Annotated in this window: 52 protein-coding genes and 1 pseudogene (2 of these 53 running past the window's edge); 22 read left to right on the plus strand and 31 right to left on the minus strand. The window is 66.9% G+C overall.

The window, feature by feature from the left end:
• From AC1MDG_RS12840 to AC1MDG_RS12855, 4 genes are all read left to right on the plus strand, one after another.
• Positions 1–761: the 3' portion of a malate:quinone oxidoreductase gene (locus tag AC1MDG_RS12840; RefSeq protein WP_479804253.1), read on the plus strand. The gene continues 745 nt to the left of window position 1, outside the view; 761 of the gene's 1,506 nt are visible here — the last part of the coding sequence; its start codon lies beyond the left edge, outside the window; its stop codon occupies positions 759–761.
• Between the two features lie 69 nt (positions 762–830).
• Complete coding sequence (locus tag AC1MDG_RS12845; RefSeq protein WP_479804255.1) at positions 831–4,049, plus strand: efflux RND transporter permease subunit; 3,219 nt, start codon at positions 831–833, stop codon at positions 4,047–4,049.
• 193 nt (positions 4,050–4,242) lie between these two features.
• Complete coding sequence (locus AC1MDG_RS12850; protein ID WP_479804257.1) at positions 4,243–5,367, plus strand: LLM class flavin-dependent oxidoreductase; 1,125 nt, start codon at positions 4,243–4,245, stop codon at positions 5,365–5,367.
• Positions 5,367–5,828 (plus strand): MarR family winged helix-turn-helix transcriptional regulator, encoded by a 462-nt coding sequence (locus AC1MDG_RS12855; RefSeq protein ID WP_043482490.1) that lies wholly within the window; start codon positions 5,367–5,369, stop codon positions 5,826–5,828. Before AC1MDG_RS12850 ends, AC1MDG_RS12855 begins: the two co-directional genes overlap by 1 nt.
• 68 nt (positions 5,829–5,896) lie before the next feature.
• Here AC1MDG_RS12855 and AC1MDG_RS12860 read toward each other — a convergent pair whose 3' ends face one another.
• The gene (locus AC1MDG_RS12860) at positions 5,897–6,703 is read right to left on the minus strand and encodes a transglutaminase-like domain-containing protein (protein WP_479804259.1); all 807 of its coding nucleotides are present in this window, start codon (positions 6,701–6,703) and stop codon (positions 5,897–5,899) included.
• 75 nt (positions 6,704–6,778) lie between these two features.
• Positions 6,779–7,606, minus strand: coding sequence for a hypothetical protein (locus AC1MDG_RS12865; protein WP_479804261.1), 828 nt, complete (start codon positions 7,604–7,606; stop codon positions 6,779–6,781).
• A gap of 98 nt (positions 7,607–7,704) precedes the next feature.
• Between AC1MDG_RS12865 and AC1MDG_RS12870 the strand changes: the two genes are divergently transcribed.
• The 3 genes from AC1MDG_RS12870 to AC1MDG_RS12880 all read left to right on the plus strand — a co-directional run bounded on the left by AC1MDG_RS12870 (position 7,705) and on the right by AC1MDG_RS12880 (position 9,811).
• Positions 7,705–8,367, plus strand: a complete 663-nt coding sequence (locus AC1MDG_RS12870; protein ID WP_479804263.1) for a DUF1684 domain-containing protein — start codon at positions 7,705–7,707, stop codon at positions 8,365–8,367.
• A 71-nt stretch (positions 8,368–8,438) separates the two neighbouring features.
• The gene (locus tag AC1MDG_RS12875) at positions 8,439–9,269 is read left to right on the plus strand and encodes a fumarylacetoacetate hydrolase family protein (RefSeq protein WP_479804265.1); all 831 of its coding nucleotides are present in this window, start codon (positions 8,439–8,441) and stop codon (positions 9,267–9,269) included.
• A 35-nt stretch (positions 9,270–9,304) separates the two neighbouring features.
• Entirely contained in the window at positions 9,305–9,811 is a 507-nt protein-coding gene (locus tag AC1MDG_RS12880; protein WP_479804267.1) for a GtrA family protein, read from the plus strand.
• A 50-nt stretch (positions 9,812–9,861) separates the two neighbouring features.
• Here the strand turns inward: AC1MDG_RS12880 and AC1MDG_RS12885 are convergent, their stop codons facing one another.
• From AC1MDG_RS12885 to AC1MDG_RS12910, 6 genes are all read right to left on the minus strand, one after another.
• Entirely contained in the window at positions 9,862–11,007 is a 1,146-nt protein-coding gene (locus tag AC1MDG_RS12885; protein WP_479804268.1) for a cysteine desulfurase family protein, read from the minus strand.
• Between the two features lie 7 nt (positions 11,008–11,014).
• On the minus strand, positions 11,015–11,923 hold the full coding sequence (gene nadC, locus AC1MDG_RS12890; protein WP_479809094.1) for a carboxylating nicotinate-nucleotide diphosphorylase: 909 nt from the start codon (positions 11,921–11,923) through the stop codon (positions 11,015–11,017).
• A 17-nt stretch (positions 11,924–11,940) separates the two neighbouring features.
• Positions 11,941–13,698: an L-aspartate oxidase gene (locus AC1MDG_RS12895; RefSeq protein WP_479804270.1), complete on the minus strand. Its 1,758-nt coding sequence runs from the start codon at positions 13,696–13,698 to the stop codon at positions 11,941–11,943.
• Entirely contained in the window at positions 13,695–15,008 is a 1,314-nt protein-coding gene (gene nadA / locus AC1MDG_RS12900; protein ID WP_479804272.1) for a quinolinate synthase NadA, read from the minus strand. The genes AC1MDG_RS12895 and nadA overlap by 4 nt, the downstream gene beginning before the upstream one ends.
• The gene (locus tag AC1MDG_RS12905; protein ID WP_479804274.1) at positions 15,005–15,715 is read right to left on the minus strand and encodes an NUDIX hydrolase; all 711 of its coding nucleotides are present in this window, start codon (positions 15,713–15,715) and stop codon (positions 15,005–15,007) included. The genes nadA and AC1MDG_RS12905 overlap by 4 nt, the downstream gene beginning before the upstream one ends.
• A gap of 143 nt (positions 15,716–15,858) precedes the next feature.
• Positions 15,859–16,329, minus strand: coding sequence for an Lrp/AsnC family transcriptional regulator (locus tag AC1MDG_RS12910; protein ID WP_479804276.1), 471 nt, complete (start codon positions 16,327–16,329; stop codon positions 15,859–15,861).
• Positions 16,330–16,502: 173 nt separating this feature from the next.
• On the opposite strand from AC1MDG_RS12910, the gene AC1MDG_RS12915 reads away from it, so the two are divergent.
• The 9 genes and pseudogenes from AC1MDG_RS12915 to AC1MDG_RS12955 all read left to right on the plus strand — a co-directional run bounded on the left by AC1MDG_RS12915 (position 16,503) and on the right by AC1MDG_RS12955 (position 23,767).
• Positions 16,503–17,888 (plus strand): amino acid permease, encoded by a 1,386-nt coding sequence (locus AC1MDG_RS12915; RefSeq protein ID WP_479804278.1) that lies wholly within the window; start codon positions 16,503–16,505, stop codon positions 17,886–17,888.
• Positions 17,889–18,240: 352 nt separating this feature from the next.
• On the plus strand, positions 18,241–19,221 hold the full coding sequence (locus tag AC1MDG_RS12920) for a thiamine pyrophosphate-dependent enzyme (RefSeq protein ID WP_479809095.1): 981 nt from the start codon (positions 18,241–18,243) through the stop codon (positions 19,219–19,221).
• Positions 19,222–19,246: 25 nt separating this feature from the next.
• Positions 19,247–20,278 (plus strand): alpha-ketoacid dehydrogenase subunit beta, encoded by a 1,032-nt coding sequence (locus AC1MDG_RS12925; RefSeq protein ID WP_479809096.1) that lies wholly within the window; start codon positions 19,247–19,249, stop codon positions 20,276–20,278.
• Positions 20,271–20,600 (plus strand): biotin/lipoyl-containing protein, encoded by a 330-nt coding sequence (locus tag AC1MDG_RS12930; protein WP_043482513.1) that lies wholly within the window; start codon positions 20,271–20,273, stop codon positions 20,598–20,600. The genes AC1MDG_RS12925 and AC1MDG_RS12930 overlap by 8 nt, the downstream gene beginning before the upstream one ends.
• A gap of 4 nt (positions 20,601–20,604) precedes the next feature.
• A complete protein-coding gene (locus AC1MDG_RS12935) occupies positions 20,605–21,432 on the plus strand; it encodes an alpha/beta fold hydrolase (RefSeq protein WP_479804280.1) in 828 nt (275 codons plus the stop codon).
• A gap of 132 nt (positions 21,433–21,564) precedes the next feature.
• Positions 21,565–21,738 carry a hypothetical protein gene (locus AC1MDG_RS12940; RefSeq protein ID WP_479804282.1) on the plus strand — a complete coding sequence of 58 codons (174 nt, stop codon included), beginning with the start codon at positions 21,565–21,567 and terminating at the stop codon, positions 21,736–21,738.
• 179 nt (positions 21,739–21,917) lie between these two features.
• On the plus strand, positions 21,918–22,340 hold the full coding sequence (locus AC1MDG_RS12945) for a glycosyltransferase (protein WP_479804284.1): 423 nt from the start codon (positions 21,918–21,920) through the stop codon (positions 22,338–22,340).
• 106 nt (positions 22,341–22,446) lie between these two features.
• Positions 22,447–23,190: pseudogene (locus tag AC1MDG_RS12950) on the plus strand (MFS transporter); the annotation flags it as partial.
• Positions 23,191–23,251: 61 nt separating this feature from the next.
• Positions 23,252–23,767: a hypothetical protein gene (locus AC1MDG_RS12955; RefSeq protein ID WP_479804286.1), complete on the plus strand. Its 516-nt coding sequence runs from the start codon at positions 23,252–23,254 to the stop codon at positions 23,765–23,767.
• Between the two features lie 140 nt (positions 23,768–23,907).
• Here the strand turns inward: AC1MDG_RS12955 and AC1MDG_RS12960 are convergent, their stop codons facing one another.
• From AC1MDG_RS12960 to AC1MDG_RS12970, 3 genes are all read right to left on the minus strand, one after another.
• Positions 23,908–25,242 carry an MFS transporter gene (locus tag AC1MDG_RS12960; protein WP_043482523.1) on the minus strand — a complete coding sequence of 445 codons (1,335 nt, stop codon included), beginning with the start codon at positions 25,240–25,242 and terminating at the stop codon, positions 23,908–23,910.
• A 190-nt stretch (positions 25,243–25,432) separates the two neighbouring features.
• Complete coding sequence (gene hpaB / locus AC1MDG_RS12965) at positions 25,433–26,887, minus strand: 4-hydroxyphenylacetate 3-monooxygenase, oxygenase component (RefSeq protein WP_479804288.1); 1,455 nt, start codon at positions 26,885–26,887, stop codon at positions 25,433–25,435.
• 57 nt (positions 26,888–26,944) lie between these two features.
• Entirely contained in the window at positions 26,945–27,478 is a 534-nt protein-coding gene (locus tag AC1MDG_RS12970; protein ID WP_479809097.1) for a flavin reductase family protein, read from the minus strand.
• 166 nt (positions 27,479–27,644) lie between these two features.
• Here AC1MDG_RS12970 and AC1MDG_RS12975 point away from each other — a divergent pair, with 166 nt between their 5' ends.
• Positions 27,645–28,379 (plus strand): IclR family transcriptional regulator, encoded by a 735-nt coding sequence (locus AC1MDG_RS12975; protein WP_479804290.1) that lies wholly within the window; start codon positions 27,645–27,647, stop codon positions 28,377–28,379.
• Between the two features lie 22 nt (positions 28,380–28,401).
• Here the strand turns inward: AC1MDG_RS12975 and AC1MDG_RS12980 are convergent, their stop codons facing one another.
• The 4 genes from AC1MDG_RS12980 to AC1MDG_RS12995 all read right to left on the minus strand — a co-directional run bounded on the left by AC1MDG_RS12980 (position 28,402) and on the right by AC1MDG_RS12995 (position 35,328).
• A complete protein-coding gene (locus AC1MDG_RS12980; protein WP_479804292.1) occupies positions 28,402–29,889 on the minus strand; it encodes an MFS transporter in 1,488 nt (495 codons plus the stop codon).
• A 186-nt stretch (positions 29,890–30,075) separates the two neighbouring features.
• Positions 30,076–33,144 (minus strand): AAA family ATPase, encoded by a 3,069-nt coding sequence (locus AC1MDG_RS12985; RefSeq protein WP_479804294.1) that lies wholly within the window; start codon positions 33,142–33,144, stop codon positions 30,076–30,078.
• On the minus strand, positions 33,141–34,313 hold the full coding sequence (locus AC1MDG_RS12990) for an exonuclease SbcCD subunit D (protein ID WP_479804296.1): 1,173 nt from the start codon (positions 34,311–34,313) through the stop codon (positions 33,141–33,143). The genes AC1MDG_RS12985 and AC1MDG_RS12990 overlap by 4 nt, the downstream gene beginning before the upstream one ends.
• Before the next feature lie 61 nt (positions 34,314–34,374).
• Positions 34,375–35,328: an MIP/aquaporin family protein gene (locus AC1MDG_RS12995; protein ID WP_479804298.1), complete on the minus strand. Its 954-nt coding sequence runs from the start codon at positions 35,326–35,328 to the stop codon at positions 34,375–34,377.
• Positions 35,329–35,536: 208 nt separating this feature from the next.
• Between AC1MDG_RS12995 and AC1MDG_RS13000 the strand changes: the two genes are divergently transcribed.
• Positions 35,537–36,664 (plus strand): ADP-ribosylglycohydrolase family protein, encoded by a 1,128-nt coding sequence (locus AC1MDG_RS13000; RefSeq protein ID WP_479804299.1) that lies wholly within the window; start codon positions 35,537–35,539, stop codon positions 36,662–36,664.
• On the opposite strand, the gene AC1MDG_RS13005 is transcribed toward AC1MDG_RS13000, so the two are convergent.
• Both AC1MDG_RS13005 and AC1MDG_RS13010 read right to left on the minus strand, forming a co-directional pair.
• A complete protein-coding gene (locus AC1MDG_RS13005; RefSeq protein WP_479804301.1) occupies positions 36,637–37,236 on the minus strand; it encodes a DUF4395 domain-containing protein in 600 nt (199 codons plus the stop codon). The two genes, AC1MDG_RS13000 and AC1MDG_RS13005, sit on opposite strands and share 28 nt — an antisense overlap.
• A gap of 109 nt (positions 37,237–37,345) precedes the next feature.
• A complete protein-coding gene (locus tag AC1MDG_RS13010) occupies positions 37,346–38,362 on the minus strand; it encodes an exonuclease domain-containing protein (protein ID WP_479804303.1) in 1,017 nt (338 codons plus the stop codon).
• A 139-nt stretch (positions 38,363–38,501) separates the two neighbouring features.
• Between AC1MDG_RS13010 and AC1MDG_RS13015 the strand changes: the two genes are divergently transcribed.
• The gene (locus AC1MDG_RS13015; protein ID WP_043482537.1) at positions 38,502–39,272 is read left to right on the plus strand and encodes a VTT domain-containing protein; all 771 of its coding nucleotides are present in this window, start codon (positions 38,502–38,504) and stop codon (positions 39,270–39,272) included.
• 77 nt (positions 39,273–39,349) lie between these two features.
• Here AC1MDG_RS13015 and rdgB read toward each other — a convergent pair whose 3' ends face one another.
• From rdgB to clpS, 6 genes are all read right to left on the minus strand, one after another.
• Positions 39,350–39,994, minus strand: a complete 645-nt coding sequence (rdgB, locus tag AC1MDG_RS13020) for an RdgB/HAM1 family non-canonical purine NTP pyrophosphatase (RefSeq protein ID WP_479809098.1) — start codon at positions 39,992–39,994, stop codon at positions 39,350–39,352.
• A gap of 74 nt (positions 39,995–40,068) precedes the next feature.
• Positions 40,069–40,827 carry a ribonuclease PH gene (gene rph / locus AC1MDG_RS13025; protein ID WP_479804305.1) on the minus strand — a complete coding sequence of 253 codons (759 nt, stop codon included), beginning with the start codon at positions 40,825–40,827 and terminating at the stop codon, positions 40,069–40,071.
• 67 nt (positions 40,828–40,894) lie between these two features.
• Positions 40,895–41,692 carry an MBL fold metallo-hydrolase gene (locus AC1MDG_RS13030; RefSeq protein WP_043482538.1) on the minus strand — a complete coding sequence of 266 codons (798 nt, stop codon included), beginning with the start codon at positions 41,690–41,692 and terminating at the stop codon, positions 40,895–40,897.
• Positions 41,689–42,705, minus strand: a complete 1,017-nt coding sequence (gene murI, locus AC1MDG_RS13035; RefSeq protein ID WP_235347387.1) for a glutamate racemase — start codon at positions 42,703–42,705, stop codon at positions 41,689–41,691. Before murI ends, AC1MDG_RS13030 begins: the two co-directional genes overlap by 4 nt.
• 112 nt (positions 42,706–42,817) lie before the next feature.
• Positions 42,818–43,384 (minus strand): DUF2017 domain-containing protein, encoded by a 567-nt coding sequence (locus AC1MDG_RS13040; protein WP_043482540.1) that lies wholly within the window; start codon positions 43,382–43,384, stop codon positions 42,818–42,820.
• Positions 43,377–43,745: an ATP-dependent Clp protease adapter ClpS gene (gene clpS / locus AC1MDG_RS13045; protein WP_011692426.1), complete on the minus strand. Its 369-nt coding sequence runs from the start codon at positions 43,743–43,745 to the stop codon at positions 43,377–43,379. The genes AC1MDG_RS13040 and clpS overlap by 8 nt, the downstream gene beginning before the upstream one ends.
• Positions 43,746–43,782: 37 nt before the next feature.
• Between clpS and AC1MDG_RS13050 the strand changes: the two genes are divergently transcribed.
• The gene (locus AC1MDG_RS13050; RefSeq protein WP_235347388.1) at positions 43,783–45,111 is read left to right on the plus strand and encodes a nicotinate phosphoribosyltransferase; all 1,329 of its coding nucleotides are present in this window, start codon (positions 43,783–43,785) and stop codon (positions 45,109–45,111) included.
• Positions 45,111–45,761: an isochorismatase family protein gene (locus AC1MDG_RS13055; RefSeq protein WP_479804308.1), complete on the plus strand. Its 651-nt coding sequence runs from the start codon at positions 45,111–45,113 to the stop codon at positions 45,759–45,761. The genes AC1MDG_RS13050 and AC1MDG_RS13055 overlap by 1 nt, the downstream gene beginning before the upstream one ends.
• Before the next feature lie 7 nt (positions 45,762–45,768).
• Here the strand turns inward: AC1MDG_RS13055 and AC1MDG_RS13060 are convergent, their stop codons facing one another.
• The 8 genes from AC1MDG_RS13060 to AC1MDG_RS13095 all read right to left on the minus strand — a co-directional run bounded on the left by AC1MDG_RS13060 (position 45,769) and on the right by AC1MDG_RS13095 (position 55,399).
• The gene (locus AC1MDG_RS13060; protein WP_479804310.1) at positions 45,769–47,544 is read right to left on the minus strand and encodes a DEAD/DEAH box helicase; all 1,776 of its coding nucleotides are present in this window, start codon (positions 47,542–47,544) and stop codon (positions 45,769–45,771) included.
• A gap of 209 nt (positions 47,545–47,753) precedes the next feature.
• Entirely contained in the window at positions 47,754–48,089 is a 336-nt protein-coding gene (locus tag AC1MDG_RS13065) for a DUF3039 domain-containing protein (protein WP_043482544.1), read from the minus strand.
• A gap of 49 nt (positions 48,090–48,138) precedes the next feature.
• Positions 48,139–48,921 carry a glucosamine-6-phosphate deaminase gene (gene nagB, locus AC1MDG_RS13070; protein WP_479804312.1) on the minus strand — a complete coding sequence of 261 codons (783 nt, stop codon included), beginning with the start codon at positions 48,919–48,921 and terminating at the stop codon, positions 48,139–48,141.
• Between the two features lie 49 nt (positions 48,922–48,970).
• Positions 48,971–50,542 (minus strand): transporter, encoded by a 1,572-nt coding sequence (locus tag AC1MDG_RS13075; RefSeq protein WP_479804314.1) that lies wholly within the window; start codon positions 50,540–50,542, stop codon positions 48,971–48,973.
• Positions 50,524–51,330, minus strand: a complete 807-nt coding sequence (locus tag AC1MDG_RS13080) for an ABC transporter ATP-binding protein (protein ID WP_479804315.1) — start codon at positions 51,328–51,330, stop codon at positions 50,524–50,526. Before AC1MDG_RS13080 ends, AC1MDG_RS13075 begins: the two co-directional genes overlap by 19 nt.
• Before the next feature lie 89 nt (positions 51,331–51,419).
• Entirely contained in the window at positions 51,420–52,520 is a 1,101-nt protein-coding gene (locus tag AC1MDG_RS13085) for an NADH:flavin oxidoreductase/NADH oxidase (protein WP_479804317.1), read from the minus strand.
• Positions 52,520–53,539 carry a co-chaperone YbbN gene (locus tag AC1MDG_RS13090; protein ID WP_479804319.1) on the minus strand — a complete coding sequence of 340 codons (1,020 nt, stop codon included), beginning with the start codon at positions 53,537–53,539 and terminating at the stop codon, positions 52,520–52,522. Before AC1MDG_RS13090 ends, AC1MDG_RS13085 begins: the two co-directional genes overlap by 1 nt.
• A gap of 51 nt (positions 53,540–53,590) precedes the next feature.
• Entirely contained in the window at positions 53,591–55,399 is a 1,809-nt protein-coding gene (locus AC1MDG_RS13095; RefSeq protein WP_479804321.1) for a hypothetical protein, read from the minus strand.
• A gap of 193 nt (positions 55,400–55,592) precedes the next feature.
• Between AC1MDG_RS13095 and AC1MDG_RS13100 the strand changes: the two genes are divergently transcribed.
• Positions 55,593–56,655 carry the 5' portion of an AI-2E family transporter gene (locus AC1MDG_RS13100; protein ID WP_479804322.1) on the plus strand. It continues 236 nt past the right edge of the window, so the window shows 1,063 of its 1,299 coding nt (coding positions 1–1,063); it begins with the start codon at positions 55,593–55,595; its stop codon lies beyond the right edge, outside the window.

Below are 56,655 nucleotides of genomic sequence, written 5' to 3' on the forward strand. Positions count from 1 at the left end.
CCCTGCACCTTCTGCAGGCCTCCGGAATTCCGGAGAGTAAGGGCTACGGCGGTTTCCCGGTCTCCGGCCAGTTCTTCCGCTGCACCGACCAGGCACTCGCCGCCCAGCACAGCGCCAAGGTCTACGGCCAGGCGTCCGTGGGAGCTCCGCCCATGTCGGTTCCGCACCTGGACACCCGCTACGTCAACGGCAAGCGTTCATTGCTGTTCGGCCCGTACGCCGGCTTCTCCACCAACTTCCTGAAGAACGGATCGTACCTGGACCTCCCGCTGTCCATCCGGCCCAGCAACATCATCCCGATGCTTGCCGTGGCGAAGGACAATATGGACCTGACCGCCTACCTCGTCAAGGAGGTGGCCAAGCGCCACGGCGACAAGGTGGAGGCCCTGCGCGAGTACTACCCCGAAGCAAAAGACGGCGATTGGGAACTCATCACCGCCGGCCAGCGTGTTCAGATCATCAAGAAGGATCCGAAGAAGGGCGGTGTCCTCCAGTTCGGCACTGAAGTGATCGCCGCGCGCGACGGTTCCATCGGTGCGCTGCTTGGCGCTTCCCCCGGCGCCTCCACGGCAGTTCCCATCATGATCGAACTCCTGCAGAAGTCCTTCCCCAAGGACTTCAAGGGCTGGCAGTCCAAGCTCAAGGAAATGATGCCCGGCTACGGCATCAAGCTCAACGACAACCCGGAGCTGGCCGCACAGCTGGAGGCGGAAACCGCCAAGACCCTCCAGCTGGAAGCCATAGACGCACCCTCCAGCTGAGGCCCTGTTCGGGTTACGGCAGGTTCCACCCCCAACCACAAGACCGTTAACCCACCAGGAGACAATGAGATGTACCGGCTGGCAAAACTATCGCTGGCAAACAGGGCCCTGATCGCGCTGATCACCGTCTTCGCGTCGGTGTTCGGCGTGATCACCATGTCCTCGCTGAAGCAGGAACTCATTCCCTCCATCGAGTTTCCGCAGATCACGGTCATCTCGGCCATGCCCGGCGCGTCGCCGGAGGTAGTGGACAAGCAGGTGAGCGGGCCCCTCGAGACTGCGCTGAACGGTGTCGAGGGGCTTGAGTCGACGTCGTCCACCTCCCGGACGGGCGTTTCGCAGATCACCATGGTGTTCACCTACGGTTCAAACCTGGACCGTGCACGGAACCAGATCGACCGCGCCATTTCCAACGCCAAGCGCGCCCTGCCGGACGACGTCCAGCCGCAGGCCATCGCAGGCAGCATCAGCGATTTCCCGATTGTGTTTCTGGCAGTCTCTTCCGACAATCCGCTCAGTGAACTGAACGCCGATCTGCAGCGGCTCAGCGTCCCCCGGCTTCAGAAGCTCGACGGTGTCCGGGGGGCCGACGTCACCGGTGGCGCCAGCCAGCACATCCAGATCCTTCCCCGCCCCGAGGCCATGGCGGCCAAGGGCACCACCATCCAGTCCATCAGCACTGCGTTGAAGAACAACGGGGCACTGGTTCCGGCAGGCACCATCGAGGAACAGGGCAAGACGCTCTCGCTGCAGATCGGCAGCCCGGTGGACTCCCTGGACGCCATCAAGGCCCTGCCGCTTGGCGGCGCCAAAGACGCCGCCACCATCGGCAGCGTTGCGGACGTGAGCATCAAGGATGACGTCCGCACATCGATTACCCGCACGAACGGCAAGGAAACGCTGGCCCTCTCCGTGACCAAAAAGCCCGAGGGCGACACGGTGGCTATCTCCCACGCGGTGAAGGACTCCATCGGCCAGCTCGAGGCTGAGCTGGGATCCAACGCCAAGTTCACCCCGGTGTTCGACCAGGCTCCGTTCATCGAAAAGTCGATCAAGGACCTCACCACGGAAGGCCTGCTGGGCCTGGGCTTTGCCGTCGCGGTGATCCTGGTGTTCCTGATGTCCGTGCGGTCCACCCTGGTGACTGCCGTTTCCATCCCGCTGTCCCTGCTCATCACCTTCATCGGCCTGTCCGCGACGGGATACTCGCTGAACATCCTGACCCTCGGGGCGCTCACCATCGCCATTGGACGCGTGGTGGACGACTCGATTGTGGTGATCGAGAACATCAAGCGGCACCTCAGCTACGGCGAGACAAAACTGTCAGCCATCCTGACCTCCATCCGCGAAGTTGCCGGCGCCATCACCGCATCCACGCTGACCACGGTGGCAGTCTTCCTTCCCATCGCGTTCGTCGGGGAACTGGCCGGCGAGCTTTTCCGGCCCTTCGCCCTGACGGTGACCATCGCGCTGCTCTCGTCGCTGCTGGTGTCCCTGACCATCGTGCCCGTTCTGGCCTACTGGTTCCTGAAGGCACCGGCTGATAAGGCGGGGGCAGTCCTGTCCGCCGCAGCGGCGCGGGAAGCCGCAGCCAAGGCCCACGAGGCGGAGCAGCGCAGCCTGCTGCAGCGCGGCTACCTGCCCCTCCTCACCAAGACACAGAAACACCCGGTGGTGACGCTCATTGCCGCAGTCCTGGTGCTCGGCGGGACCGCGGCGATGACACCGCTGCTTGCCACCGATCTGCTGGGCCGTTCCGGCGAGAACAGCATGACGGTCCGCCAGGTCCTGCCGGCCGGAACCAGCCTCGCCGACACCAGTGCGGCAGCCGTGAAGGTCGAGGAAGTACTGCGGGACATCGACGGCATCAAGGACGTCCAGGTCACGTCCGGAAACGCACAGACCGGCTTCACCGCGCTCACGTCTAGTGGCGCCTCGAACTCATCGTTCACCGTTGTCACCGAAGAGAAAGCCAACCAGGCCCGGCTCCAGGAAACCGTACGCACCGAACTGGCGAAGATCAGTGACGCCGGCAAGATCTCCGTGGGATCCCAGCAAGGCGGATTCGGCACCACGTCCACGGTGGACATCACCCTGAAGGCGGCCAATTCGGCAGACCTCAGGACCGCAAGCGATGCCATGGTCAAGTCCATGGAAGGCGTTCCGGGCAGCACCGAGGTTGCCACGAACCTTGCAGCCAGCCAGCCGGTGGTCCAGGTCAAGGTGGACCGCGCCAAAGCGGTCGCGGCCGGCCTGAACGAGGAGCAGGTGGCCGGCGTCCTGGCCGCAACCATCAGTCCGTTGCCGGCCGGAACAGTGCGGATCGACACCAATGATTTCCCGGTGCAGATCGGCGAGGGCACACGGTTCACAAGCGTCGCCGCCGTGCGGAACATCCCGCTGCCTTCCTCCGGCGGTGCAGTGACGCTGGGAAGCATCGCTTCCGTGGAACAAGTGGATATCCCGGTTTCCATCACCGCCAGCAACGGCCAGCGCACCGCAAAGGTGTCGGTGACGCCGTCGGGGGCCAATCTCGGCGCCGTGAGCACAGAGGTGCAGAACCGGCTGAAGGGGGTTGAACTCCCGCCAGGGGTCACCGCAGAGATTGGCGGCGCCACCACCCAGCAAACCGAGTCGTTCCAGCAACTGGGCCTGGCGCTGCTGGCAGCAATCGCCATTGTGTACGTGATCATGGTGGCGGCCTTCAAGTCGCTCATCCAGCCGCTCATCCTGCTGGTGTCCGTCCCGTTCGCAGCCACGGGGGCAATCGCCCTGCTCCTGGCAACCGGCGTGCCGCTGGGCCTGCCGTCGCTGATCGGCATGCTCATGCTGGTGGGCATTGTGGTGACCAACGCGATCGTCCTGATCGACCTCATCAACCAATACCGGCAGCCCCGGGAGGGCCAGCCCGGAATGAACGTGGAAGACGCCATCACCCACGGCGCACGGCAGCGCCTCCGCCCCATCCTGATGACCGCCCTGGCCACGGTTTTCGCGCTCACACCCATGGCGCTGGGCCTGACCGGCGGTGGCGGTTTCATCTCCCAGCCCCTGGCGGTGGTGGTCATCGGCGGCCTGGTGTCCTCGACGGCGCTGACGCTGGTTCTTGTGCCGGTCCTGTACCGGCTGGTGGAAGGGCGCCGTGAGAAGAAGGCGCTGCTGCGTGCGATGCACGAACGCCCCGACTTCGGTCCGGCGGACGACGTCGACGCAGAGTTCCGTGACTGGACCACAGGCATGGTCCCCAAGGTTTCCGGCCGCCGGGCTGCGGCCGGCGAACCCGAATAGCCCGCCCCCTGAAGAACCGCAGTTCCTGGACCTAAGCAGTGCCCGTGCCGCCCGGTGGTACGGGCACTGCTGTTTAACCGAGCGGGAATATCCCGGCGTGCCGAACGTTACATCAAGCGATAGATGCAAATGCATCTAAATCGGCTACACTGGTACAAGACCCGGAGCAGTTCGGAAAACGGAAAGGCACACCATGCAGATCGGCGTTTTTAGCGTCAGTGACATCACCACTGATCCCACCACGGGCCGCACGCCCACGGAACACGAGCGCATCAAAGCGTCCGTGGCCATTGCCAAGAAGGTCGAAGAGATCGGCATGGATGTTTACGCCATCGGCGAGCACCACAACCGCCCCTTCTTCTCCTCCTCCCCCACCACCACACTGGCCTACATCGCAGCGCAGACGGAACGAATCATCCTGTCCACCGCCACCACCCTCATCACCACCAACGACCCCGTGAAGATCGCCGAAGACTTTGCGATGCTCCAGCACCTGGCGGACGGCCGCGTGGACCTGGTGATGGGCCGCGGCAACACCGCGCCGGTCTACCCCTGGTTCGGCAAGAACATCCAGGACGGCATTGAGCTGGCCATCGAGAACTACAGCCTGCTGCGCCGGCTCTGGGACGAAGACACCGTGAACTGGTCGGGCAAGCACCGCACGCCCCTGCAGAACTTCACCTCCACACCGCGCCCGCTCGACGGCGTGGCCCCCTTTGTGTGGCACGGTTCCATCCGGACGCCGCAGATCGCTGAAGTGGCTGCCTACTACGGCGACGGGTTCTTCGCCAACAACATTTTCTGGCCCAAGGAGCACTACCAGCAGCTGATCGGCCTCTACCGTGAGCGCTATGAGCACTACGGCCACGGCAAGGCCGACCAGGCGATCGTTGGACTCGGCGGACAGTTCTTCATGCGCAAGAACTCCCAGGACGCCGTGAAGGAGTTCCGTCCCTACTTCGACAATGCGCCCGTTTACGGCCATGGCCCCTCGCTCGAGGACTTTACCTCGCAGACACCGCTGACCGTCGGCAGCCCGCAGGAGGTCATCGAAAAGACCCTCACCTTCCGTGAGTACTTCGGCGACTACCAGCGCCAGCTCTTCCTGATCGACCACGCGGGCCTGCCGCTGAAGACCGTGCTGGAACAGCTCGACCTGTTCGGCGAAGAGGTCCTGCCGGTCCTGCGCAGGGAGTACGCCGCGCTCACGCCCGCCCACGTCCCGGAACCGCCGACGCACGCCGGACGGGTCGCAGCACGGATGGCAGCCCAGGTGCAGGAGGACTCCCTCAGCAAGCCCTCGGCGCAGGACGCCTGATGACTGCGCAGCCAGGAGAGTCGCCCGTGAGGCTCGCCGCCGAGACCTGGGAATCACTGTTCCGCGCCCAGGTGGCGGTGATGCGCAGGCTCCAGTCCGGCCCCGCTTTCAAGGCGCTGGCCGTCAACGAATACGATGTCCTGTTCACGCTCTCGCGCTGCCCGTCCGGCTGGCTGCGCCTGAACGAGCTCAATGACAACGTACTGCTCAGCCAGTCCAGCCTCAGCAGGCTTGTGGAGAGGCTGGAGAAGCGCGGCCTCGTGGAGCGCATGCCAGCGCCCCAGGACGGACGCGGTGTCCTCCTGAAGCTGACGGATGCCGGCCGGGACCTGCAGAAGCAGATCGGCCGCGAACACGTGCGCGACATCTCCGCGCTGATTACCCCGGCGCTGACTGCCAGCGAACAGCGCGAACTGCTGCGGCTCACCGAAAAGCTGCGCGGGTCGGTGTCAGGGCGCTAGGGTCGCCGGCGGCGGATCCTGCCGCCCGGCACAGATGCCGTCCGGCAGTCACCTGCCGGACGGCAGCGTCAGGAAATCGCGACGAGTTTCGAGGGATCTTCCACGGGCAGCTCGCCGTCCACCACGGCGGTGACGCGGAGCTCCCGCAGGGACAGGCTTCCGCCCACCGTGGACAGGAACGCTGTGTCGGAGGAGTCCCGGCCGGCGGTGATCCTCAGCATGCTCTCCCGGGGAGCTAGCCCGGTGGGATCAATGACGTACCACGCGCCGTTGATGTAGGCCTCTGCCACGGCGTGGAAATCCATCGGGCTGAGCCCGGGCGCATAGACGGCAACCAGCCTCGCCGGCACATCCTTGGAGCGCAGCATTGAAATGGCCAGGTGGGCGAAGTCGCGGCACACGCCGCGGCGGTGCAGGAGCGTCTCCACCGCGCCGTCGGTCCCGCGGGAGGAGCCGCTGACGTAGCGGAGCTCGCTAAACACCCAGTTGCGGACGGCATGCAGGAGCTCCTCGCCCTGGAGGCCGCCGAATTCCGCATAGGCCGTGGGCAGCAGCCGGTCCGACTCGGCGTAGCGGCTGGGCCGGACGTAGCGGATGAGTTCCATGAGGTTGGGCTGGTCCGGAACCGCCACCCCGGAAACCGTGGCCGTGTAGTCGACGGTTACCTCCGTGGGTTCCGCGAACTCCATGTAGTGGAAACGGCCGCCGTGGTGGTCGGACAGTTCCGTCAGGGGAACCGTGTCCTCCCCGGAGGTCACCGACAGCGTTTCCACGAGCGACGAATAGCCCGTATTCCTTGCCACGGCTACCGCCAGTGCGACTTTGGTTTCAGCTGCTGTCTTGAAGACGAGCCGGGTGGCCACGCTGCGTTCCATGTATCTCCGGGGTGTGAGGTAGTTGCAGAACAGTACCCGGAGCCGGCCGGTTGGGTTTACGGGCGGGCGGCGGGACTAACTTTTGATCTTCAGAGACATTAGCATCCGCTGGACATTCGCGAATTCCGATCCCTCGTTCACGTACTTGGCCGCCTGGTCCAAGGTATCGAAGGCCTTGGCGGGGGCCACTTTCTCATCCGTGGCGAAGGCCTTGATCACGGCCAGGTCACCGAACGAGACATCCCCCTTGCCCTCCGGACCGCGCACGACGTTTTGCAGGGCGCAGGCCCTGCCGTCGCTTCCTCCCACCACGTTGGTGATGCCGTAGGAGCCGAAGTACCTGTAACCCTGGATCACGCGGAACACCACGTGCGGCGCAATCAGTCCGTCTCCTTCGCGGTGCGGCAGGTCCAGCGGAACGCTGCTGACTACCACGTACGGCTTACGGGACGCTTCCGCGCAGGCGGGCGCCGACGGCGACGGCAGGCCCGTCTGCAGCGTCGCCAGGTATCCCCCCTTGGCGTCCTTGACTTCGATCTTGATGGCTCCCGGAAGAGTCCCCTGGTCGGGTGTGACCGACTGCGCAATCCAGTCCTGCGGCAGTTCAAAACTGACGTTCCTGGTGGAATCCGAGAAGACCTTCCACGCCGCCGCCGTCGCCCCGGCGGACGCGGATTCAGTGCCTGTTGCCGAAGGTTGCGCCCCGGTGGAATCGGCGCCCGCGCTGGCCCCGGGCGACGACGCTGATGAGGTGCCCGGCGGCGTCGCGCTTTCCGTCGGACTGCCGCCCGCCGTCCAGGCGGGTTCCCCCTTGCCCCCGCCAGTGCAACCGGACATCACTACAGCCGCAACGATCAACGCAGCGCCCAGCCGGGCCCCGCGGGCCACTTCCTTCCCTGTCATAACGCAAGCGTAGCCGGGCCCGCCCCGCAGCCGCCGTGTTAAGGCCGGAGTGTTGGCGGCCTGGCATTCCAGTGCGCAAAGAGGGCTACGCTGGGGACATGGCGGAACAGCACTTTGACACGGAGCAGGACAGCGTAGCGGACATCTCGGCCCTGGACATCGCCGACTGGAGGGTCCGGACCTTCGCCATGTACCAGGACGTCCGAAGAATTGCCGTGGACAGCCCTGCTGAGGCGCACTCGTACTGGCGCCAGGAACGCGACCGGATGTTCGGCACCCACCCGGCCTCCGCCCTCACCACCGAAGCCAAGGCCACCTTCAGCGGCCTCCGGACAGCTGATTATGACCCCATTTACCGGTTCCACGTGCCCCTGACCAAAGAGGGCGCCGGCCGGGAAATGAATGTTGAGACCGGGACCGACGGCGTTGTCAGGTTCGTGCGCCTGGGCACCTTCGACCTGCCCGAGATGGGCCAGCTGGCCGTCTGGAAGCTGCACGGTTACGGCGGCGGCATCTTCGTGCCTTTCCGGGACGCAACCGCGGGCCAGCCGGGCGGCAGCTACGGCGCCGGACGCTACCTGGTGGACACCATCAAGGGAGCCTTCCACGGAGTGCTGGGATCAGGCCCCGACGCCGAATTCATCCTCGACTTCAACTTCGCCTACAACCCCTCCTGCGCCTACAACGAAGCCTGGGCGTGCCCGCTGGCAGGTCCGTCCAACCGGCTGGCCGTGGAGATCCCGGTCGGCGAACTGTACTGACCCGTCCTTCCCGTGAAACGGTCCCGGCGACACGCTGCGACCCTGCGTCCGGCGGCACGTAGGATTTCCTGATGACCGCAACGCCGACCCGCCGTATCGCACGAGTCCGTCCGCACTCCGCCGCCTCCGGGCTTGAACAGTTCTTCGTGGCCAACGACGCCCCGGACTTCGGCAGCGAAGCGGGAAGGCTCTGGACCGTCGTCGACAGTCCGTTCCCGGGATCACGGGCAAACGCCGCTAGTGAACCCCGGGCCGGATGGCAGCCGGGTTCGGTGGTGGGCGAGGCCTCGTTCACTTTCCTCGCACCCAGCGTTCCGGCCAATGTCCTGGGCATGGCCCACAACACGGGCCAGGCCGGACGGGCCCTTCCTCCTCAGGCCTTCCACAAGGCAGCCACCAGCGTGGTGGGACCGGGCGAGGCCATCGAACTTGCACCGGGAGTGGGGCATGTGGACCCGGAAGCCGAGCTGACCGTCGTCGTCGGGCGCAAGGCACGCGGGCTGACGCCCGAGAATGCGCGGACGGCCGTTCTGGGCTTCACCATCGGCAACGACGTCACGGCCCGGGAGCTGCAGAAGACAGATGACCTGTGGATCAGCGCCAAGAGCCAGGACACGTTTACGCCGGCTGGGCCATGGATCGTGACGGGGCTGGAACCTGCTGCACTGTCCATCGGCATCGTGCACAACAGCCGTGAACTCCGCGCTGCCAGCTCGGCGGACCTCGGCTGGGGCGTTGACGAAATCCTGGTCTACCTGACCTCGTTCATGACGCTCCACCCCGGGGACCTGGTCCTCACGGGCTTTCCCGCCGAAAGCGCGCAGCTGCACCCCGGGGACACCGTGACCTGCCGCGTGGAGGGAATCGGCGAACTGACGAACCCGGTCAGGGACTCCGCCTGACCGAATCCGCCGGCATGATGTGGCAGGCTTGAGCGATGGAATCACCTGCTGCGCCCGCCGCCCCGCTGACGCAACGGTCCGGTTCCGCTCCTGCCGCACGGCGGCCGCCGGCCACAAAACATTACCGCGGCATCCTCCGCTTCCCCGCCGTCCGGCAGCTCCTCCGGTTCACCGGGGTGGGCATCGTGTGCACGGCGACGTCTCTGGCCCTCTACGCCCTGCTCAGGCCCTGGCTGGGGTCCCAGCCGGCCAATGCCGTGGCGCTGATCATAACCTCGGTCATGAATACGGCCCTGAACCGGCGGCATACCTTCAAGATCGCCGGGCGCGGGAAGATCGGCAGGGATCATCTGAGCGGCCTGGTGGTCATCGTGATTGCGCTGGTGATCACCGGCGGCAGCCTCGGCGTGCTGCACTGGCTCAATCCGGATGCCACCATGTCGGATGAGCTGTGGACCACCACCCTGTCCGGGTTTTTGGCAACCGCCGTGCGTTTCACCCTCCTGCGGCACTGGATCTTCCGCCGCGCACGGCACCGCTGACCCGGCACCAGCCCGTCCGGCACAGCTGACGGCGCGGTGCGGGAGGGACGCTAACGGATACCGAGCGTCAGCACACTGCCTACGGCGTTCCTGACGGCTGCTGCCGCTTCGTGCAGTTCCGCCGCAGTCACCGAGGCGTCAAAGCTGAACCGGACGGCTGTCTGGGCGACTTCGGACGGAATGCCCATCGCCAGCAGCACCGGCGAGGCGGCATCGGAGCCGGCGGCGCAGGCAGATCCGCTGGAGCACACCACGCCTTGGCGTTCCAGTTCGAGGAGCACGGATTCGCCGCTGGTTCCGGGGAAGCAGAACGAAGCCACCGACGGGAGCCGCTCGGCGGGGTGTCCGGTCAGTTGCGCGCCGGTCACACCGGCCAGGACCTCTCGGATGAAATCGTCCCGCAGGGCCGCTACCTGCTCCCGGCCGGGGCGGACGAGTCCCAGCGCGGTGGCCAGGGCCACAGCGCCGGCAACGTTCTCGGTCCCGGAGCGGCGGCCGCGTTCCTGCCCGCCGCCATGGAGCAGGGGTTCAACGCGGGTGCGGCTCCTCACATACAGGGCCCCGTTTCCTTTCGGTGCCCCCAGCTTGTGACCGGAGATGCTCATGGCGTCCACGCCCAGCATCTTCGTGTCCAGGGGCAGCCAGCCCGCAGCCTGGACAGCATCGGTGTGGAACGGGATCCCGTGTTCCCGGGCAAGCCCGGCGAGCTGCCGGATTGGCTGGACGGTTCCCACCTCGTTGTTCGCGTACATCACGCTGACCAGCGCGGTCTCCGGGCGGAGCACAGCCGCCAGGGCCTCGGGCGTGACTTGACCGAAGCCGTCCACCGGAACGGTATCAACGGTGAAACCGTGGAACCGTTCGAGGTACCGCGCCGATTCCTCCACGGCAGGATGCTCGACGGCGCTGATCACCACCCGGTTGAGGGCCGGGTCCGCAGCCTGCCGTGCCAGGGCGATGCCCTTCACGGCGAGGTTGTCCGCTTCGGTGCCGCCGGACGTGAACGTGATCTCGGCCGGGCGGCAGTTCAGCGCCCTTGCAGTGGCCGTCCGGGCGCCTGCGAGCGCCGTGGCGGCGGACTCGCCGAGCGAGTGGTGGCTCGATGGATTTCCGAATTCACCGGTGAGGTAGGGCCACATGGCTTCCAGCACCTCGCGGCGGACCGGCGTGGTGGCCGCTGCGTCCAGGAAAATCATGGCCCGTTCAGCCCGCCGTCAGTTCAACGTCCAGCAGTTCAATGTCGAGGCCCAGGTCGAGGGCAGCGACGCTGTGGGTGAGGCCGCCGATGGAGATGACGTCCACACCGGTGGCCGCGATCGCTGCCACCGTTCCGAGGTTGACGTTGCCGCTGGCTTCCACCCGCGCCCGCCCGCCCACCAGGGCCACGCCGGCGCCCAGCTCCTCGACGGTGAAGTTATCCAGCATGATGGTGTCCACTCCGGCGGCCAGCACCGGCTCCACCTGCTCCATCCGGTCCACTTCAACTTCGAAGTGGGTGGTGTGGCCGAGTCGGGCCTTGGCAGCCCTGAGCACAGCCGTGAGTTTCGCCGGGTCCCCTCCGGTGATCACCGCGAGGTGGTTGTCCTTGGCCAGGACGGCGTCGGACAGGCTGAAGCGGTGGTTGGCGCCGCCGCCGCAGCGGACGGCGTAACGCTCCAGTACCCGCAGGCCCGGCGTGGTCTTCCGCGTGTCGGTGATCCGGGCATTGGTGCCCTGGACGAGGTCCACGAATTCGGCCGTCTTCGTGGCGATGGCACTCATCCTCTGGACCAGGTTCAAGGCCACGCGCTCCGCCAGCAGGACCGCCCGGGCGTTGCCCGTCACCCTGGCCAGGTGCGTGCCCGCGGCGAACCGTTCGCCGTCCGCCACCAGCAGGTCGACGACGGCGTCCGGGTCCGTGAGTTTCATGGCGGCGGCGAACACGGCTCCCCCGCTCAGGACGCCCGGCACCCGGGCGTTCAGTACCGCCGTCGCGCGGGCTCCCGCGGGGATGAGGACCTGCGAGGTGATGTCGCCGTAGGGGGCGTCCTCGGCGAGCGCGGCGCGCAGCACTTCCAGCATGGCGGCCTCGGGAAGGCTGCCGGTGAGGTCAACGCCCGTCAGGGCTGTCATTTCCTGGGCGGTGGTTGTCATGAGGAAATCCTTTGCATGGAATGGGTGGGGGCTGACGCGTGGTCGTCGTCGGCCCGGTAGTGGGCGCCCACGGAGACCGTGCGGTTCCGGGCGGCCTCCACCAGCAGCCGCGCGGCCAGCAGCAGGTTGCGGTCTTCGTGCTCACGCGGGTCCGCGGGTTCAGTGGAGCTGATTGAGTCCGCCCACCGGGCCAGCTGCACTGCCGCGGCGTCGAGTTCCGCCCCCGTGCGCAGCACCCCGGCTGCACTAGTCATCAACCGCCCCAGAGCATCCCGGGAAAACGGCCCGGGATCAGGCACAGTCATAACACCACCTTCGGGCGCCGCCGCTGAGACTGCTTCCCCGGCGAGGTCGCGCGACAGTGCTGCGGAAGTGTGCGTCAAGGGGAGGCCGCCAGCGGCCGACACAGCACGCGGAGGAACGGCGTCGCACGACGCCGCAGGCCAGTCACTCGACGGTTCAGCACTGAGGAAAGACTCAACGGCACGCCGCCCGAAAACCAACCCTTCGAGCAACGAGTTGCTGGCCAGCCGGTTGGCGCCCTGGGCGCCGGTGCAGGCAACTTCGCCCGCCGCGAAGAGTCCCGGGACGGTAGTCCGTCCGCCCAGGTCGGTTGACACGCCGCCCATCCAGTAGTGGGCAGCCGGAGACACCGGCAGCGGTTCCGCGGTCCAGTCGTAGCCCGCTGCTGCCGTGGCAGCACTGATGGTGGGAAAGCGCCGCGCCAGGAAGCCGGAGCCTCGGGCGGCTTCAATGCCCCGGGCATCCAGGAACACCGGACTGTCCGACGGCGCGCCGGTCCGGGCCAGATGCAGCGCGATGCTGCGGGAGACCACGTCGCGGGGAGCGAGGTCGGCGTCGGGATGATAGTCCGGCATGAAGCGGTGGCCGTCGGCATCCAGCAGCACCGCGCCTTCGCCGCGGACGGCTTCGGAGACCAGCAGGGGCGGCGGTCCGCCTGCCGTTTCCGGCATTGCCATGGTGGTGGGGTGGAACTGGAAGAATTCGAGGTCGCCCACGGCAGCGCCTGCGCGCCAGGCCAGCGCCAGTCCGTCCGCCGTGGCCACCGATGGGTTGCTGGTGCGCGCGAAGATCCTGCCCGCGCCGCCGGTGGCGAGCAGCACGCCCTCCGCCGGGAGGTTCTTCAGTTCGCCGTTCTGCAGGTAGTTCACGCCGGTCACCCGGCCGTCCGCCGTCGTCAGTTCCGTGACGAAGGCTCCGGTTTCCAGACGGAGCCGGCCGGAAACCGCCCGTTCCAGGACGGCGGCAATCAGTCCGCGGGCAATGCGGGCGCCGGTGGCGTCCCCGCCGGCGTGCAGGATGCGCGGCGCGGAGTGGGCAGCTTCCAGCCCCAGTGCGGTGTCCCCCTGCGCGTCGGCGTCGAAGGTGACGCCATAGCGCTGCAGCCCGGCAATGTCCCGTACGGCCTCCGCGCACAGGATCCGCACGGCCTCGATGTTGTTCAGGCCCGCCCCGGCTGCCAACGTATCGGCGACGTGGGCCTCCACGGTGTCGCCGGGGGCGGCTTCGCCGGGTTCCAGCACTGCCGACACGCCGCCCTGCGCGTAGAAGGTGTTGCTGTGCTCCAGCTGACCCTTGCTCAGCAGGACCACGTCCGCTGCGGAGCCCGCTTCGGCGTCGGCCGCCAGCAGCGCCGCGTAGAGTCCCGCAATTCCGCTGCCCACCACCACCAGGCGGCGGCGCTGCGTCACATCTTCGTGTGCGCCGTTGCGGGCCACACCGGGCGTGGTCACGGCCGCGCCGCCAGCATCCGCTCGAGGGCCACCCGCGCCGGCACTGCAACATCGTCATCCACGGTGACGCGGTTCAGGGTTTCGCCGTTGACCAGCGCCTCCAGCACCCAGGCGAGGTAGCCCGGGTGGATCCGGTACATGGTGGAACACGGGCAAATCACCGGGTCCAGGCAGAAGATGGTGTGCTGGGGGTACTCCGCGGCGAGCCGATTGACCATGTTGATCTCGGTGCCGATGGCAAACGTGGTCGGTTCCGTGGCCGCGGCGATGGCCTTCCTGATGAAGTCGGTGGATCCGGCGGAATCGGCGGCGTCCACAACCTCCATGGGGCACTCGGGGTGCACGATCACGTTAACGCCCGGGAATTCGGCGCGGGCTTTCTCGATCTGCCCCACGTTGAAGCGCTTGTGCACCGAGCAGAAGCCGTGCCAGAGGATCACGCGGGAATCGAGCAGGGTCTGTTCGTCATTGCCGCCGAGGTCCTTGCGCGGGTTCCACATGGGCATCTGCTCCATCTGCACGCCCATGGCCTTGGCGGTGTTGCGGCCCAGGTGCTGGTCCGGGAAGAACAGGACCCGCTGGCCGCGCTGGAAGGCCCATTCGAGAACCGTGGCCGCGTTGGAGGATGTGCAGACGATGCCGCCGTGCTCGCCGCAGAAGCCCTTGAGCGCCGCGGAGGAATTCATGTAGGTGACCGGGATGACCGGAACCCGGCCGTCGGCGTCGGGCTCGGTGCCGTAGAGCTCTTCCAGCTGCTCCCAGCACTCGGTCACGGAGTCGATGTCCGCCATGTCCGCCATGGAGCAGCCGGCGGCGAGGTTCGGCAGGATGACCGCCTGGTCGGGCTTGGAGAGGATGTCCGCCGTCTCGGCCATGAAGTGGACGCCGCAGAAGATGATGGCCTCGGCGTCCGGCCTGGTGAGCGCTGCGTTGGCCAGCTGGAAGGAGTCGCCCACGAAGTCGGCGTACTCAATAACCTCGTCCCGCTGGTAGAAGTGCCCCAGGATAACGGCTTTGTCGCCGAGGGCGGCTTTGGCCGCCCGGATCCGAACGTCCAGTTCGGCGTCGCTGGCCTTCTTGTATTCCTCCGGCAACTGACCCTGGCGCGGCGTGGCGGCAGGGGCCACGTCAGCGCTGGAGGCACCCGGACCGTAGGCGGGCACACCGGCGAGGGCTTCGGCGAGGTCGTAGTCCCACGGCCCGCGGGCCAATGCCGGGCTGCAGGTCGCAGCGCCTGTTGCAGTGCCTGCGGCACTGCTGGCGGCCTGTTCGCGAGTGATCAACTGGATTGCCGTGTTGACGCTGCTCATGGTGTGCTCCTGTTATCTGGGTCAAGGCCGGGGCGGCCGGTAAAGCGGTAGAGGCGGGGAGGGCGGTGTTTTCCGCCCTGCAGGTATTCGCCGGTTTCTTCGATTTCCGGTGTGGACTTGAGCTGGCGGCGGAAATTCGCCGGATCCAGCTCACGGTCCAGGACGGCTTCGTAGACTTCCCTGACCTGGGCCAGGGTGAAGTACTCCCCCAGCAGGTGGTAGGCCACCGAACCGTAGGCCAGCTTGTTCCGCAGGCGCCCGAGGGCGTAGTCCACGATCGCATTGTGGTCGAACGCCAGGTCTCCCAGCCGGTCCGCCCGGAACCACCTGACGTTTTCGGACTCGTCGGCGAGCGCGGCTTCCGTGGGCTGGACCAGCGCCCAGTACACGATGGATACCACGCGCTGGGTCGGAGAGCGGTGGAGGCCGCCGAAGGCGTAGAGCTGCTCCAAATAGTTCGGGGACAGCCCTGTGGTTTCCCGCAGGTTCCGCGATGCCGCGTCCTGGAGGGATTCAGCGTGGGTCAGCGGACCGCCGGGCAGCGCCCAGAGGTCCTTGAACGGCTCACGGATGCGGCGCACCAGCGGCAGCCACAGTGTGGGACGCCCGGACGTCTCGCTGGGGCGGAGGGCGAAGATGACCGTGGAAATGGCGAGCGACGGCGGCGCGGACTGCCGCTCGGCAACGTTGGCAGAGCTTGTGTACACGGCGGTTCACCCCGCTTTCCTCGCGCCTGGCGGCGCCTCTGGGCTTCGTCCGGCGTCCCGCCCCGGGGCGCTCCGGCTAGTTATAGTCAACATGACTAGAACTAATGGTACGACTGCCGGGCTCCCAGGCAAAATGCTTCAGGTCACATTGCGGCGGCGGCTTCGAGCAGCGGCAGCGTACGGCCTTGGAAGTGGGTGTTCAGCACGATCACGGACGAGGACCTCAGCACCGTCTTTGTGGCGATCATGGCATCCAGAACCCGCTGCAGGTCAGGGTTGGACCGTGCCACGATCCGTGCCATCAGGTCCGAGCTGCCGGAAACGGTGTGGATCTCCGTGAGTTCAGGAATGCGGGCCAGCGCTTCGACCACCGCGTCATGGCCCAGGTCCTGGTTGATGGTGAGCGAACAGAACGCCACCACGGGGTAGCCGAAGTGGGACGGGTCCGGCTGGGGTACCCACGAGCCGATCACCCCGCCGGCGCTCATCCGGTCCAGCCGGGACTGGACCGTGGCGCGGGCAATCTTCAGGACCCGCGCGGCTTCGAGCACGGATGCCCTGGGCGAATCCGTGAAGAATCGGACAATTTTGGCGTCCATGGCGTCCACATTCATCGATTTACCTCTCGGGTCCGGCGTCACAGCTTACAAATCGCCGGAAGAGACGGTAATAGGCCTGCAAACTGCCACCATGTTCTCATGAAACCCGCGCGAAGAGGCCTGTGCGGGGCGGTAAATTCGATATGTCCCAAAAGGACCAACCACCGACCACAAGAAGGTTCGCAAGCATGACGATGAAGTCCACCGCCGAGCGCCCATCCACATCCCTCGGCCACAGCATGAAACCCCGCCAGCTCACCATGATGGGGCTGGGAAGCGCCATCGGGGCCGGACTCTTTCTCGGCTCGGGGGCGGGCGTCCAGGCCGCCGGGCCGGCCGTACTGATCTCGTACCTCGTAGCCGGCACGCTGATCATCCTGGTTATGTGGGCCCTGGGCGAGATGGCCGCAGCCAACCCCAACAGCGGGGCCTTCTCCGTATACGCGGAGAAAGCCATGGGCCGGACGGCCGGGGCAACCGTGGGCTGGCTCTGGTGGCTGCAGCTGGTGGTGGTCATTGCCGCCGAGGCACTTGGCGCGGCAGCCCTGCTATTCACGGTGTGGCCGGTGGTTCCCGTCTGGGCGCTGTCCCTGGTGTTCATGGCCCTCTTCACCGCGATCAACCTTGCGGGCGTGAACAACTTCGGGGAATTCGAGTTCTGGTTCGCGATCCTCAAGGTGGCCGCAATCCTGATCTTCCTTGGCATCGGGACAGCCCTGCTGCTGGGCCTTCTGCCGGACGCGCCCAGCCCGGGAATGAGCAACATCACCGGCAACTTCGCCCCGGCAGGCCTCGGTGGAATTGCCACCGCTCTCTTCGTGGTGATCTTCGCCTTCGGCGGCACCGAAATCGTGAGCGTCGCTGCCGCCGAGACCGAGAACCCGCGCCACAGCGTGCTCCAGGCCATCCGCACGGTGCTATGGCGCATCCTCGTGTTCTACGTCGGATCCGTCTTTGTCATTGCGGCCGTCCTGCCTGCGACCTCCGAAGCCCTGGCCTCACCATTCGCCGGCGTCCTCGACGCCGCCCGCATTCCGGGAGCCGGCACGGCCATCACCCTCGTGGCGGTTGTCGCACTCCTGTCCGCGCTCAACGCCAACCTTTACGGCTCGTCCCGGATGATCTATTCCCTGGCCCAACGCGGCGAGGCCCCGCGGTTCCTGTCGAAGCTGAACAAGGCCAGGGTGCCGATGGTCGCCGTCGGTGTATCAGTGGCTTTCGGCTTCATTGCGGCGGTCCTGGAACTGCTTTTCCCGGACCAGATCCTGCCGGCGCTTTTCCAGCTGGTCGGCTCAACCTGTCTGATGGTCTGGGGCTCTGCCCTTGTCTCCCAGCTGATCCTGCGCCGCAGGGCGGACCGCGAAGGCATCGAGCTCCCGCTGCGGATGAAGGGCTTCCCGGGCCTGACGATCTTCGGGCTGGTCCTGCTGGCACTGATCTTTGCCGTAGGCTTCAGCAGCGCGGAGAGCAGCCGCCAGCTCTTCAGCACCATCGCCCTGGTGGCCGGGATTGCCGCCGCCTGCCGGATCGGCGCCAAAGTGGCAGCGTCGCGCCAAGCCGGCGTCACCAAGTAGGGAACCCGGCAAGCAGCCCAACCAGGTCGCAGTTAATGTCGTTATGAGCCCTCGTAACGACATTAACTGCTACCCAGTTGGGCGGGTCGGCTGACGGACCCAAGTCTGCGCTGCTGTACAAATTGCCGAGCAGCCCAGCAGCACCCGTGGCAGCTTTCGTCAATCTGGCTAGTGCATCATGAACTGATTGCCCAGCGTTTTGCGGGTGACTAGGGTCACAGCTATGGATAACACGCCTTCCCCGGCCACCGGCAGCGGCGCTGGTCAACTGCCGGGACCACTTTCCCGCCAGCTGTCCGGCGCGCCGGCCGAACCGCTGACCGATGACCAGCTCCGTGAACTGTATTCCCTGATGGTGGCGGTCCGGCACCTGGACACCTCGGCGATCGCCTGGCAGCGGCAGGGACTCATCCCCGGCTACGCCCCCGAGTTGGGCCAGGAGGCCGCCCAGGTGGGCAGCGGCTACGCCGTGGACACCACCCGGGACTTCGTCTTCCCCACCTACCGCGAAATGGGCGTTGCCCGCGCCATGGGAGTGGACATGGTGGCCTATATGTCCACGCACAAGGCAACGTGGCACGGCGGACTCTATAACCCCCTTGAATCCCGGCTGGCACCGATCCAGGCCGTTGTGGGCGGATCCGTGCTCCACGCCGTGGGCTGGGCCCACGGTCAGACCCTGTCCGGCCTCGCCGGGACAAACACTGACGGCACCGCCGGCGTCGCGATGACGTATTTTGGCGACGGCGCCTCCTCGCAGGGTGACGTCCACGAAGCCATGAATTTCGCGGCCGTCATGAGGGCGCCTGTGGTCTTCTTTGTCCAGAACAACGGCTGGGCCATCTCGGTTCCCACCGAACGCCAGGTGGCAGGCGGCTCCGTGGCGGCCCGCGCCGCCGGGTACGGCATGCCGGCGCTGCAGATCGACGGGAACGACGTCGTAGCGGTGGTCGAAGCGACCCGGCGCGCCTTCGCGCACGCCCGGGCGGGCAACGGCCCCGTCCTCATCGAGGCAATGACCTACCGCCGCGGCCCGCACTCCACCTCCGATGATCCCGGCCGGTACCGTTCGCTCAACGACGAGCGCGACGACGCCGGGGAAGACCCGGTGGAACGGTTCCGGAAGAGGCTGCTCGCCGACGGGGTTGCGGACGAGTCGTTCTTCGCCGAAGCCCTGGCAGCCGCCAAAACCGAAGAAGAACACATCCGGGCCGGCATCCAGGCCCTCGGCCCCCGACCCGGCATGGAAATGTTCGATCTGGTCTTCCAGGAAACCACGCCTGCACTGCAGGCCCAGGCCGCCACCTGGCGCGAGGAGTCCGAGCATGTCTAACGCCATCCTAGAAAGCGGGGCCGCCATGGCCGACCGGACTCCACGCCACGGAGTTGAAGAGATTTCCATGCAGCAGGCCCTGAACCTGGCCCTTGACGAGGTGCTGGCCGAGAACCCGAAAACGCTGGTCTTCGGTGAGGACTGCGGCCGGCTGGGCGGCGTGTTCCGCATTACGGACGGCCTCCAGGCGAAATACGGCACCGGCCGGGTGTTTGACACCCCGCTTGCCGAGTCCGGCATCCTGGGCATGTCCGCGGGCCTGGCCATGGCCGGCTTCCACCCGATCCCCGAGGTCCAGTTCGACGGCTTCGCCTATCCTGCCATCAACCAGATCGTCTGCCAGATCGCACGGATGAACTACCGCAGCCGCGGCACCATGCCGATGCCCGTCACGCTGCGTGTTCCCAGCTTCGGGGGCATCCGCGCCCCCGAGCACCATGGCGAAAGCCTCGAGGCGCTCTTCGCCCACGTACCGGGCCTGAAGGTGGTTTCGCCGTCAAACCCGCACGAGGCCTACCACCTGCTCAAGTACGCGGCCACGCGGCCGGACCCGGTGATCTTCATGGAGCCGAAGTCCCGCTACTGGCAGAAGGGCGAGGTCACGTTCGACTCCGCCGACCCTGCCGGCTCTGCCGCCGGCGGGCCGCCCACCGGCGCGAAGGTCGTGCGCGAAGGCCGGCACGTCACCCTCATCGCCTGGGGCGCCATGGTGGCCCGCTGCCTGCAGGTGGCCGGCCTCGCCGCCGAGGACGGAATCGACGTCGAGGTCCTGGACCTGCGCTGGCTCAAGCCGATCGACGCAGCCGCCCTGGCTGCGTCCGTGCGGAAGACGCGGCGCGCCGTCGTCGTCCATGAGGCACCGCTGACCTCCGGCTTGGGCGCCGAAGTGGCCCAATTGATCACGCAGAGCTGCTTCGACACCCTCAGGGCCCCGGTGGAGCGGATCACTGGCTTCGATGTCCCCTATCCCTCCGGCGACCTCGAAGACGAATACATCCCGAACATTGACCGGATCCTCTTTGGCATCCAGCGAGTATTGGAGTACCGCCGTGGCTGAAATTTCCTTCCCGCTTCCCGATCTCGGCGAGGGCCTGATCGAGGCGACCGTGCTGGAATGGCTGGTTTCACCCGGTGACCAGGTGGAGCGGAACCAGCCGCTCGTTGAGGTGGAGACCACCAAATCAGCTGTTGAACTGCCCAGTCCGCAGGCAGGTAAAGTGGTGCGTATCCACGGCGGGCCCGGTGACAAGATCAATGTCGGCGAGCCCCTGATTGTGTTTGAGGTGCCGGACAACACTGCCGGCATCGTGGGCACGGTCCCGAAGGAAGAGGCACCGAAGCGCCGGGTCCGCCTGAGCGCCGTACTTGATGAGGACTGACACCATGAGCGGCAGGCACACCGGCGAGCAGCACCACCACACCGTGGAAGGTACCGACCCCCAGCTTTACGTGGAGGTGCACGAGCCGGAAACCGACGCCGGGCTGCGGCCCGTCCTGCTGCTGCACGGATTTTCCTCCTCCACCAAGCTCAACTGGCAGGACACCGGCTGGCTGGCCGCGCTGCTGGAAGCCGGCCGGCGCGTCATCACCGTGGACCTCCCCGGCCACGGCCGCAGCGGCGCCCCGGAAGACATGGACTCGTACAGCCCCAGCAGGATCCGCGCGGACCTCCTGCAGGTGGCGTTCGACGCCGGCGTTCGTCCTTTGCGGGACGGCGATCCCGCCAGCGGGCTCGATGTGATCGGCTATTCCCTGGGGTCCCGCCTCGCCTGGGAATTCGGCGCTACCCAGCCGGAGCTGGTTCACCGGCTGGTGCTTGGCGGACCCAACATCGCTGACCCGTTGGCGGCCTTTGACCTGGTGGCCGCCCAGCGATACCTGGCAGACGGCACACCCATCGCGGACGAGTCCACGTCCGGCCTGCTGAAGATGGCCCTGGGGCTGCCCAGCAACAATGTCTTTGCGCTGTTGTCGCTGGTGGAAGCGATCAAGGGCGAGCCCTTCGATCCGGCCGAAGCCGTCCCGCACATGCCCATGCTGCTTGTGGCCGGGGAGAAGGACGACCGCGCCGCAACCATGCCCGAGCTCGCTGAACTGGGGGCCAAAACAGGGGCGCTCGTGGAGCAACTGCTGATTCCGGGCCGCAACCACAGCAACGTGATCACCAGCAGGGCGTTCAAGCAGGCAGCAACGGAGTTTCTGGGGGTTTAGCTCCGGACCCTCCCCGAGGACGCTGTCAGACTGCCGGACCGGTTGCGACCGGAAGGCCCGCGCCTGCCAGGTAGTTGGTGATGACGCTGGTAAACACTTCTTCCGGCCTCTCGGGGTGGTGCTGTCCGGTGAGTGCGCCGGCCAGCAGCGATCGCCCCGTATGCCTACGACGTGGCTGAGGCCGGCGGCGTCCCGGCGATCGGCGCCCATCTGCAGCCGACCGAACCCAGCACCGCCTACCCCCTGTGCTTCTCGGGACCGGCCGCAGCCTGGGGCCGGCAGGAAACAAGCTGCTCGGTTCACTGATATCCGCGGGAAAGGCGCCCTACGACGCCCCGAGCGCCCGAATCCGTCAGGTGCTCGGCCTGCCCAAAATGGCCCGGTCTGTGTCCGAACGTGCCCGAAGGAAAGCAAACCGTCCCGTTCTCCACGGGATCAGCCCTACCGTATTTCCGCGCACTGCGGACTGGCGATCCGGTCTCGCCATGACCGGCTACTGGTGGCCGGGAGCCGAACCGGGCTGGCAACCTCCTGCGGAGCTGGTCGACTTCCTCGCGGACGGACCGCCCCCGGTCTTCATCGGCTTTGGTAGCAGCGCGGCACTGGACGCCGCCATCATGCTCGCGGCGGTGCACCGCGCGGGCGTGCGCGCCGGTGTGCCGACGGTCAGCGTCCCGATCTATACTGACCAACCGTTCTGGGCCGCGCGGATCACAGCCCTCGGCGCGGGCCCGCAACCGCTCCCCTACAAGGAACTCACCACCGAACGGCTGGCCAACGCCATCACGCAGGCCACTACGGCTCGGGCCTACACCGCGCGTGCACGCCAACTGTCGGCAGCCCTCTCAACCGAAGATGGAACCGCGCCTGTCGCAGCAGTGCTCCGGTCCGCTTCAAAGCCGATCTAGCATTTCCCAAGGAAATGAGACACCGCCGGGGGCCCGGATCGCCGCCGATATGCTGTAAGCCAAACAAATGATGGGGGGATAGGTGGGAGTCTCTTCCGACAGCCCGATGACTTTGGAACCGAAGCTTCGTCGATATCCGCCATTTGTACGGTTCTGGCTGGCCTCAACAGTGTCCGATTTTGGCACCTATATAACTTCCGTGGCCCTGTCGGTCCTGATTCTGGTGACGATGAACGGAACAGCACTTGACCAAGGCATAGTAAATGCTGCGCGATGGGCGCCGTACATACTTTTCGGTCTTGTGGCGGGAGTGTGGATTGACCGGCTTCCCCGCCGGACAGTTCTTATCAGCGGGGACCTCGGCCGCGGCCTGATACTCGCAGGCGTGGCCTTGGCATCGGCAGCTGGCGTACTTTCCGTTCCGGTCTTGGTGATCCTGATATTTGCCTTTGGAACACTGGCGCTGACAAGTGACGCCGCGCATCAGAGCTTCCTTCCGCAACTGGTTCCCAGGACCTTACTGACCAAGGCCAATGCCCGGCTGCAGCAAAGCGATACCGTGGCACAAACCACCGGAGGTGCAGTAGCAGGCGGTCTGGTCACACTGGTGACAGCTCCCTTCGCTTTGTTGCTGGATGCCGCCTCGTACCTCCTCTCAGCAGCGGTCCTCGTTACTCTGGAGCGGCCGTCCCAGGCTCCAGTTCGAAGCGGACAGCCACTTCACCGGAAGGTCGCCGAGGGTCTTCGCTGGGTCTACGGGCATCCTCACCTGACGCCCCTGGCGTCGAGCACCCATATCTGGTTTGTCGGCTCATCAATCCTCGGGACCGTCCTACCGGCTGTGATTCTGAACGAACTTGGTTTGGGCGCCGTCGGCCTCGGCTTGGTCATGGGGTGTTCCGGAGTTGGTGATGACCATCGGCACAACACTTTCCACCCGGCTGGGCCACCGGTGGGGTACGGGCAGAACCATGGTTATTGCACGTGTAGCCCAGCCCGTCGCCATCGCGTTAGTGGCCCTCGCGGCCATCGTCGCCGGTGGGACACGCACGGGAGAATCGTATGCCTCACCGTTGCAGTGGACCGGGGACATATGGGCCGCTACAGCTTTAGTGGGCACAGGGCAGTTGTTCTTCGGCGCGGCCATGGGCGTCGAAAGCCCTTTGGAAATGGGATACTGCCAAGCTGTCACCCCGGACAGCCTTATCGCCCGAATGAGTGCCACGATGCGTTCGGTGAACCGTGGAATGATCGTCATCGGCGCCCCGCTGGGCGGGCTTCTAGCCACAATGGTGGGCGCCGGCACCGCGCTCTGGGCCTCCGTCGCAGTTCTACTGCTGGCATCCATGGTGCTCCTTTGCTCCAGGTTCCGAAGCGCGCGGATCGAGGATCAACAACTAACCGACGAAGAAGCACTCTCGCACTGAACACCGGCCGGGCCAACGGCTCTGCGAGCGCAACAAAACGACGGCGGTGGAACAGCGTCCGGGCACAAGAACGGCGGGCGCGGACCATGGTGGTCCGCGCCCGCCGTCGTGCTTGCAAGGTCGCCTGCTTCAGCCAGCCGCTAGTGGTGGCTGCTGACGCCCAGCGGGCGGCCCTTGGTTTCCCCGGCCAGGAGCACACCGACTGCGGAAATGACGCACAGGATCATGATGTAGATGCCGATGGAGCCGGTCCACTTGGTGGCCTGCATCAGCGACTCCGCAATGGTGGCCGCGAACGCACCGCCCAGGATCGCACCGAAGGCGTAACCGATGGAAATGCCCGAGTAGCGGACGTTGGCCGGGAACATCTCGGCGTACATGGCGGACATCGGGCCGTAGGACAGCCCCAGGCCGACGGTCAGCACGAAGAGTGCCACGCCGTAAAGCATGATGTTCTTGGTGTCGATCAGGGCGAACATCGGGATCATCCAGGCGAACACGATGCCGTAGCCGATGAGGAACGTCTTGACCCGGCCGATCTTGTCGGAGAGCCAGCCGCCCACGAGCGTGAAGATCAACCAGCCGAAGGACGCGAGGGTGGTGGCCAGCAGGATCTCGGCGACCGGCATCTTCAGCGTCTTGGTGGCGTAGGAGATGAAGAACGCGATCAGCAGGTAGCCGGCCGCGTTATTGCCGATGAAGATCATGGTGGAGTAGAGCACGGATTTCTTGTGGAATTTGATCAGCTGTCCGAGCGGGGCCTTGGCCTTCTCCTTGCGCTCGATCATCTCCTTGAAGACCGGGCTTTCGGCCACCGCACGGCGGATGAGGTAGCCCACCACGATCAGCACGATGGACAGCAGGAACGGTACGCGCCAGCCCCACGCGCCGAAGGCTTCCTTGGACATGCTGGTGTTGAGGAAGTACAGGAGGCCCGTTGCCAGGATCATGCCGACGGGAACGCCGATCTGCGGGTAGGCCCCGAAGAGGCCCCGCTTGCTCTTGGGAGCGTGCTCCACAGCCATCAGGGCCGCACCGCCCCATTCACCGCCGGCGGAGAACCCCTGGATGATGCGGAGCAGGATCAGCAGGATCGGAGCCCAGACACCGATGTCCTTGTAGGTCGGCAGCATGCCGATCAGTGCCGTGGCGGCACCCATCATGATGAGGGTGAAGACCAGCATGGCCTTGCGGCCCAGGCGGTCGCCCAAGTGGCCGGCGATGACGGCGCCGAGCGGGCGGAACAGGAAGCTGATCCCGATCAGCGCGAAGGACAGGATTTGCGCAAGGCCGGGATTCGAGGCCTGCAGCGGGGTGAGGAACAGCGGTGACAGCAGCGTCGCTGTCAACTGGGCGAAGATGAAGAAGTCGTACCACTCGATGGTGGTGCCGACCAGCGTGCCTGCGAGGACCTTGCGTTCCTCGTGCTTGCTGCTGGGGCCCGCCTCTGAATCGACGTGTGAAGTTGCGGTCATTGGAACTCCGTGGCTGTGGGCAGTACCGAACGTGCTACTACCGAATGTGGAATGACGTCGAGCGAATTACCGATCGAACGGTCAGTTGGTATGAGGATACTCGAATGTGTGACAAAGCGCACTATTCTTTTGGTTCCCCCTGTCGCCGGACTCTTGGACGGCGGCAGCGGGACCCCGGCAGGCGGGACGGTCAGTCCTGCCTGTTGAGGAATTCGCGGACCCTGGCCCGGACCGGCTCCCGGTCGTAGCTGTTGACGAGGGCACCGGCCATCCGGACGGGATCACCGAAGAAGAAGTACTCATAAAGGGACTGCCGGCCCGAAAAGCCGGAGATGGAGGCATCAAAGGCAAGCTTGAACAGGCGGACGCGCTCCGGGCCGGTGAGCGTTTTGCCTTGCAGGTACATGTCGATGTCCCCCCGGGCCGCACTGTTGAGGTCGGCCTCGCCGGGGAGCGCCATCAGCCCTGACGCCGAGAACTTCCGGATGATCTGCGGGAAGCGCTGCGCAATCTTGGGGTACCAGTTCCTGGCGGCGTTCAGCGTGGTCCACTTGGGCAGCATCACGCCGGCGTCGTTGAGGGCCGCGTCCGCTTCCGACGCACGGATCAGCGCCTTGCCGATCTCGACGTCGATGATCAGTTCCGCGATGTCCTCCTGGATGTGCTGGAAGCCGTCGATTCCGATGGATTCTGCCAACTCTGACGCCAGGCCGAGGAAGAACTCGCTCTTGGCGATGGTCCGGGTGACCACCTGGTGCGTCATGAGGGCGCCCGCGCCGGTTTCCGTGTAGAAAGCGTTGCAGAGCTGCGGGTGGCCGAGCATGAATATCCGCTCGCTCGGCACGAAAACGTTGTCGAAGATGGCCACGGCGTCCATTTCCTCGTAGCGCGAGGCAAGGGGTTCGTCGTGGGTGCTCCCGCCGTTGTACAGCGAGGCGCGGCAGAGGTAGCGCAGGCCCGGAGCATCATTGGGGATGGCGAAGGCGTACGAATACGGGGCGTCCTCCGGGGTGCCACGCAGCACGGTTGAGGGAAACACCAGGAGCTCGTCGGCAATGGGGGCGATCGTGGCCAGCATGCGCGCGCCGCTGATCACAATGCCGTCGTCCCGCTCCTCGACGATGCGTGCCGACAACTGGCCGCCCATCTGTTCGGAGCCAGAGACGGAGCGGTTGACCTGCGGCGGGATGAGCGTGTGCGTCGCCAGTACGTCGTTCTCCCGGGCCCATTCGTAGTAGTTGCGGATGTTCTCGCCGAACGTGGGGTCGGCCTGGGAGAACCACTTTTCAGCGGTACCCAGCGCGGTCAGGGAGGAATTCATGTAATCGCCCGAGCGGCCCAGAAAGCCGTTGGACGATTCGGCCCAGGTGGAAATGGCCCTGCGCCGGCGCTGGAGGTCTTCAATGGTCCTGGGAACCAGGAAGGAAGCGTTCACGAGGTCGCCCGTGGAGGGCGACGTGTACGTCAGCGCCTCCTGGAACGCGGGGTCGTGCTGCATATCGAAGAGTTTTGCGTAGGATCTGGCCACGTTGCGGAACGCTGGGTGCTCAGCGATTTTTTCACTGACCACTTCCCCGTCGATCACCACGTGGGGCGTCATGGAGTTCAGTTTGTCCAGGTACTGCCTGCCGGTACGGATGCCCATTGTTCTTTTCTCCAGTCGTCGTTGAGCTGCAGGTGCTTCTGCTGAGGAGGCGTGGGGCTAGAGCAGGTCCTCCATCCCCAGCTGGCTTTCCGGGATGGTGGTGTAGGTGCCGTTCGCGAACGCCAGGGCGTCGCCGCTGCGGTAGTCGAAGTTCACCACTTCCCCGAGATACAGGGTGTGGTCGCCGCCGTCGTATTCAGCCCAGGGGGTGCACTCGAAGTACGCGAGGACACCGGCCAGGCGGGGGGCCGTGCCGCCTTCCACCCACCGGGGTTCCGGCCCGGGCCAGCCGGCGAAATGCGTGGCAAGGTACCGCTGTTCGGCGCCCAGGATGTTCACCGCAAACGGACGGCCCGAGAGTTCGTCGTGCGCCCTGGCCGTCCGGGCAATGCTGACCAGGACCAGTGGCGGCTCCATGGACACGGACGTGAACGAATTGACGGTGATGCCGTGCCGCCGGGTGGCGCCATCGAAGGTCACGATCGCGACGCCGGTGGCGAACCTCCCGAGGCTCCCGCGGAAATGATGGGCCCGCGGGGCCGACGTACTGCCCGCTCCGTGGGCCTCCCCCGGGCGGGGCTTGGCAATCATCATTGATCCCTTGGATGGTCTGCTGTGTAGTCGATCACTGGGAGGGTTATTCTTAAATGTTCTATAGTTGAACATATAGTTCCCATATGGAACGCTAGCCCAAAGTGAGTTGCAACACAAGACCCCCGGGGCGGAGCGCCCCTGATCCCGGCCTAGGATGGACAGCATGACTCAGACCGCCGGCGCCGGCACGCAGGCCGCGACCGCCCAGGCTTCACCATCGCAGACCCTGTCACGCGGAATCCGCGCGCTGGAAATCCTGGCGGAAGCCGGGCAGCCCCTCACTATCGCCGAACTTGCCGATGCCATGGGCGTCCACCGCTCCGTGGCCTACCGGATCCTGCGCACGCTGGAGGATCATTCACTCCTGGTCCGGGACGACGCCGGCAAGGTCCAGCCCGGCCCGGGCCTGGCGGTCCTGGCCCGCGGGGTTTCACGCAACCTGCAGTCCGCGGCCCTGCCTGAGCTCACCCAGCTTGCCAACACCCTGAACATGACTGCCTTCGTTGCGGTGTGGGACCACCAGGACTGCATCACGCTGGTGACGGTGGAGCCCAGGCACTCGGCGGCCACAGTGGTCCAGCACCCCGGTTCACGGCACCCGATCAGCGCCGGCGCCCCGGGCATCGCCATCCAGTCTGCCCTCACGGAACAGGAGTGGAACCGGCTGGCGCCGGACATCCCCTACCGGCCCGAGGCAGCCGAAGCGCGTAAACGCGGCTACGCGGCGAGCCACGATGAAGTCATTGCCGGGGTGTCATCATTGGCGGCCCCCATCAACGTGCCGGGCGGCCGTCCGGCGTCGGTCGCGGTCGTCTACATCCGCTCAACGCAGGACGCGGCTGAAGTGGCAGCAGCCCTGGCGTCGAGCGCCGCACGTATCGAGAAGCAACTGCTGTAGGGCACTGGCCCTGCGACCTTCTCTAGCGGCTGACGGCGGCGTCGCCCTGGCGGCGCGCCTTGCCGTGTCGGAGGACGACGGCGGCAACCGCCCCCAGCAGGAACAGCGCCGCTGCGGCGCAGACCGGCACAAGGAACGCTGCGGAATACCCGTGGTGCTGCGCCAGCTGGCCGGCGACCGAGGACCCCAGGGCCGTACCGGCGACGATGCCGCTGGCCAGGGCAGTCATGACGGTTCCCAGCCGCCCGGCGGGAGCCACCTGCCCGCCGATGGCGAACACGGTGACCATCAGCGGGCCCACCGGCAGTCCCAGCACGAGCAGAACGAGCACCATGGAGAGCGCCGATTCCGGCAGCAACAAGAGCACCGCAAGGCCGGCCATCAGCACGGCGCTGAGCATCCAGCGTGCCAGAAACGTGAATCGCTGGGGCCAGTAGGCGACGCTGAGGGCCGCAGCGGCGGAGCTCAGTCCCATGACGGCGTAAAGCAGTCCGGCAATTTCAGCCGTGGCAAAGCTCGCCGAGAATGAGCTCAGGCCCGTCTGGGTGGCACCGAAGAAGGTTCCCATGCACAGCATGGCCAGGAAGGGCAGTGCAACGGATGCCACGCCGCGGACGCGGGCGCCTGTCCTGGAACCTGCGGCGAAGTCCGCGTGGGCGGTGCCCGGGATGGCGTCACGCGGGTCCGCGGATTGAGCGCCCGGGGCGCCCCGGCGCCTGCGCTCGCTCAGCGGTACGGCGAGGTGGGTGCGGTGAACGGCGAACGCGGGAACCAGCGTGAGCGTCAGGATTGCCGCGACGGCAAGCGGCAGCCACGGGGCGACCAGGCTTGCCAGGATGCCCACGAGTGCGGGGCCGAGGACGAAGGTCACTTCATCCGCGGTGCTTTCGTAGGACAGGGCTGCGTCCAGGTCCTGCGCGTTTCCGTCCTTGCTGCCCCGGGCGGTCAGGGCCATCCAGCGGACGCGGGCGAGCGGGCCGACCTGCGGGCAGCTGGCTCCGGCGACGAACGCCGCTGCGAGGACGGGCAACGCCGCCGAAAAATCCTGGGCGGCGGGAACGAGATACGCCGCGAGGATCAGGGCCACCACCGCGGCAGTGTTGAGTACTGCGGCGAACAGCAGCACGGGGCGCTGCCCAAGGCGGTCCGCCCATGCCCCAAGGACCGGCGCTCCCAGTGCTGAACCGATGCCCACGGCCCCGGCTGCTGCTCCGCCGACGGCGTAGGAGCCGGTGACGGCCGTAACCAGGGTGAGGGCGCCGACAGTCAGCATGGCCAGGGGAAGCCGGGCGAAGAGGCCAAGCGGGATAAAGCCCTTGCCCGCCAGCAGCGGCAGGCGGGCGTAGCGGCCTCCCCTGCCTGCAGGCGGGCCGGAGCAATCCTGCCCGGCCCGGCGTGCGGGGTGCGCGGTGTCCGTCACTCCCGCTACGGAAGATACTTCTGTTACGGAAGAGGACGGTGTGGCGGACGAAGTTGCGGCGGTTGCCTGCGAAGAGGGTGAAGGGGTCATGATTCCGGGTTCGCTCAAAGGTGCGCATCGTCCCTCCTCCCGATGCGCGCGACCCGGTAACTCTTCAAGTGTAGCCGAGGCCCCGGTTCGCAGGGCTGGGGCGCAGGGCGGGGCGAAGGGTGGGGCACAGGGCGGAGTGTGCCGGGCAGGGACCCGTTCGGGGCGCCCCTGCGCGTCCCTCGCAAATCAGGCGACGGCGTCGTCCGAGATATGGAGGGTGGACCCGTTACGGCCCTTGACCACCTGGAGCTGGGTGCTGATGCGTTGCTTCATCTCCGGTACGTGGCTCACCAGGCCCACCACGCGGCCGCCGTCCCGGAGACCTTCGAGGGCATCCATCACCTGTTCCAGCGCCTGCTCGTCGAGGCTGCCGAAGCCCTCGTCCACGAAGAGTGTCTCGATGTCGACGCCGCCGGACTCCTGCTGCACGACGTCCGCGAGGCCCAGCGCCAGGGCCAGCGAAGCCATGAACGACTCACCGCCGGACAGCGTGGCGGTGTCCCTGCGGTACCCGGTCCACTGGTCAACGACTTCCAGGCCTAGACCGGATTTGGCGCCCCTGGCGGCCTTGGCGTCCGTATGCTGCAGGGTGTACCGTCCGTCGCTCATGCCGACCAGCCGCTCCGAGGCGGCGAGGGCCACCTGCTCAAGCCTGGCCGCGAGCACGTAGCTGTTCAGGCTCATGCGGTAGGTGTTGTCACCGGCGCCGCGGGCGGCTTCGGCCACCGCGGTGAGCAGTGCGGCGCGTTTGCGGGGACCTTGGCCTGACGCCGCGAGCCGGGCATAGTCCCCTGCGATCCGGCGAAGGGTCAGGACGGACTTGTCCGCGAGCCCCGCGGCCACCACCGCCTGCCTGGCGGTGCGTTCAGCGGCGGCATCCTCCGTTCGGAGCTGTTCCAGCACCCCGGCCTCCACCGGGCCGTCCTCCTCAAGCTCGCGCGCGGCGAGGGTCAGTTCCTCGCTGGCGAAAAGTTCCCCGACACGGGCTTCTTCGTCCTGGCCGGACCGGATAGCGGCTTCGAACATGGCTTCGTCCGGGGCCGGGAGCAGGACGGACCTGGCTGCCGCGGCCGATTCGAACCCGGACCCCGGAAGGGCCTGGTCCAGCTGCTGTCGGGCATCCCTGGTCCGCAGCCCCGCCTGTTCGAGGGCGGTCCGCGCAGCATCTGTTCTTTCCAGGAGCGCCGTGGATTCGATGAGGGAGCTCAGCCGGTCCCCGAGGGTCGGGTAGCCCGCACGCAGTTTGCCCAGCGCGCCTTCCAAGTCATCCGCCTGGTCAACGACTTCCCCGAGGGTGGATTCCGTCTTTGCCACGCCGGAATCGGCGGCTGCCTGCGCTGATTCGGCAGCTGAGATGAGTTCCTCCAGGTCCGCCTGGCGCTCACGGCTGGCAGCGAGCTCCGCGGCCGCGCCGGCTGCCTCGTCCGCGCGTCCCTTCGCCAGGGCAGCATCCGCACGGGCTTCTTCCGGCGGGAGGTCGCCGCCCTGGGCCGCCAGTACGGCGACCTGCTGCCGGGATTCGGCCAGTTCCTTGTCCAGGGCTGCCAGCACCGCTTCCGCAGCTTCGCAGGCTTCCTGGGCCGCACGTTCTGCTTCAGCAACAGCCAACGCAGCAGTGGCCGCCGGCGCCGGAGAAGGATGGTCAGGGCTGCCGCAGACCGGGCAGGGCTCGTCATGGCGAAGCTGGGAGGCAAGCTCCGCGGCAGCGTTGGCGAGCCGCTCTTCCCGCAGGTCCAGCCACCGCTGGCGGTGGTTCTGGTGGTCATCCCGGGCAACGCTGTGCCTGTCGGCAACGCCGGAACTGACCCGGACGGCTGCGGCGTAACGGCCGACGACGGAGACGAGTTCCTCCGCGGCTGCGGCCTCTTTGATCCGCAGCTGGGCTTCGGAAGCGAGTTCCTCGAGGGGCTTCATGCCCGCGAGAAGCCCGGCATACTCTGCGCGCAGGGCATCAAGGGCGGCAGCACCCGCACGCCTACCCTCACGCAACTGCTCAAGGTTCTTCCGGAGCTCAGCGCTGCGTGCCACCATCGCCGACAGCCTGGCCTCGTCCGGCAGGCGTTCCTCGAGCACGGCGCGGAGGGAGCGCAGCCGGCTGAGCTCGCTCCGCACGATCGCAGCGTCGAAGAACTGTTCGCCTGCGATGCCGCTGCCCGTGTGGCCGTTGGCGGACAGGGCAGCGAGCTCGGAATCAACAAGGACTGCAGCGTGCAATTCGTTGGCCGCCGTCGCCATGGCCCGGGCTGCCCGCTCCTCGGCGTCCACGGCCCTGTCCACGGCCTGCAATTGGCCGCCGAGCACCTCGGCCTTGCGGTGCAGGCCAAGCTTCCGGGCCTTCTCCCGGAGTTCAGGCGCAGCGGCGTCCGCAGCCGCTCTCCGGCGTTCCGCTGCCGCGAGCTTTGCCTGCCGGTCAGCACGCGCCGCAGCGGACTCGAGGCGGTGTGCGGCCTCGGCGCGAGCTGCTGCCGCCTGGTCCGCTTCGGACTGCAGTGCGCCGGCCTTGGCCGCGGCGGCGTCCTGCAGCCAATCCAGAAGGAGATCGGGGTCCTCGGGCCGTGGCTGGGCGTCCGGCAGTTCCTGGTCCGGCGTCACTTCGGACCCGGCCTGCGCCAGCAGGAGGTCCAACTGGTTGTTGAGGCTGGCCACCTGCGTCCGGGCATCCGCGGCCCGCCGGGCGAGTTCCTGTTCAACGGCTTCAAAGCGCTGGGTGCCGAAGAGGCTTTGGAGCAGTTCCAGCCGGTCGGCGGGCTTCGAGCGGAGGAAGGCAGCGAAGTCTCCCTGCGGCAGCATCACTACCCGGGTGAACTGCTCCCGGTCCATGCCCAGCACTGAGCTGATTTCCGCCCCGGCTTCATCGTTCCGGCCGGATTTTTCGATCCACTGCCCGTCAACGCGCTCCCGCAGCAGGGTGTTGGCCTTCTGCTCGGTAAATCCGTTCCTGCCCCTGGCGCTGGGCCGGTTCCACGCGGGCATCCTGGAGACTTCAAAGTGCCGCCCCTTGGCGGAGAACTCACAGGTGACGCGGGGTTCGGCGGAGGCGTCGGCGTGGTCGCTCCGGAGTCGTTTGCCCTCCTGGCGTGCCCCCGGCACGGAGCCGTACAGGGCGAAGCAGATGGCGTCCAGCACGCTGGTCTTCCCGGCGCCGGTTGCCCCGTTCAGCAGGAAGAGTCCATGCGCGCTGAGCCGGTCAAAGTCGATGTGCTCTGTGCCGGCAAAGGGGCCGAACGCGGAAATCTCGAGCCGGTGGATCCTCATTGTGACACCTCTTCCAGGCGTACGGCTTCAAGGGCATCCGCCAGGACAGCCGCTTCGGCGCCATCGGTGCTGCGGCCGCGGACGTGCTCCAGGAAGCCGCAGCAGATGGACAGATCATCGTCCGCCGCAGCGAGCCTGGTGCTGTACGTCGTGGTGGCGTCTGCCGTGGCGCCCTCGGGCTGGAAACCGAGCACCAGGGTGTCCGGAAAGCGGGCGCGCAGTTTGTCCATCGCCTGGGCGGGGCGCTGGGAGTCAGTCAGGGTGATCTGGCAATAAGCCGTCTCGGCCCACGCATGCTCCCCGGCCGAGAGGAGGTGGTCCAGCGTGCCGCGCAGCACGGCGAGCGCCCGAGGCGCCTCCCACTGCACTTCGCGGACAGCCGTAATGCCGGTGGCGTCCGCTTCGATCAGCCAGCCGCCCTTCCGGTGCTTTGCCTCGGAGAACGAGTAAGCAAGGGGTGATCCCGAGTAGCGCACGGTCGGTGACAGCGACTGCCTGCCGTGCAGGTGGCCCAGCGCGGTGTAGCCGAAGCCGTCGAAGAGGTCCAGCGGAACGGCACCGACTCCGCCAATGCTCAGGTCCCGTTCGCTGTCCGAGCTGATCCCGCCGCTGGCGAATGTATGGGCCAGCACCACTGAATGAACCGCCCCGGCCTTGGCCCGCGCGGTCACATCGGCCCGGATCTTTTCCGTGGCAGCACGCGTCACTTCGAAGTGGCTGGCGGGCTCAACGCCCAATTGCTCGGCAACCAGCCTGGGCTCGAGCCACGGAATGCCGTAGATGGCCAGCACCGGACCGTCCGCTGCGGCGTCCAGCGGGAACAGCACCGGCACGTCCAGTTCGGTGAGCCGCGTACGCAGGTGCACTCCCCCGCGTTCCAGCAGCTTTGAGGCAAACCCGAGGCGGATGGCTGAATCGTGGTTTCCGCTGGTGAGAACCACCTGCGCTCCCGCGTCCGTCAGCCGCACCAGGGCGTCGTCCAGCAGGCGGACCACGTCAACGCCGGGCAGGGCGCGATCGTAGACATCACCGGCGATCAGGACTACGTCCACGTTCTCCTCGCCGACGAATTCGACCAGCTGGTCGATGAAGCCCTGCTGGGCGTCCAGCATGCCGACGCCATGGAACGACCTGCCCAGGTGCCAGTCGGAAGTGTGCAATAACCGCATGTTCTTAAGCTATCCGCGGGTACCGACAGTTTTGCGGTACAGACACGGCATGGCCGCGCAACTACTGTCCGCGCTTGCCGTCAAAGAAGTCGCGGGCGTCATCATCAGCCGGGTTGCCGGCAGTCCCCGCGACGGAGCCGCGGCCTGCATGACCTTCGAGATTGTTGTCGATGTCCTCGTCGTCGGACTCGTGCGCAGCGTCGTCGAGATCAGCGTCGTCGGCTGCGCCGTGTCCGCCTGCCGGAACAGCAGCCGGGGTTTCGGCGAACCCGCGGAACACGAGTCCTGCGATGGCGGCGCCCACCAGCGGCGCCACCCAGAAGAGCCACAGCTGTTCCAGGGACCAGGAGTTGCTGAAGATGGCCGACGCAGTGGCACGCGCCGGGTTGAACGGCGTGTTGCCCACGGCCTGGCCCAGCTGCAGCAGGACGGCAAGCGTGAGTCCCACGGCGAAGGGCGCGGCAGCTTTGCTGGTGTTGCGTGCAGCAGTGGTGCCCAGGAAGACAGCCACCAGGATTGCTGCGCCAAGTACCTCGACGAGCAGGACTCCTGCCAGGGGCGCCTGGATGATGGAATGCTCGCCAAAGCCGGCCGTTACGGTGTCAAAGGCTGCACGGGTGTCTTCGATTTTGGGGACCGTCCGCAGGATCCCGAACAGTGCCAAAGTACCGGCGACAGCCCCGACAAGCTGCGCTCCGAGGTACGCGGCAGCCTCCGGCAGCCTGATGCGGCCGGCAATGGCGTTGCCCAGGGTCACCGCCGGGTTGAAGTGGCCGCCGGAGATGTAGGCGAATGCGAGCATGGCGGCGGTGACGGCAAGGCCGGCGGCCAGTGAGGCGGACAACGGGTTGGACTGGGGAATCGTGAACAGCGGCACTCCCAGCCCGGCGATCACCAGGAACAGGGTTCCAAAGGCCTCCGCTGACAAACGTGCCACAAGCCCGGGTTTGAAAGCCTCCGGAGCGGCGTGCAAGTCGGGACTTGGGGTCGGGCGTGCAGGCACGGGGGAGGTCATGTTTTGGAAATCCTTTGCTTCGTTGCCCGCCCGGTGATTCCGGCGGGCGTGCGGACGGCGGTGCGCCCGGCAATGTACTGTCCGACGTATTCTGCCAACTGAGTCTGGACGCTTGCTGGATTCGAGCTTAGCCCGCGGCACGCCGTCGCAGCGACCGGGGGCCGGCGCCCGGCGGCTCCACAGCCCTGCGCGGGGTAAATTTACAGTCATGAGCACTGAACCTTCCCGCCCGCCGGCACCGACGCCCCAGTCCCGGATCCATGGCTGCCTGCTGGGCGGCGCTTTGGGCGATTCCCTCGGCTACGCCGTGGAATTCGATGATATTTCCACCATCCGGAGCCGCTTCGGCCCCGCGGGACTTCAGGATTTTTCAGCGCTCGACGCCGGCAGCCACTTTTCGGACGACACCCAAATGACGCTGTACACAGTCGACGGCCTCGTGGAGGCGCTGGAGTGGGCCAACGCCGGCACGGCCGCCGATGCCAACGCGTGTGTGTGGCTGGCCTACCTGCGCTGGCTGGCGACGCAAGGGGTGCCGGTCCCCGCGTCGGCTCCGGTTCCGCAACCGCGGTGGATTGACGGCCAGGCGGCCCTGAAGCACCGGCGTGCGCCGGGAAATGCCTGCCTCAGCGGCCTGGCCACAGGTGAAATGGGAACCGTGTACCGTCCGGTCAATCCCGAGTCGAAGGGCTGCGGAACGGTAATGCGCTCTGCGCCGTTCGGCCTCATTCCGCATATTCCTGCCGATGCGGTGTACAAGCTGAGCACTGACGCGGCTTCATTGACCCACGGCCACCGTTCAGCGCGGCAGAGCGCAGGAACATTCAGCCTCCTGATCCACGCGCTTGTGAGTGGCCAAAGTCTCCCCGAAGCGGCCGAATATGCCTTCGCCCATGCCCGCGGCCGGGACGACGCCGAGCCGGCGCTCATCGACCGGTTGGAGCGGGCCTTTCAGCTCGCGGGCGTCTCCGGACCGGCGGCGGGTGCCCGCCTCGGTCCCGAAGAACTGGTCCGTGAACTCGGGGAGGGCTGGGTGGCAGAGGAGGCCCTCGCCGTCGCGCTTTACGCGGTGCTGGCCACAGCACCGGCACGGGATATGGCTGGCGACGCCGCACCGGAAACCGCCGGCATCGACCCGCAGTCGCACTTCCGCGAAGCCATTGTGCTGGCCGTGAACCACAGCGGGGACAGCGACTCCACCGCTTCCATTGCCGGAAACATCCTGGGAGCGCTTTACGGCGAGGAAGGCCTTCCGGCGGAGTGGCTGGAGTTCCTGGAAGCACCGGAGGTTATCCGGGGCATGGCCGGTCAACTGGTCAAGGTTACGATCGCCTGAGGGTGATGTTGTTGCACGCCTCCGCAGACGTCCTCCGGAATGAGTCCGCGGCGCTGAAGGAAGCCGAAGATCGCGCAGCCCAGGCAGAACCCTGCGAACGCCTCCAGCGAGGCTGCGAGGACCAGGACCGTGAGGAGCGTCCAGGCGTCGGGTGCGAGCCCTGCCGCGAGCAGCAGCGCCGCAGCAGTCGACATGGCCGCACCGATGCCCTGCGCGAAGCGCTTGGGCGGCCCGGGGACAAGCTTCGCCCGGCCCAGGCGCGGCGCCAGAACCTTGACGGAGAGCTGGGCCAACGGTGAAATCCGGGGGCCGAACAGCACGCGCAGCCAGAAGCCGCCGGCGATTACTGCCACTCCCCAGTCCCAGCCCGTCAAGAGCGTGACGGCGGCCAGCATCACGACCAGGCCCGCCGTGATCCTGGCGGCATACTCGTTGACGGGGTTGGGGAATTCGAACACCTTGCCCCAGTCCACCCCGGCGCGCCGGTTTTCCGCCGCAGTGGCAGCGCCGGTGGCGGGAGCGGCATCAGCCGCGGTGACAGTGGTGGAATCGGTGACCAGCAGTTTGCCCATGCTGCAAGGCTAGGAGGCCGCCGGCAGCACCGGAAGGATTGTTGCGCCGTGTGACCGTCCTGCCCACCCGGGGGCGGCCGGGGAACCGGCGTCCGCCGGGGAACCGATGCTAGATCAGGGCCGCGGCTGCGGGCACCTGCCCGCCCACCATCTGCAGGAACTCCCCTTCGGACAGCACCTCGATGCGCTGGCCGCGCTCGTGGAGATCCAGGACCCGCCGGGCCTTGCCCGTCAGGCGGCCGGAGCGGAGGTCCGAAGCCACGAAGCCGTCGCCGACCACCAGCACCGTGGTCCGGCCGGTCACCCGGCTCTCGGGCTGGGCGCCGAACTCCGCGGACAGGACCTTGGCTTCGGGCCGGGGCATGGCCAGCTCCCCCGTGAAAACCACAGTCTGCCCGAACAGCGGATGCCCGGGTTCGGCGTCGGGACTGGGAGCGGGGTTGGCCCCTTCCTCGGGCCAGCCCGGCTTGAACGGCCTCGCCGCAGCGGTTCCGGTGCCGCCGACCGCGCCCAAGGCCGTCAGGGTCGCCTTCGACAGGCCGTCGCGCGCGGGATCAAACGCCGGCTGGTGCGGCAGCGAGAGGCCCAGGGACATGTAGAGTTCGGCGATGCTGCCGGCGCCGTTCCGCTGCGCTATGTCGATCAGGATTCCGGCGCACGCCCTGGCATCCTCAGCCGCGTCGTGATGGTTGACCAGCGGGACACCGGCTTCCTCGGCAGCGTAGGGCAGCGAATTGGAGACCAAGGAGTAGCACCGGCGCGACAGCATCACCGTACACACATAGTCGTAGGCGGGACCCGGCAGCCCGGACACTTCCAGCCCGGACCGGATCACGCCCAGGTCGAAGGCGGCGTTGTGCGCGGCCAGGACGTCACCGCCAACGAATGCGCCGATCTCGGGGAAGAGCTCACCGAAGCGCGGCAGGCCTGCCACGTCCTCGGGCCGGATGCCGTGGACCCGCACGTTGTGGTAGTCGAACCGGTCGTGGTTTTCGGGCGGGCGCATCAGCCAGGAGGCTTCCTCCACCACTACGCCGCCGCGGACCTTGCTCAGGCCAACGGCGCACGGCGAACCGCGGAAGCCGTTGGCTGTCTCGAAGTCGATCGCCGTAAAGTCCAAACCCACGGCTCAACTTTACCGCCGGCCGGCCCGAGCCCCGGCACCGTGGGCCCGCCTGTCGCGGGTGTCGGTGGTCACGCAACGGCCGTGCGGGACGGGCCCGGTACCGGCGGTCCAGTAACCTTGAGTGGTGAACCTACATGCGATGAGTGACTTTGCCGTGTCCACCCTGGGTGGTGCGGGACCGGTGCAGCCGCACCTGGCCTCGTTCCTTCCCGACTGGCTCAACCCCCAGATCTTCCTGGCCGACCCGGCACTTGCACCCTGGGTTGTGCTGCTGGTCTGCGGCATCATATTCGCGGAGACGGGTCTGCTGATCGGCTTCTTCCTCCCCGGCGACTCCATGCTGTTCACGGCAGGGCTCCTCGTCGCCACGGACACCATCAAGTTCAACATCTGGCTGTTCTCCGCCCTGATCATCGTTGCGGCAATCATCGGCAACCAGACCGGCTACCTCATCGGCTCCAAAGCCGGCCCGGCCATCTTCAACAAGCCGGACTCCAAGCTGTTCAAGCGTGAAAACGTCGAAAGCGCACACGCCTTCTTCGAAAAGCACGGCGGCAAGGCGCTGATCCTGGCCCGCTTCGTTCCCATCATCCGCACCTTCGTTCCGGTCATCGTCGGCGTCGCGCAGATGAGCAAGCGCAAGTTCTTCCTCTTTAACGTCATCGGTGCCGTGCTCTGGGGCGGCGGCGTCACGCTGCTCGGCTACCTGCTGGGCGACCGGGTGCCGTGGGTCCGCGACAACCTGGACATCATCTTCATCGTGATCGTGCTGCTCTCCGTCATTCCCATCGGCATTGAGGTACTCCGTGGCCTCTCCGCCAAGCGCCAGGCCGCTCACTTCGGCACGGACGCCGTGGACGAGTTCATCGAGGAGCACGAACCGGAAGAAGAACGCAAGACGAACATGTAGCTCCGGCTGACGAACCCGGCCCTGCATATGGCTGAAGGCGCCCCCGTGCGGGGGCGCCTTCAGTTTTGTCCGGGCAGCTAGGCCTGGTTCCGCAGGCTATGTTCCGCCAGCGCCTCCACGATGGACGGCAACAGCGCCCTGAACGCCTGGCCCCGGTGGCTGATGGCGTTCTTTTCCTCCGGGCTCAACTCTGCGCAGCTGCGGTCAAGGCCGCTCGGCTGGAGCACCGGGTCATAGCCAAAGCCTCCCTCGCCCCGCGGCTCGCGCAGCAGCGATCCTTCGAGCTGGCCGTACTCCACCACTTCACGGCCGCCGTCCGTTGCGTGGCCCGGCACGGCGAGCGCCGCGGCGCAGACGAAGGCAGCGCCGCGGTACTCATCCGGAACATCGGCCAGTTGCGCCAGCAGAAGCTGCAGGTTGGCGGCGTCGTCGCCGTGCCGGCCGCTCCACCGTGCCGAAAAGATTCCCGGTGCGCCGCCAAGGACATCAACCGAGAGGCCCGAATCGTCGGCAATCGCCACCAGGCCGGTAGCCTCCGCCACTGCCCGGGCCTTCAGCAGTGAGTTCTCTGCAAACGTCACGCCCGTTTCTGCGACATCCGGCGCGCCGACGGCGCCGGCGTCCACCACCTGGGTGTCGACGTCGAGCCCTGGCACCTGTCCGCGCAGCAGCTCCCGCAGTTCCCGGAGCTTGCCCTTGTTGTGCGTTGCCAGGACCAGCACGGGAGCCGAAGCATCGGGGCCGGGAACGCCGTCCCGGCCGGTGGTGTCGTCCGTGACGAACCCGTCGGGCTGTGTCACGGGGCTTCCGCCAGGGTCTCGCGCTGGATGGCCGCGAGCTGCTCGGTGCCCAGCAGGGCCAGGTCCAGCAGCTGGTTCAGCTCGTCGCGGTCGAAGGGGGCGCCTTCGGCTGTGCCCTGCACCTCCACGAACTTGCCGGATCCGGTGACCACAACGTTCATGTCGGTCTCGGCGCGGACGTCCTCGACGTACGGCAGGTCCAGCATGGGAACACCGTCGATGATGCCTACGGACACGGCAGCGATCGTGTCGATCAGGGGCTGCGCGTTCTTGGAGATGATCTTGTTTTCACCGGCGAAGCGGATGGCTTCCGCCAGTGCCACGTAGGCTCCGGTGATGGCCGCGGTGCGGGTGCCACCGTCGGCCTGCAGGACATCGCAGTCCAGCACGATCGTGTTCTCGCCAAGGGCCTTGGTGTCGATGATGGAACGGAGCGAACGGCCGATCAGCCGGGAGATCTCGTGCGTGCGGCCGCCGATCTTGCCCTTCACGGACTCACGCGCGGAACGGGTGTTGGTGGCGCGGGGCAGCATGGCGTATTCGGCCGTGACCCAGCCGCGGCCCTCCCCCTTGAGCCAGCGCGGCACGCCTTCGGTCAGGGAAGCCGTGCACAGCACCCGGGTGTTGCCGAATTCGATCAGGGCCGAACCTTCGGCCTGCTTGGACCAGCCGCGGGTGATGCTGATCGGGCGGAGCTGATCAGGGGTACGGCCGTCGGCTCGAATGACGGGGGTGGCAATTGCTTCAGAAGTCATGCCTTTAGCTTATCGACCCGCCCCGGCCTGCCCGGACCACACCAGACCGGACCGTGCGGCCGGCACCTCAGATGGTGTAGTGCACGCCCGCGACGGCCACGGCAACGTGCTGGCCGAAGACCTTCTTGGCTTCCGCCATGACGGTTGTCTGCGAAGTCCATACCGGAATGTGGGTCAGCAGCAACCGGCGGGCACCGGCGGCCACAGCGGCCTCGCCGGCGCGCTTGCCGGTCAGGTGGACGTCCTTGATGTCGTCGTCGCGGCCTTCCTCGAAGGCTGCCTCGCACAGGAACAGGTCGGCGTCCTTGGCGGCTTCCTCGAGCCCTGAGCACGAGTCAGTGTCGCCCGAGTACGTGAGGACGCGGGTGACGGGGACGCCGTCCGCGGACGGTTCGGTGACTTCCACGCGGAGGGCATAGGCCTCCTCCACGGGGTGGTTCACTGCGAACGGCGTCACGGTGTACGGCCCGACGGTGACGGACTGCCGTTCCGTCCAGTTGGTGAAGTCGAATTCCTCATGCATGCCCGGGTCCAGTTCCAAACCGTAGGCCGTGGCCATCCGGTCAGCCGTGGCGGCAGGTCCCCAGACCGGTATCCGGTCACGGCCCCAGCCGCCCGGCTTCCAGCGCACAGCCACGTGCAGCCCGCACAGGTCCATGCAGTGGTCCGGATGGAGGTGGGTGAGGAAGATCGCGTCGATGTCCTCCAGATCCGTGTACCGCTGGATGGCGCCCAGCGCCCCGCTGCCAAGGTCCATGACGATCTTCCAGGTCCGCTCGCCGTCGTGGGCAGTCAGCAGGTAGCACGACGCCGGGGAGCCCGGTCCGGGGAATGACCCGGTGCAGCCAACAATGGTCAATTTCACCGGCGGGACCCCCCGGCCGCGGATCCGCCGACGAAGTTGGAAATCCGTGGCCGGGAAGCGCCGGCCTGCGCGGCCGCGATCATTTCCGGCGTAATTTTCGCCAGGCTGCCCGTGGGGTACTGCGCGGCGACGTGATCCACGTGCCGCACGCTGAGCACCTCGGGCCCCAGGAAACGCCTGGCCAGGGTTTCGAACTGGCCTGCTTCACCGGTGGCAATGAAGTGGTGCTCGGGCGGTGCTTCGAGGGTCCGCTGCAGGTCGTGCGAGACGAGCGCCCGGTACACGTCCTTGGCGGTTTCCTCGGCGCTGGATACGAGGGTGACGTCCTCGCCCATGACATAGGAGATCACGCCGGTAAGGAGCGGATAGTGCGTGCAGCCAAGCACGACGGTGTCCACGCCTGCGGCGCGCAGCGGCTCCAGGTACTCCCGGGCCACGGCCAGGAGTTCCGGCCCGGTCGTGATGCCGGCTTCTACGTAGCTGACGAACGCCGGGCAGGCCACGGAGGTGATGTGCAGGTCGGGCGCGGCGGCGAAGGTGTCCTCGTACGCGCGGGACCCTATGGTGGCGGAGGTGCCGATGACGCCCACCCGGCCGCTCCGGGTGGCGGCCACCGCCCGCCGCACGGCAGGCTGGATGACCTCGATGACGGGGATCCCGTAGCGGGCCGTGTACCGTTCACGCGCGTCCCGCAGCACGGCGGCGGAGGCCGAGTTGCAGGCGATCGTCAGGAGCTTGACGCCGGAGTCCACCAGCTCGTCCATGACGCCGAGGGCGTTGGCGCGGACCTCGGCGATGGGCAGGGGGCCATAGGGGCCGTTGGCCGTATCCCCCACGTACAGGATCGATTCGTTGGGCAGCTGGTCGATGATGGACCGCGCCACGGTCAGTCCTCCGACGCCGGAGTCGAAGATGCCGATGGGCCGCGAGCCCATGGGGCTGTCGTCCGGGCTGCTCGCTGGGGAATCCGCCACAGCTGCCGCTGCCGGATCCATACTCGATGCTGAAGTCATGATTATTCGAGGATAGGGCTTCCCTGATGGTGCGGCCATTACATTGTGTCGCCCGACTCATGTCGGATGGGTCACACTTGGCCGGCCAGCCGGCCGCACCGGGCCGGTACGGTCAGCCGCGGGGCTCCATGGACTGCAGCATGGCCTGCACCAGCGATTCCTGCAGCCAGGTGGTGAAGTTGTACACCAGTGCCAGGTAGCTTTCCACGTCTTCGGCCTGGGACCAGTCCTGCATGGTGTGGACATGTTCGGCATCAGCATCGTCCCGGATGTCGAGCCGCTCGGCGAGGACAAGCCGGACGTCGTTGAGCGCCTGGGACCAGTGCCTGGCATCGGCGGGAGAGAGAACCAGCTCGTTGGTATCCAGTCCCAGGGCGGCTGCCCGCAGGGCGCCGATCTTGTTTTCCCGCAGTGAGCGTTCGGTGAGCTGCCGGAACTCCAGGGAGGCGGCGTCGTCGTTCTTTGTCACGTTGGGCAGGAGCCTGCGCAGGGCGCGGTCCGACGGTTCCCGGACATTCATGTCCAGCCCGATCAGTGCGGTCAGCGGATCTTCGCTGGCGCTTTCGGCCGGCTGGAGCATGGAGATGACGTCGTCGATCAGGCTGCGCAGCAGTTCCCGTTCCGCCGGTTCCAGGTAACCGGTAATGCCTTTGATCCCGTATTTGAATGCCTTAGCCACGTTTGCCTTTGCCCTTGCCGGATCCGCCGTCTTTTCCGCCGCCGGCGGCTTTTTCCACCGTGGCCCACAGGCCGAAGCCGTGCATGGCGACGGCGTGCTGCTCCACCTGCTCCTTGCTGCCGTGCGCCACGATGGAGCGTCCCTTCTTGTGGACTTCCATCATGAGCTTGTTGGCTTTGGGTTCCGAATAGCCGAAGTAGCTCTGGAAGACGTAGCTCACGTAGCTCATCAGGTTGACGGGATCGTTCCAGATCACCAGGTTCCAGGGAATGTCCGGAGCCGTGAGGGCGTCGGTGGACGTCACAGTTCCGGTCTGGGTGCTCTCCCGGGTGTCAGGGCCGAGCGCAACGCTTAGGGTCATCTGTCCATTCTAGGGCGATGCGCACTAGAGTGAATTCGTGAGTACCTCTGCTGGCTGGGACCATCCCCGCACGTCCTTGTACACCGACCATTACGAGCTGACCATGCTCCAGGCGGCGCTGCACTCCGGTGCCGCGCACCGGAAGTCGGTGTTTGAGGCGTTCGCCCGCAGGCTTCCCGACGGCCGCCGCTACGGGATCGTGGCCGGCACGGGCCGGCTGCTGGAGGGCATCGCGGATTTCCGGTTCGGCGGTCCCGAGCTGGATTTCCTCCGGAACACCCACGTGGTCAACGACGAAACCCTGGACTACCTGGCCGGGTTCCGGTTCACCGGGGACATCTGGGGCTATGCCGAGGGCGAGGCCTATTTCCCCAACTCCCCCATCCTGATTGTGGAGTCCACGTTCGCGGAGGCCTGCATCCTGGAGACCTACATTCTTTCCGTGCTCAACCACGACAGCGCGATCGCCTCCGCGGCGTCCCGGATGATCACCGCGGCAGGCAACCGGCCGTGCATTGAAATGGGCTCCCGGCGGACCCAGGAGGAGTCCGCGGCCGCGGCAGCCCGCGCAGCCGTCATCGCCGGCTTCGACAGCACCTCCAACCTCGAGGCCGGGCGGCGATACGGCATCAAGACGGTGGGCACCGCCGCCCACTCCTTCACCCTCCTGCACGACACTGAACGGGAAGCCTTTGAGGCGCAGATCGCCTCGCTCGGCAGCGGAACCTCGCTGCTGGTGGACACGTACGACGTCGAAGCAGCCGTCCGCACGGCCGTTGACCTTGCGGGTCCGAAGCTGGGGGCCGTCAGGCTGGACTCCGGCGACCTCGTCGCCCAGGCCCAGTGGGTCCGGCAGCTGCTGGACGAACTCGGCAACGAGAACACCAAGATCGTGGTCACCTCGGACCTGGATGAATACGCCATCGCCGCATTGCAGTCGGCGCCGGTTGACTCCTACGGGGTGGGCACATCGTTGGTCACCGGCTCCGGCGCCCCCACCGCGAGCATGGTGTACAAACTGGTCAGCCGCACGGACGGGTCCGGGGACTTCGTGTCCGTGGCCAAGGCCGCCAAGAACAAGACGAGCAAGGGCGGCAGGAAGTACGCACTGCGCCGGCTGAATGAACGGGGCGTCGCCACCCACGAGATCGTGGGAGTAGGCCACCGGCCCGAAGACGACGGCAACGACCGCCAGTTACTGCAGCAGTTCATCAAGAACGGCGAGCTCCTCCCCGGCTGGACCGGACCCGAGGGCGTTTTCCGCGCCCGCCAGCGCCACATGGACTCGATGGCGGAACTGCCGGCCGTCGTCAACCGCCTGCAGCGCGGCGAAGCGGCCATTCCCACCGTCTACGAGGAGAACTGATGTCACGCGCCCTGATCATTGTTGATGTGCAGAACGACTTCTGCGAGGGCGGTACCCTGGCCGTCAAAGGCGGGGCCGACGTCGCCGGCGCCATCAGCGAGTACGTGGACGCCCATCACGGCCAGTTCGATCACATCGTGGCCACGCAGGACTGGCACATCGAGCCCGGCGCCCACTTCTCGGAGACTCCCGACTTCATTGACAGCTGGCCGCCGCACTGCGTTGCCGGCACCCCCGGCGCGGAGCTGCATCCGGACCTGGACACGGAGTACATCCAGGCCTATTTCCGGAAGGGCCAGTTCACCGCCGCCTACTCCGGCTTCGAAGGCATCCTGGCCCCCGAGGATGAGGTGCCTACGGGCGACAGGAAGCCCGGGGCCCTGACGGTGCCCGAGGACGAGGAGGCGCCCAGCGCCGGTTCATTCGCCGACGACGACGCCATCGGACTGGATGACTGGCTGCAGAGCCACGACGTGGAGGACGTTGTTGTCGTGGGCATTGCCACCGATTACTGCGTCATGGCCACGGCCCTGGATGCCGTCCAGGCCGGTTATTCCGTGACGGTGGTCCGGAACCTGACGGCCGGGATCGCCGCCGATCTGGACGACGCCTACGCCGAGATGGAACTCGGCGGCGTGGACCTCCCCTGAACCGGCACTACTTCCGGCCGATAAACCAGTCCTGAAGCTTCCGCAGCCTGGCCTGCAGCTGTTCCTCGTTGGCTTGCGCCACCGGCGGCCCGCCGCACACGCTACGGAGCTTGGTGTGCACCACGCCGTGCGGAGTTCCTGTCCGCGCGGACCACGCAGCCACGTTCTTGGCCAGTTCGTTGCGCAGGTCCATCAGCATCCGGTGGTCCGGCACGGTGGGCGCCGGGGCACTCTCGGGAGCCCTCAGCTTCTTGCGGCTCTGCTGCTCGTGCTGGCGTTGGCGCAGCAGCGTTCCCACTTGCTCGGCGTCCAGCAGTCCCGGAATCCCCAGGAAGTCCAGTTCATCGTCGGATCCGATGTCGCCGCCGGTGCCGAACTCGCCGCCGTCGAACAGCACGCGGTCGAATGATGCCTGCGAGTCCAGCGCCTCGAACTTGCCCTTGGTGAGGCTGTCGGAAGCCTTGTCCTCCCGGTTCGCCTCGTCCATGAGCGAGTCTTCCGGGTTGAACAGGCCGTCCGGGTCCTCTTTCTCCGGCCGGTCCAGGGCGTGGTCGCGCTCAGCTTCCATCGAGTTCGCCAGCGCGGTCAGCTGGGGCACGGACGGGAGGAACACGGAAGCGGTTTCGCCGCGCTTGCGGGCGCGCACAAAACGGCCCACAGCCTGGGCGAAGAACAACGGCGTGGATGTGGACGTGGCGTAGACGCCCACCGAAAGCCTGGGCACGTCAACGCCCTCGGACACCATGCGGACGGCCACCATCCAGCGCTTCTCACTGGCGGTGAACTCCTCGATCTTGCTGGATGCCTTGGCGTCATCGGAAAGGATCACGGTGGGAGATTCACCGGTGATCTTCTTCAGCTGGCCGGCGTAGGCACGGGCGTCCTCGTGGTCGGTGGCGATCACCAGGCCGCCGGCGTCCGGCACGGTGCGGCGGACCTCGCTCAGGCGCTTGTCCGCCCCGGCGAGGACAGCCGGGATCCACTCGCCGGCCGGGTTAAGGGCTGTCCGCCAGGCGTGCGCAATGATGTCCTTGGTGACTGCCGACTCGCCCAGGGAAGCCGCCATCTCCTCACCGCCGCTGGTGCGCCACCGCATCTGCCCCGAGTACGCCATGAACATCACGGGACGGACCACGTGGTCGCGGAGGGCGTTGCCGTAACCATACGTGTAGTCGGCCTTGGAGCGGCGGATGCCGTCCCGGTCCTCGGCGTACTCCACAAACGGAATAGGTGAGGTGTCGGAGCGGAAGGGGGTTCCGGTCAGCGAAAGCCGCCGGGCAGCCGGGTCAAAGGCCTCGCGGAGGCCGTCGCCCCACGAGAGGGCTTCGCCGCCGTGGTGGATCTCGTCGAGGATCACCAGGGTCCGCGCCGCTTCCGTCTTCGCGCGGTGCAGCATGGGCTTGCTGGCCACCTGGGCATAGGTCACCGCCACGCCGATGAAGCCGCGGCCGTGCTGCCCGTCCGAGTTCTTGAAGTTGGGGTCGATCGCAATGCCGACCCGTGCCGCCGCGTCAGCCCACTGGCGTTTGAGGTGGTCGGTGGGCGCCACGATGGTCACCCGGTTGACGGTGCCGGCCTCGATCAGCATCGATGCCACGCGCAGGGCGAACGTGGTTTTGCCTGCCCCGGGCGTTGCCACCGCCAGGAAGTCCCTGGGGCCGGTGGCGAAATAGCGGTCGAGCGCTTCCTGCTGCCACGCACGGAGCTTCGGCGCGGTCCCCCACGCTGCCCGCTCGGGGTATGCCGGTGGCAGCGTTGGCCCGCCAAAGAGTGTCTCCGTCACGCAGAGCCCTCAATTCCCCGCATTGCGGCAGCCGTGAGCGAAAGACACATAAACATAAACACCAATCTGTTCCGGAGGAGCCGCACTGGTCCGGTCATCAAAATCATCGTGGGCACGGGACGCGCGCAGCAGCGGTCAGCGCCCCGTGGTTGAACTGCCCGCCTCAGCGGGCCGGTCACCCCAATCAGCAGGGTGACCGGTAAACGGCGCTATTTACCGGAGTCGCCGTCGGAGCCTTTGCCGCCGTCGGACCCCGGACGCAGGCCTTCGTAGACCTCTTTGCACTCGGGGCACACGGGGAACTTCTGGGGATCGCGGCCCGGGGTCCAGACTTTTCCGCACAGTGCGATGACCGGCTCGCCCGTCATGGCTGATTCCATGATCTTCTCTTTGCGCACGTAGTGGGCGAACCGTTCCCGGTCACCGGGTTCCACTTCCTGGCGCAGTTCCTCGCGCTCGATAGTGGCTGTGGACGTTCCTGCTCCGGAAAGCTCACGCATCGGGTCGTTTTCGAGGGGGTCCGTCATGCTAGTCATGGCATCCATCTTAGCCGGTGGGCAGGACAAAAAACCGGACCAAACCCGGACCTCCGGCCTACAGGCCCTGCCAGGCGGGTTTGTTGTCATAGGTGTGGCGGTAGTAGTCCGCCAGCCGCAGGGATGACGCGGCGGCCTCATCCACCAGCACCGTGACATGGGGGTGCATCTGCAGCACGGACGCGGCGCAGATGGCGGCCACCGGACCTTCCACCAGGTCCCGGACAGCCTGCGCCTTCTGGGCACCGGTGGCGATCAGGACAACGTGGCGGGCTTCCATGATGGTGCCCAGCCCCTGGGTGATCACATGGTGGGGAACATCATGGATGTTTTTGAAGAACCGGGCGTTGTCCCGGCGTGTCTGCTCAATGAGGCTCTTGATCCGGGTCCTTGACGCCAGCGAGGAGCCGGGCTCGTTGAATCCGATGTGGCCGTCGGTGCCTACGCCCAGCATCTGGAGGTCCACCCCTCCGGCGGCCGTGATGGCGTCCTCGTAGGCCTGGCAGGCTGCCGGGATGTCCGCCGCTGAGCCGTCGGGACTGTGTACGTTCTCGGGAGCGATGTTCACCCGGTCCGTGAACTCGCGGCGGATGACCTCGCGGTAGGACTGGGGATGCCCGTGCTCCAGGCCCACGTACTCGTCGAGGGCAAACCCCTGTGCCCGGCTGAAGTCGAGCCCGGCCTGCTCATGCCGGCGGGCGAGTTCGTCATAGACCGGCAGCGGCGAAGACCCGGTTGCCAGGCCGAGCACCGCGTCCGGTTTCCGGCGCAGCAGCGCCTCGATGGCATCCGCGGCGAGCGCCCCGATCTGTTTGCTCCCCGGAAGAATAACCACTTCCATGGCCTACCGCCTTTCGCGTCCTGTGGTACCCATCATGCCCCCTGGGGGCCTAGCGGTTGACTGAGAGCTGGGCCAGGAGTTCAGGACCGCGGGCGTCGAGCCACTTCCCGCCCAGGCGGACCCCTATGGCAAAGAGCAGCAGGCCCAGGGCCGGGCCCAGCACCAGGTTGATCCATCCGGGCACCATGCTGCCAGTGACGGACTGTGCGACCACCAGTGCAGCCTCCGGCAGCACCAGCACCAGCAACACACCCATCCCGCCGAACTGGACCGCCATGGTCTGGGCGACGTTGCCCGGCGGCTTCTTGAACGGACTGTCGCCCGGGAGCGGCACCGCCACCGTGTACCGTGCCGAGATGACCGATGCCAGGCCCAGCCCGGTGAACAGGACGCCCAGGGACAGTCCGAGCAGTGCCGGCAGCCATTCCCACTCCCCCGTGACAAAGAACGGGCCGACACTGAAGACCAGCACGATGGGGAAGGCGAACGACAGGCAGGCGAGGGCCCGCCCCAGCCTGTCCTGGATGCCGCGGACACCGCTGGCCAGATGCAGGGCGAAGGCAGTGTTGTCATAGGACACATCGGCGGAAATCGACCACGCCAGTAGGAACGCCGCCAGCGGACCGATGACCGCCAGTACCCCGTAGTCCCCCGTCTGGCTCGCCTGGAAGAACAGCAGGACGGGCAGCAACGGAATGACCACCAGGGATCCCGAGTACCGGGGATCCCTGATCCAGTACGTGAGGGCCCTGGCCGTAATGGCGCCGGTGGGCGTGGCCGGCAGCACCCCGAAGAGGCCCATCCGTCCGCCACGCTTCCTGCCGCCCGCAGTGTACGGCGGTGTGACCAGGGCACGCTCAAGGAGCATCTTCCAGCACCAGGCCAGGCCGGCCAGCGAAGCCGTTGCGATCAGGAGCTTCAGCACGGCCGGTCCGTACTGGCCCGCCGCGGTGTCTGCGCCGATCGACCATGCGGCACCGGCCGGTGTCCACGCCAGGATCCCGGCGAGCTCTGTCAGGAACCCTGCGGAGCCCGCGGCGCCCTGTGCCACGAACGCCACGATCGGGCCCATCAGCATCAGCGGCACCATAAAGGCGAGCGCACTGACGTCCTTGAATCGCCGCGAGGACGCCAGGCCGGCGGTCGCCGTCGTCACCACCTTGGACAGGACAATGCACGTCAGCACGCCCAGGCCGGCTCCCGCAACGGCCGCCGCAGCAGCAGGCGCTCCCCTGCTCCAGGTGACCACCGTGGCCAGCGCTACGAGGGTGGTGGCGATGCCGGGGATGCCGATCACTCCGCCGAGGGCAAGCCCGGTGAGCAACTGGGGCGTGGGGACCGCCGCGGTGGTGAAGCGGGCCGGGTCCAGGGTCATGTCCGCAGAGGAGGCAATGACGGGCACTGTTCCCCAGCCCAGGAGCGCCGCGGAACCGCCCAGCACCACCACGGTCCGGGCAAGCTCCAGGTCTGCTGTCCGGAGCAGCACCAGTGCCACGCAGAAGAAACCGGCAATACCCAGGGCGTACAGTCCTCCGATGATGAGCCCCAGCAGCTGCCAGGGGCTGCGCCGGAGGCTGTTGCGCAGGAGTGTCCATTTGAGCCTTAGAAGGTGCGCAACCATTCCAGGCCCTCCGTCCGGCTTCGGCCGCCCACCAGCTGGACGAAGCGGTCCTCCAGCGAGGCTCCGGCCCTGACTTCCTCCACCGTGCCGGCCGCCAGCAGTCTGCCCCCGGCAACCACGGCCACGTGGTCACACATCCGCTGCACCAGGTCCATGACGTGGCTCGAGACGATCACGGTACCGCCCGATTCGACGTAGCGGTCCAGGATGTCCCGGATATTTGCCGCGGAAACCGGGTCCACCGATTCAAAGGGTTCATCCAGCACCAGCAGCCTGGGGGCGTGGATGAGGGCGGAGGCCAGTGCGATCTTCTTGGTCATGCCGGCGGAATAGTCCACCACCAGGGTTCCGGCGTCGGAGCTAAGATCCAGCGCGGCGAGGAGTTCCGCCACCCTGGCGGACACCACGTCCTTGTCCATCCCCCGCAGCAGGCCCGCGTAGCTCACCAGCTGTTCACCCGTCAGCCGGTCGAACAGCCGCACGCCGTCGGTCAGGATGCCCACGAGCTTCTTGGCTTCCAGGGGCCGGGCCCAGACGTCGACGCCGTGCACCAGCGCCGTCCCGAAGTCCGGGCGGAGCAGCCCCGTCGCCATGGAAAGCGTAGTGGTCTTTCCGGCGCCGTTGGGACCCACAATCCCGTAGAAGGACCCCGCGGGCACATCCAGGCTGATCCCGTCCACCGCGATCTTGCCGCCGAAGCGTTTTGCCAGGCCGCGGATGGCCAGGGCCGGAACAGGGTGCTGCCGGGGGCCGGCGGGTGGACGTATCCCGGGTTGCGGTTCAGTCATGGTGCCAGCGTAGCCCCCCGGGCGGGCGGGGAGGGTCGTCCCAAAGGGTGACTTCCGCAGCGGGGCTAGTCGCCCAAAAGCATGGCTTCCTAGAACGAGTGGCGGGGAACGGCCCGTTCGTATTGCGGGACCCAAGGCAGCTCGTGGCCGAGCTCGAACGCGGCGCGCAGCCACCAGTGCGGGTCGCGGAGGGCGGCGCGGGCAATGAAGACGCCGTCCGCTTGTCCGGTGGCCACAGCGTGTTCTGCCTGCCCGGAGGAGGTCAGCAGCCCCACGGTGCCGGTACGGACGGCCGCCTCGCGCCGGATCCGGGCCGCGAATCCGGTCTGGTAGCCGGGGCCGGCGGGAATCTGCTGGTGCGCCACGGCGCCACCGCTGGACACGTCCACCAGGTCCACTCCGCGTTCGGCGGCGGCGCGGGCCAGCCGGACCGAGGAGGCTGCGTCGATTCCGCCCTCGGCCCAGTCCGAGGCGGAGATCCGCAGCAGCAGCGGCATCGAATCGGGGATGACGTTGCGCACCGCGTCCACCACTGCCAGGGTGAGCCGGTTCCGTCCGGGTTCGTCGCCGCCCCAGGCGTCCGTCCTGTCATTGATGAGCGGGCTCTGGAACTGGTGCAGCAGGTAACCGTGGGCGCCGTGGATTTCGATCGTGTCGAACCCGGCGTCGACTGCCCGCACGGCGGCGGCTGCGAAGTCGGCAATGACGCCGTCGATCTCCCCGGTCGTCATGGCCGCGGGTGCCGCATAGCCGTCGAACGCCCCGGTGCCCGGCCCCACGGTGTCCCAGCCGCCGTCGGACGCCGGTACAGAGCCGCGCTTCCCCGAGAACGGCCAGTAGGTCGAGGCCTTGCGGCCCGCGTGCGCCAGCTGCGTGCCGATCTTGGCGTCGGCCGCGCCGTAGCGGTGCACGAATGCGGTGATCCGCTCCCACGCTGCGGCCTGTTCGTCGTTGTAGAGGCCCGCATCCCGCGGGCTGATACGGCCCGCCGCGTTCACTGCGGCTGCCTCGGTGAGGATCAGGGCAGCTCCCCCGGCCGCGAAGGAACCCAGGTGCATGAGGTGCCAGTCATGCGGCACCCCTTCGCCGGTGTCCGGGCCGCAGCTGTACTGGCACATGGGCGAAACCCAGCCGCGGTGGCTCAGCGTCAACGAGCGCAGCTCCAGGGGGGAAAAGAGCGCCGAGTGCATTAGAACAGCACCCGTGCCAGCCCCTGCCGCGCCTTGGCCACCCTTTCATCGGACGGCCCCACCACTTCGAAGAGCTCCAGCAGCCGCACCCGGGCAGTCTCGCGCTCCGGTCCGAAGTTCCGGCCAATGAAGCTGACGATCCGGCCCAGGGCGTCATCGATGTGTCCGCCGGCGAGGTCCAGGTCAGCCACGCCCAGCTGGGCGTCGAGGTTGTCGGGCTGTTCGGCCGCGAGCTGGCGCATCGCTTCGCCGTCCGGACCGGTCAGGGACTGCAGCCGCTCCATCAGCTCCACCTGGGCGAGCCCTGCCTTGGCTTCGGCATCCGCAGGCATTTCCAGCAGGGCCTGGCGGTAGGCCGCGGCCGCTGCCGCGAAGTCTCCTGCCTCGATGGCGTCGTAGGCGGCCTGATGCAGCGGCGGCAACGGGGCCGGTTCGGCCTCGGCAGCAGCAGCTCCGGCGCCGCCCAGGCTGCCGGTGACGCCGTTGGCGGCTGCCACCTTGAGCAGTTCATCCAGCAGGCTCCGCACCTGCTGTTCGTCGGCTCCGCCCTGGAACAGGGGCACAGGCTGTCCCTTTACCACTGCTACCGCCGTGGGGACAGCCTGGACCTGGAATGCCTGGGCAAGCTGCGGGAACGCGTCGATGTCCGCGGCGCCAAGGACCAGCCGGCCGCCATAGCTGTTGATGATGCCTTCAAGGACGTCGACGAGTTCGGCCGAGGCGGGTGAGTAGCTTGCCCACAGGCCGAAGACCACCGGCACCTGCGCAGACAGTTCAACGAGCTGCTGGAAGTTTGCTTCGGTGACGTCGACGCGAAGCGGCTGACCGCCGGCTTCAGGCGCCACCCCTTGGGCGGGCTGGCCGGGGCCGGGCTGGCCCGCACCCGGCTGGCCGCCGGAAGGCGACTGCGCGGCCGGTGGCGCCGTGCGCTGTTTCAGGCTGGAAAGGTCGACGGCGCCGCGCAGGTTGAGCTGGCTGGCAGCGGCTGGAGGGACTGGACGGGAGGCTGGCGAACTCATAGCCTCCACTCTAGCCACTCCGGCCGCTGCCGGTCATACCCGGAGCGCAGGCTACTTGAAGCTGGCTCCCACGAGTCCGCGGGTGGCAGCCACGAGCTTCATCGGGTCCTTGGAACCGGTCGGCGGGATGTAGACGGCCATGGACTCGGCGAAGTTGAGCACCATGCCGGAGCTGGTCTCCTTGCCTCCGGCCAGCACGGCCGCGTCGTCACCTATCGCCAGCTTGTCGCCCTCGGCTTTGGGTGTGCCGTCGAAGGCGAAGTTCAACCGGCCCAGGACCAGGGCGCCGCCGTCCGCGGTGCGGAACACTACCGTGTCCTCGGGGACCACCTTGTGCGTGAAGCTGAAGTTGCCGTTGACGCCGGTCTTGGCCACGTCGGCCTGGTATGCCAGGGTGTCGGCGATGTACGGCGATGACTGGCCCTCAACGAGCTTGTCCTTGAAGGTCGAGTCGGCCTTGGTCAGGCGGTCGCCCAGCCCGGCAAGTGCTTCCTGGCCGCTGTAGAGCAGGCCCGACTTGTCGTCAGCGGCAAGGGTTTCCGTGCCGGCGCGTCCGATGGACGGGAACGTGGTGCCCGGCTGCAGCGGGGTGGTTTGCACGAGCTTGTAGTTCTCGCGCGGGGATTTCTGCACGAGCGTCAGCAGCTGGGGCACAACGTTGCCTTCGCCCTGCGTGACGGCCATGACGGAGCGGGGCCAGGCGCGCTTGCTGGTGACAACAGTGGTCAGCAGCTTGGTGGCGCGCACGGGCATGCGTGCCTCGTAGGCGCCCACCTGTGAGCGGATCTTGTAGTTTTGCGTGCGGACCTCGAGCTCGGTGCTGTCCACGCGGGACTTGAGCTTGGCAGCATCTTTGGCGGCATCGCCGGCGTCCACTGTGCTGGAAACCTGTTCCAGGATGCGGCGGAACTGGGCATCCAGCAGCACCGGCGCATCCGCGGCGGTGTCCGCACCTGCGGCCTCACTGGATGTCGGAGACGGCGCGGGGCTCGTGGCTGCCTGGGCAGCAACTCCCGTGCCGGCCACGATGGTGGCGGCAAGGGCGGCCATGGCCACGCCGGCGCGCGTCGCACTGAAGGTCGCGGTGCCATTTGCGGTGCCCTGGCCCTGCTGCTTGTCAACGGGCGGCTCTACGGGCGCGGGAGCGGCGGGCGCCGTTTTGCCGGCCGGGCGGGCCGCGCGGGCTCGGCGGACCAGCTTGTCCTTCATGGATTCGCCGGTGTCGTCCCCGCCAACGCCTGCGGGCTTGCCGCCCTTGGGCTTGATCACCAGCAGGGCCAGACCGGCCAGCATCAGGAGGCCGCCAAGCACCATCAGCGGCACGGCCCACGGAGTGGAGGTGTCATTAGGGAACGTCATGGAGATGGACGACGGCGCCGGCTTGGTGCCGTCCGAGGCCAGCAGGAGCGACCACTCGCCGTCCGCAGGGGCGCTCCAGGTGTAGTTCAGCTCACCGCTGGCGTTCTCGGTGGTAACCCAAAGATCGGAGCCGGCGGGAGAGGGCGCGGCAGCTTCACCGTCCGTGTGCGTGAGCTGGAGCGATTTGTTGTCTTCGGAGACTCCGGAAACCGTGTTGTGGGCTGTCTTGCCAACCCAGGCGTCGACGTCATCGGGACGGCCTGCTGCCAGCATGAAGCTGCCTTCGCCCTTGACATTGATCTTGACCGTACCCCCGTGAAGGGTCCGCAACTTCTGGTCGATAACGGTCAGTGGTGCGGCGGTGCCGTCGGAAGGCGCCGAGGCTGTAACGGTCTCGGCCGGAGCCCAGATGGTCTTCTGTCCTACGCCGGCCAGCAGTGTCAGGAGGCCGAGCAGCACTAGTGCAACTGCAGTCTTGAAACGCAAAGGGATACCTATCATCAGCGGGGGTTTACTTTCAATAGTAACCGTTTTGTTACCAAGGAGTCAGATCGGGGCTTGGTTCACAGCCTAGGGCAACCGGCCGCGCCGACGGGAAAACAGGGCGCTGACAGGCCTGCTGATAGTGTTTGCGATGATCATCACACGGTCCCGCAGCAGCGGCGCCATAGACGGTAAAGGGCCCCAAAACGCAGTGACTGAACACACGGATTCGTCCACCCCAGGACAGGAAGCCATGCCCGGATCCGGTGTCCAGGAGAGCGTTGCGGGCGGATCGCAGCACGAGCGCAAACCGTTGTTGCCGGGTTTGGCTGCGGCAGTGGTGCGCAGGCTCCGGACACCCCTTCCCGGCGCGCAGCCCCGGCTGCGCTTCGAAATGCCGCCCGACTTCGTCGAGGACTCCACCACTCCCGAAACCGAGACCAGCACCCGCTTCGGACATCCGGGCCCGCGCATGTCCTCGCAGCATCCCTTATATATGGGTTTCATGGGTACCGTGGGCGTCGGCCTGGCGCTGCTCGTCTATTGGATCGGGTCCAACACCACGCAGCTCCTGCTCTGGATTGTGACCGCGCTCTTCATTGCGCTGGGCCTGGATCCGGTGGTGCGCTGGCTGGAAGAACGCAAGCTCCCCCGGCCCATCGGCATCCTGGTGTCGGTCACGGTCCTTGTCTCGGCCGTCGCCGGATTCTTCGCCACCCTGATCCCCACGATCGTCCAGCAGGTGACCCAGGTTGTGCAGGAGGCACCCCGCTGGATCCAGGACTTCATCGACTCGGATTTCTTCCGCAGCGTTGATGACCAGTTCGGCGTGCGGGAGCGCATTACGCAGGAGCTGGAAAAGTTCGTCAACAATCCGGATGCCATGGGGGGCATTTTCGGCGGGGTCGTCGGCTTCGGATCCACCGTGGCCAACGGGCTCTTCGGCACCCTCATCGTGCTGGTTCTGAGCCTCTACTTCCTCGCGGCCCTCCCGGCCATGAAGAAGTGGGGCTACCGTCTGGCCCCCCGCTCCCGCCGGACCCGGGTCGAAGCGCTTTCGGAAGAAATCACCGGGTCAGTGGGCAACTACGTCATCGGGCAGGCCTGCGTGGCCCTCCTTAACGCGACGTTTGCGTTCATCGTGATGTCCATTGTCGGCGTCCCCTTTGCCGTGCTGCTGGCGTTCGTCGTGGCGCTGCTGGCTTTCATCCCCCTGGTGGGCGGAATGATTGCGGGCGTTGTGGTCACGCTGATCGCCCTGACCGCGGGCTGGC

The sequence above is a fragment of the Arthrobacter sp. AIWTK1 genome (genome assembly GCF_056680535.1).

Coding starts and splice junctions, on each gene's coding strand:
- AC1MDG_RS13080 (WP_479804315.1), bottom strand. CDS start 51,330: ATGACTGAACCGCAACCCGGGATACGTCCACCCGCCGGCCCCCGGCAG.
- AC1MDG_RS12860 (WP_479804259.1), bottom strand. CDS start 6,703: ATGGAACGCAGCGTGGCCACCCGGCTCGTCTTCAAGACAGCAGCTGAA.
- AC1MDG_RS12985 (WP_479804294.1), bottom strand. CDS start 33,144: ATGAGGATCCACCGGCTCGAGATTTCCGCGTTCGGCCCCTTTGCCGGC.
- AC1MDG_RS12955 (WP_479804286.1), top strand. CDS start 23,252: ATGACCATCGGCACAACACTTTCCACCCGGCTGGGCCACCGGTGGGGT.
- AC1MDG_RS12855 (WP_043482490.1), top strand. CDS start 5,367: ATGACTGCGCAGCCAGGAGAGTCGCCCGTGAGGCTCGCCGCCGAGACC.
- murI (WP_235347387.1), bottom strand. CDS start 42,705: ATGACTTCAGCATCGAGTATGGATCCGGCAGCGGCAGCTGTGGCGGAT.
- AC1MDG_RS12865 (WP_479804261.1), bottom strand. CDS start 7,606: ATGACAGGGAAGGAAGTGGCCCGCGGGGCCCGGCTGGGCGCTGCGTTG.
- AC1MDG_RS13005 (WP_479804301.1), bottom strand. CDS start 37,236: ATGGGCAAACTGCTGGTCACCGATTCCACCACTGTCACCGCGGCTGAT.
- AC1MDG_RS12990 (WP_479804296.1), bottom strand. CDS start 34,313: ATGCGGTTATTGCACACTTCCGACTGGCACCTGGGCAGGTCGTTCCAT.
- AC1MDG_RS12850 (WP_479804257.1), top strand. CDS start 4,243: ATGCAGATCGGCGTTTTTAGCGTCAGTGACATCACCACTGATCCCACC.
- hpaB (WP_479804288.1), bottom strand. CDS start 26,887: ATGGGCATCCGTACCGGCAGGCAGTACCTGGACAAACTGAACTCCATG.
- AC1MDG_RS12870 (WP_479804263.1), top strand. CDS start 7,705: ATGGCGGAACAGCACTTTGACACGGAGCAGGACAGCGTAGCGGACATC.
- AC1MDG_RS12875 (WP_479804265.1), top strand. CDS start 8,439: ATGACCGCAACGCCGACCCGCCGTATCGCACGAGTCCGTCCGCACTCC.
- AC1MDG_RS13090 (WP_479804319.1), bottom strand. CDS start 53,539: ATGAGTTCGCCAGCCTCCCGTCCAGTCCCTCCAGCCGCTGCCAGCCAG.
- AC1MDG_RS12975 (WP_479804290.1), top strand. CDS start 27,645: ATGACTCAGACCGCCGGCGCCGGCACGCAGGCCGCGACCGCCCAGGCT.
- AC1MDG_RS12885 (WP_479804268.1), bottom strand. CDS start 11,007: ATGATTTTCCTGGACGCAGCGGCCACCACGCCGGTCCGCCGCGAGGTG.
- AC1MDG_RS12880 (WP_479804267.1), top strand. CDS start 9,305: ATGGAATCACCTGCTGCGCCCGCCGCCCCGCTGACGCAACGGTCCGGT.
- AC1MDG_RS12935 (WP_479804280.1), top strand. CDS start 20,605: ATGAGCGGCAGGCACACCGGCGAGCAGCACCACCACACCGTGGAAGGT.
- AC1MDG_RS12910 (WP_479804276.1), bottom strand. CDS start 16,329: ATGAATGTGGACGCCATGGACGCCAAAATTGTCCGATTCTTCACGGAT.
- AC1MDG_RS13075 (WP_479804314.1), bottom strand. CDS start 50,542: ATGGTTGCGCACCTTCTAAGGCTCAAATGGACACTCCTGCGCAACAGC.
- AC1MDG_RS13055 (WP_479804308.1), top strand. CDS start 45,111: ATGTCACGCGCCCTGATCATTGTTGATGTGCAGAACGACTTCTGCGAG.
- AC1MDG_RS12845 (WP_479804255.1), top strand. CDS start 831: ATGTACCGGCTGGCAAAACTATCGCTGGCAAACAGGGCCCTGATCGCG.
- AC1MDG_RS13065 (WP_043482544.1), bottom strand. CDS start 48,089: ATGGATGCCATGACTAGCATGACGGACCCCCTCGAAAACGACCCGATG.
- AC1MDG_RS12980 (WP_479804292.1), bottom strand. CDS start 29,889: ATGACCCCTTCACCCTCTTCGCAGGCAACCGCCGCAACTTCGTCCGCC.
- nadA (WP_479804272.1), bottom strand. CDS start 15,008: ATGAGCAGCGTCAACACGGCAATCCAGTTGATCACTCGCGAACAGGCC.
- AC1MDG_RS12920 (WP_479809095.1), top strand. CDS start 18,241: ATGGTGGCGGTCCGGCACCTGGACACCTCGGCGATCGCCTGGCAGCGG.
- AC1MDG_RS13000 (WP_479804299.1), top strand. CDS start 35,537: ATGAGCACTGAACCTTCCCGCCCGCCGGCACCGACGCCCCAGTCCCGG.
- nagB (WP_479804312.1), bottom strand. CDS start 48,921: ATGGAAGTGGTTATTCTTCCGGGGAGCAAACAGATCGGGGCGCTCGCC.
- AC1MDG_RS13095 (WP_479804321.1), bottom strand. CDS start 55,399: ATGATAGGTATCCCTTTGCGTTTCAAGACTGCAGTTGCACTAGTGCTG.
- nadC (WP_479809094.1), bottom strand. CDS start 11,923: ATGACAGCCCTGACGGGCGTTGACCTCACCGGCAGCCTTCCCGAGGCC.
- AC1MDG_RS13085 (WP_479804317.1), bottom strand. CDS start 52,520: ATGCACTCGGCGCTCTTTTCCCCCCTGGAGCTGCGCTCGTTGACGCTG.
- rph (WP_479804305.1), bottom strand. CDS start 40,827: ATGACTTCTGAAGCAATTGCCACCCCCGTCATTCGAGCCGACGGCCGT.
- AC1MDG_RS12945 (WP_479804284.1), top strand. CDS start 21,918: ATGACCGGCTACTGGTGGCCGGGAGCCGAACCGGGCTGGCAACCTCCT.
- clpS (WP_011692426.1), bottom strand. CDS start 43,745: ATGACCCTAAGCGTTGCGCTCGGCCCTGACACCCGGGAGAGCACCCAG.
- AC1MDG_RS12925 (WP_479809096.1), top strand. CDS start 19,247: ATGGCCGACCGGACTCCACGCCACGGAGTTGAAGAGATTTCCATGCAG.
- AC1MDG_RS13015 (WP_043482537.1), top strand. CDS start 38,502: ATGAGTGACTTTGCCGTGTCCACCCTGGGTGGTGCGGGACCGGTGCAG.
- AC1MDG_RS12995 (WP_479804298.1), bottom strand. CDS start 35,328: ATGACCTCCCCCGTGCCTGCACGCCCGACCCCAAGTCCCGACTTGCAC.
- AC1MDG_RS12960 (WP_043482523.1), bottom strand. CDS start 25,242: ATGACCGCAACTTCACACGTCGATTCAGAGGCGGGCCCCAGCAGCAAG.
- AC1MDG_RS12915 (WP_479804278.1), top strand. CDS start 16,503: ATGACGATGAAGTCCACCGCCGAGCGCCCATCCACATCCCTCGGCCAC.
- AC1MDG_RS12970 (WP_479809097.1), bottom strand. CDS start 27,478: ATGATTGCCAAGCCCCGCCCGGGGGAGGCCCACGGAGCGGGCAGTACG.